General features: G+C 42.3%; 34 protein-coding genes, 1 tRNA gene, 2 pseudogenes and 1 riboswitch. Of the genes and pseudogenes, 19 read left to right on the forward strand and 18 right to left on the reverse strand.

Annotation, left to right across the window (positions count from 1 at the left end; all coding sequences use genetic code 11):
* A partial coding sequence (locus BM283_RS18850) for a hypothetical protein (protein WP_175492103.1) occupies window positions 1-393 on the forward strand: 393 nt, incomplete at its 5' end.
* A 187-nt stretch (window positions 394-580) separates the two neighbouring features.
* Here BM283_RS18850 and BM283_RS10660 read toward each other — a convergent pair.
* Both BM283_RS10660 and BM283_RS10665 read right to left on the reverse strand, forming a co-directional pair.
* On the reverse strand, window positions 581-1,120 hold the full coding sequence (locus BM283_RS10660) for a hypothetical protein (RefSeq protein ID WP_139225252.1): 540 nt from the start codon (window positions 1,118-1,120) through the stop codon (window positions 581-583).
* 204 nt (window positions 1,121-1,324) lie between these two features.
* A tRNA-Ser gene (locus BM283_RS10665) sits at window positions 1,325-1,416 on the reverse strand.
* A 901-nt stretch (window positions 1,417-2,317) separates the two neighbouring features.
* Here BM283_RS10665 and BM283_RS10670 point away from each other — a divergent pair.
* Entirely contained in the window at window positions 2,318-2,602 is a 285-nt protein-coding gene (locus BM283_RS10670; protein WP_046851711.1) for a helix-turn-helix domain-containing protein, read from the forward strand.
* A 65-nt stretch (window positions 2,603-2,667) separates the two neighbouring features.
* Here BM283_RS10670 and BM283_RS10675 read toward each other — a convergent pair whose 3' ends face one another.
* Window positions 2,668-3,471: a radical SAM protein gene (locus BM283_RS10675; protein ID WP_090692887.1), complete on the reverse strand. Its 804-nt coding sequence runs from the start codon at window positions 3,469-3,471 to the stop codon at window positions 2,668-2,670.
* A 67-nt stretch (window positions 3,472-3,538) separates the two neighbouring features.
* Between BM283_RS10675 and queD the strand changes: the two genes are divergently transcribed.
* Entirely contained in the window at window positions 3,539-4,006 is a 468-nt protein-coding gene (gene queD / locus BM283_RS10680; RefSeq protein WP_090692890.1) for a 6-carboxytetrahydropterin synthase QueD, read from the forward strand.
* 12 nt (window positions 4,007-4,018) lie between these two features.
* Window positions 4,019-4,783, forward strand: coding sequence for a TatD family hydrolase (locus BM283_RS10685; RefSeq protein WP_090692893.1), 765 nt, complete (start codon window positions 4,019-4,021; stop codon window positions 4,781-4,783).
* Window positions 4,784-5,168: 385 nt separating this feature from the next.
* Here the strand turns inward: BM283_RS10685 and BM283_RS10690 are convergent, their stop codons facing one another.
* Entirely contained in the window at window positions 5,169-6,218 is a 1,050-nt protein-coding gene (locus BM283_RS10690; protein ID WP_090692895.1) for a CAF17-like 4Fe-4S cluster assembly/insertion protein YgfZ, read from the reverse strand.
* 43 nt (window positions 6,219-6,261) lie between these two features.
* On the opposite strand from BM283_RS10690, the gene BM283_RS20570 reads away from it, so the two are divergent.
* A complete protein-coding gene (locus BM283_RS20570) occupies window positions 6,262-6,696 on the forward strand; it encodes a protein YgfX (protein WP_368086429.1) in 435 nt (144 codons plus the stop codon).
* A gap of 58 nt (window positions 6,697-6,754) precedes the next feature.
* On the opposite strand, the gene BM283_RS19995 is transcribed toward BM283_RS20570, so the two are convergent.
* The 4 genes and pseudogenes from BM283_RS19995 to smc all read right to left on the reverse strand — a co-directional run bounded on the left by BM283_RS19995 (window position 6,755) and on the right by smc (window position 13,032).
* Window positions 6,755-6,934, reverse strand: a complete 180-nt coding sequence (locus BM283_RS19995; RefSeq protein ID WP_235264573.1) for a Trm112 family protein — start codon at window positions 6,932-6,934, stop codon at window positions 6,755-6,757.
* Between the two features lie 24 nt (window positions 6,935-6,958).
* Window positions 6,959-7,948, reverse strand: a pseudogene (lpxK, locus tag BM283_RS10695) (tetraacyldisaccharide 4'-kinase); the annotation flags it as partial.
* A 240-nt stretch (window positions 7,949-8,188) separates the two neighbouring features.
* Window positions 8,189-9,334, reverse strand: a complete 1,146-nt coding sequence (locus tag BM283_RS10700; protein ID WP_090692900.1) for a cell division protein ZipA C-terminal FtsZ-binding domain-containing protein — start codon at window positions 9,332-9,334, stop codon at window positions 8,189-8,191.
* 89 nt (window positions 9,335-9,423) lie between these two features.
* Window positions 9,424-13,032, reverse strand: a complete 3,609-nt coding sequence (gene smc, locus BM283_RS10705; protein ID WP_254776327.1) for a chromosome segregation protein SMC — start codon at window positions 13,030-13,032, stop codon at window positions 9,424-9,426.
* A gap of 31 nt (window positions 13,033-13,063) precedes the next feature.
* Here smc and queF point away from each other — a divergent pair, with 31 nt between their 5' ends.
* The 4 genes from queF (at window position 13,064) to BM283_RS10730 (ending at window position 16,604) form a co-directional block, all read left to right on the forward strand.
* Entirely contained in the window at window positions 13,064-13,486 is a 423-nt protein-coding gene (gene queF, locus BM283_RS10710) for a preQ(1) synthase (RefSeq protein ID WP_090692903.1), read from the forward strand.
* 42 nt (window positions 13,487-13,528) lie between these two features.
* Window positions 13,529-14,923, forward strand: a complete 1,395-nt coding sequence (gene fumC / locus BM283_RS10715) for a class II fumarate hydratase (protein WP_090692906.1) — start codon at window positions 13,529-13,531, stop codon at window positions 14,921-14,923.
* Window positions 14,924-14,936: 13 nt separating this feature from the next.
* A complete protein-coding gene (locus BM283_RS10720) occupies window positions 14,937-15,287 on the forward strand; it encodes a DMT family protein (RefSeq protein WP_090692954.1) in 351 nt (116 codons plus the stop codon).
* Window positions 15,288-16,343: 1,056 nt separating this feature from the next.
* Window positions 16,344-16,604, forward strand: coding sequence for a hypothetical protein (locus tag BM283_RS10730; RefSeq protein ID WP_090692911.1), 261 nt, complete (start codon window positions 16,344-16,346; stop codon window positions 16,602-16,604).
* Between the two features lie 383 nt (window positions 16,605-16,987).
* Here the strand turns inward: BM283_RS10730 and BM283_RS10735 are convergent, their stop codons facing one another.
* Entirely contained in the window at window positions 16,988-17,374 is a 387-nt protein-coding gene (locus BM283_RS10735) for a hypothetical protein (RefSeq protein ID WP_090692914.1), read from the reverse strand.
* A gap of 1,252 nt (window positions 17,375-18,626) precedes the next feature.
* Between BM283_RS10735 and ald the strand changes: the two genes are divergently transcribed.
* The 4 genes from ald to BM283_RS10755 all read left to right on the forward strand — a co-directional run bounded on the left by ald (window position 18,627) and on the right by BM283_RS10755 (window position 23,685).
* Window positions 18,627-19,748, forward strand: coding sequence for an alanine dehydrogenase (gene ald, locus BM283_RS10740; protein ID WP_090692918.1), 1,122 nt, complete (start codon window positions 18,627-18,629; stop codon window positions 19,746-19,748).
* 125 nt (window positions 19,749-19,873) lie between these two features.
* Window positions 19,874-20,890, forward strand: a complete 1,017-nt coding sequence (locus BM283_RS10745) for a Fe(3+) ABC transporter substrate-binding protein (RefSeq protein ID WP_090692920.1) — start codon at window positions 19,874-19,876, stop codon at window positions 20,888-20,890.
* A 167-nt stretch (window positions 20,891-21,057) separates the two neighbouring features.
* Entirely contained in the window at window positions 21,058-22,575 is a 1,518-nt protein-coding gene (locus tag BM283_RS10750; protein WP_090692956.1) for an ABC transporter permease, read from the forward strand.
* Between the two features lie 3 nt (window positions 22,576-22,578).
* Complete coding sequence (locus BM283_RS10755; RefSeq protein ID WP_090692922.1) at window positions 22,579-23,685, forward strand: ABC transporter ATP-binding protein; 1,107 nt, start codon at window positions 22,579-22,581, stop codon at window positions 23,683-23,685.
* 155 nt (window positions 23,686-23,840) lie between these two features.
* Here BM283_RS10755 and mltB read toward each other — a convergent pair whose 3' ends face one another.
* Window positions 23,841-24,857, reverse strand: coding sequence for a lytic murein transglycosylase B (gene mltB / locus BM283_RS10760; RefSeq protein WP_090692924.1), 1,017 nt, complete (start codon window positions 24,855-24,857; stop codon window positions 23,841-23,843).
* Window positions 24,858-25,203: 346 nt separating this feature from the next.
* On the opposite strand from mltB, the gene trxA reads away from it, so the two are divergent.
* The 3 genes from trxA (at window position 25,204) to rpmE (ending at window position 27,314) form a co-directional block, all read left to right on the forward strand.
* Window positions 25,204-25,530, forward strand: coding sequence for a thioredoxin TrxA (trxA, locus tag BM283_RS10765; protein ID WP_090692927.1), 327 nt, complete (start codon window positions 25,204-25,206; stop codon window positions 25,528-25,530).
* A gap of 146 nt (window positions 25,531-25,676) precedes the next feature.
* The gene (gene rho / locus BM283_RS10770; protein ID WP_046850252.1) at window positions 25,677-26,936 is read left to right on the forward strand and encodes a transcription termination factor Rho; all 1,260 of its coding nucleotides are present in this window, start codon (window positions 25,677-25,679) and stop codon (window positions 26,934-26,936) included.
* A gap of 165 nt (window positions 26,937-27,101) precedes the next feature.
* Window positions 27,102-27,314 (forward strand): 50S ribosomal protein L31, encoded by a 213-nt coding sequence (gene rpmE, locus BM283_RS10775; RefSeq protein WP_090692930.1) that lies wholly within the window; start codon window positions 27,102-27,104, stop codon window positions 27,312-27,314.
* Between the two features lie 269 nt (window positions 27,315-27,583).
* Here rpmE and BM283_RS20000 read toward each other — a convergent pair.
* Window positions 27,584-27,727, reverse strand: a pseudogene (locus BM283_RS20000) (IS982 family transposase); the annotation flags it as partial.
* A gap of 1,141 nt (window positions 27,728-28,868) precedes the next feature.
* Between BM283_RS20000 and BM283_RS10780 the strand changes: the two are divergent.
* Window positions 28,869-29,597 carry a c-type cytochrome gene (locus BM283_RS10780; RefSeq protein WP_254776328.1) on the forward strand — a complete coding sequence of 243 codons (729 nt, stop codon included), beginning with the start codon at window positions 28,869-28,871 and terminating at the stop codon, window positions 29,595-29,597.
* Complete coding sequence (locus tag BM283_RS10785; protein WP_090692934.1) at window positions 29,594-30,880, forward strand: c-type cytochrome; 1,287 nt, start codon at window positions 29,594-29,596, stop codon at window positions 30,878-30,880. Before BM283_RS10780 ends, BM283_RS10785 begins: the two co-directional genes overlap by 4 nt.
* Window positions 30,881-30,998: 118 nt before the next feature.
* Here the strand turns inward: BM283_RS10785 and BM283_RS10790 are convergent, their stop codons facing one another.
* The 7 genes from BM283_RS10790 to pyrE all read right to left on the reverse strand — a co-directional run bounded on the left by BM283_RS10790 (window position 30,999) and on the right by pyrE (window position 41,589).
* Window positions 30,999-31,865 carry a YicC/YloC family endoribonuclease gene (locus tag BM283_RS10790; RefSeq protein WP_090692937.1) on the reverse strand — a complete coding sequence of 289 codons (867 nt, stop codon included), beginning with the start codon at window positions 31,863-31,865 and terminating at the stop codon, window positions 30,999-31,001.
* A gap of 137 nt (window positions 31,866-32,002) precedes the next feature.
* Window positions 32,003-33,817, reverse strand: coding sequence for an allophanate hydrolase (gene atzF, locus BM283_RS10795; protein WP_090692938.1), 1,815 nt, complete (start codon window positions 33,815-33,817; stop codon window positions 32,003-32,005).
* 2 nt (window positions 33,818-33,819) lie between these two features.
* Window positions 33,820-37,446 carry an urea carboxylase gene (gene uca / locus BM283_RS10800; protein ID WP_090692941.1) on the reverse strand — a complete coding sequence of 1,209 codons (3,627 nt, stop codon included), beginning with the start codon at window positions 37,444-37,446 and terminating at the stop codon, window positions 33,820-33,822.
* 25 nt (window positions 37,447-37,471) lie between these two features.
* Complete coding sequence (locus BM283_RS10805) at window positions 37,472-38,143, reverse strand: urea amidolyase associated protein UAAP2 (RefSeq protein ID WP_090692943.1); 672 nt, start codon at window positions 38,141-38,143, stop codon at window positions 37,472-37,474.
* The gene (locus BM283_RS10810) at window positions 38,140-38,871 is read right to left on the reverse strand and encodes an urea amidolyase associated protein UAAP1 (RefSeq protein ID WP_090692945.1); all 732 of its coding nucleotides are present in this window, start codon (window positions 38,869-38,871) and stop codon (window positions 38,140-38,142) included. Before BM283_RS10810 ends, BM283_RS10805 begins: the two co-directional genes overlap by 4 nt.
* Window positions 38,868-40,298, reverse strand: coding sequence for an APC family permease (locus tag BM283_RS10815; RefSeq protein WP_090692948.1), 1,431 nt, complete (start codon window positions 40,296-40,298; stop codon window positions 38,868-38,870). Before BM283_RS10815 ends, BM283_RS10810 begins: the two co-directional genes overlap by 4 nt.
* A gap of 352 nt (window positions 40,299-40,650) precedes the next feature.
* Window positions 40,651-40,757: riboswitch (guanidine-I (ykkC/yxkD leader) on the reverse strand.
* 190 nt (window positions 40,758-40,947) lie between these two features.
* Complete coding sequence (gene pyrE / locus BM283_RS10820; protein ID WP_090692950.1) at window positions 40,948-41,589, reverse strand: orotate phosphoribosyltransferase; 642 nt, start codon at window positions 41,587-41,589, stop codon at window positions 40,948-40,950.
* Window positions 41,590-41,952: 363 nt separating this feature from the next.
* Between pyrE and BM283_RS10825 the strand changes: the two genes are divergently transcribed.
* Window positions 41,953-42,395, forward strand: a 443-nt coding sequence (locus BM283_RS10825; RefSeq protein WP_302848287.1) for a transposase, incomplete at its 3' end; no start/stop codon positions are given.

Below are 42,395 nucleotides of genomic sequence, written 5' to 3' on the forward strand. Positions count from 1 at the left end.
GACGAAGATATAGAAAATATAAATCAAAAATACACATATCTTTTCAAAAGATTCTTTGATGCGGTAAAAAATGTATCCAATCCCGTTGCCGTACTAAACGGCAGCGGAAAAGGATTTGGAGCCAGTTACAAAGGTATCGCAACAAATCGCGAGCTTAATGGCTTTGTGCCTCATCATGATCTGGCGAATGAAGTACGAGAAAGATTAGGCAAAAAACTGAAAGTGGTTTTTGTCGAAATAGGGGATAAGTTAATAGAACAGCATGAGTGGGGGCGTATCGTAAGACTTCCTGATCTGGGCATACGTCCGGAGGAAAACGGATCAGGATTTGAGGAGCCAGTGCATGTATTTACATCAGCCTATGAAGAGATTGGCTTGAGCTTAACCGAGTAACGGATTAGATCAGGTGTGGCAGGACTTTGAGAAATTGAAGATATATGCCTGGGATTTAACTGAGAGATGCAGGGCTAGGTTTGAGGTGGTTGATTAATAAGTAGTAGCTTAAACTTGAGCTGACAACGGGCGGTGTCGCGATGAGGAGACGCTATCGAATAGTCGGCTAAATAGAATGTTAGGGGAATTAAATTTTATAAGTTTTAATATCAGCTGGCTGTGGTGGGTTACTTTCATGTGGTCGATATGATTCAATATCGACAGATTGTGGTGGTTCGCTTTTCATCTGTTCGATAAGCTGATTAGCATCAAGCGATACATTCACATTCACACTCATATCGCATGACTTAATCGCCCATGCCAGCAAGAACAAACCAATAAGTTTGTGGCTTGAGGCAAGATGTTTAACTGTTTTGGCTACATTTGGGTCAATGCTCTCAGTAAACTTTATTAGTTCATCAGTTTTTTCTGGGTTTCTATAAGCATCAACCACTGCCCCACCCAATTTCTGAAGCATCTCTTTAGTAAAAGATGGGGCATTAATAACTGAAATTACATCATTTGCTATATCAAAGATTCCGTCGGCAACAAATGCTATACCTCCGCAGTATGGACAGGTCTCTGAATTATTTCTTAATTTAAGACCTTGGATGTTTCCAGAAATCGATATCATTCTCGATGGGAAAATGGCCCCACAAGAAGAGCAATGTGATGGTATCGTAGTCAATATAATTCTCCTGGTTAGTAATTACATAGCTTCAATCATTTCTGCATAAAATATTAGAACAACATGAACAAAATTGTTATTTTTTAGGTTTCCACCTTGGAGAATGTTGACTAAAATGTTGACCAAGCTATGCCAAAACATGACCAAATATGACTAAATACGGTCAACCTAAACAAGATAACTTATTGATTTATAAAGATACAATGGCGGAGAAGGCGGGATTCGAACCCGCGGTACGGTGATAACCGTACACACGCTTTCCAGGCGTGCACCTTAAACCACTCGGTCACTTCTCCCATTTGCTTCAAAAATGATGTTTAACTTAAAATAATAGGGTGCCAAGGATAAACTAGTTCATACTTTGGAGCAACCTTTGTACTGATTGTTTCTAAGAATTATAGATAATTTACCAGAGTAACTGAGAAAGATTCTTTAGCGGATTGTGAAAAGCCTAGTCGAGGTAATCAATGACAGGCAAAAACAGGTGAAAGAAGAGGCAGGGTTTAAACCTGATAAAGATGAATATTTTGAGCGTGTTTCTAACGCCGTGGCCTAATGCTAGATCACTCAATAGCTTGTTAGAACTTTATCCTTCTTCCTATTACACTAAATACTTCCAGACGATACTTTACCTGAAAACATAGATTGTTATATCAGTAATTATGGCTCATATCTTATAGTAATACATAATCATTAATCATGCATGTCTCTTATACAATAAGCTGCAGAGAATTAGTCCCAAATGAGATTAATTAGAATCTACTCAAAAAGTATTTCTCATAATCATTTAAAATATATACCTCATAATATATTATTTTATAATATTGTTATTTATAATAATATGCGGTTTAATCAAAATTGATCGAACTTAAATAAGTTTGAGTTCAAATCAAATGCAAGGGTTTCTGCATAATTTATCTAAAAACATTGCGCTTAAGCATTGGTTCAACACTGCTTTCTTTTAAAAGTAAATTTGTATATTTTTAGTCAGGGCCTCTAAATATACGAATTAATTGCATTCTAGCTTCTTGTTCTTAATAGATTAGTAATACAGAGAGTGCTCGACATATGCATATCTAGACTGGGGAATTTTTGCATCTTTTCATTATTAGGAGGATTTTTTAAGTGATATGGGAACGAAAAATAGATCTTCTAGTCTATTTTTTTGTGAACTTTATGACATTCGAGAAAAATAGAATGAAACTATTTAAAAAAATACCTAACCCAAGGGAAATTCGGCAGAAGCTTGGTCTTAATCAACAAGAATTCTGGAATAAGGTAGGGGTAACCCAAAGTGGCGGTTCACGTTACGAGAGTGGACGAGAGATACCTAAAGCTGTCAGGGAATTGGTGCGATTGGTCCATATTGACCGGATTGATTTGACTAAAATCAAACGAGACGATCTGATTGTGGCTGCAATGCTAAAAGCACAGTACCCTGATCTGTATAAAAGCTTGAAAAAATCAGCAAAATTGAAATAATTCCAGAAATTCTCTTTGAGTAAATCAGTCAATTTGTGTGCTGATGACTGGTTTATGGATTAAGACTATGGATGAATCTTTACCGCAAGCCCAAGTGTTTTAATTTTTGCGGCAAATGATGCTATCCATGCCGCCGACACTTTAGAGAGCCGGGATGCCTCAGGTTGCAGAGAGGGACGCGCTAATCCATACAGCAATATTCCCTGTAATGATATCCCTTCTTGTTTTAACTTATTGATGAATTCCAGATAAGCTTTGATTTCTCTCTCAGCAGGAGGTTTTCCATCTATTTCAAGCACACACGTTTGCAGCCAGGTAGGGCATAAGGAGGCGGCTATTTTTAGGTTGGCATGCATTTTCTTTAGGCTCATGCGGGTATTATTAATACGCATTCTGCCTTCTTGCGTCACGCTATCTAACTTGAACCAGATCTCACCATTTAGCTTCGCCATATGGCTAAGTCCTCGCTGGACATGAGCTCGATCAATCAAACTGCCATTGGTAATCAGAACTAATTTGAGTTCTTCTGGTAAGGGAAAATCGTGTTTAACACGCTCAATCAAGCTGATTACCTGCTCAAACTCTTTTACACTCGTGGGTTCTCCATTCCCTGACAAGGCGATATCATTGATACGCCTGGCTTGTTGTGGCACCTTATCCAGCATAAAGCGCCCATAAAGCAATTCATGAAGAAAAGAGCGCAATTCTTGTTCCAGCTTGACTAAATCAATTACTGGAGCAGAACCGCGTTTGAGATTGGGTACTTGGCAATAGATACATCGCCAATTACAGGCATTATTAGGATTCAGATTGATTCCGATTGATACGCCAGAAGCTCGACGCGAGATAACAGGATAAACATAGGTCATGCTAATGCTATCTCGGCTATGATCTGAAACGCTTAATAGTTTAGGCTGCAATGGTATAATCCATCAAATGTTGATTACGCGAAGATTAGAATTTGATGCTGGCCATCGTATTTCCACTCATAACAGTCAGTGCCGTCATTTGCACGGCCATCGTTATGTGATAGAAATTACTTTATCAGGTAATATTATTTCTGACGAGGGCGTGGCAGAACAAGGCATGGTTATGGATTTCTCTGAAATTAAACGTATAGCGAAAGAGGTCCTGGTTGATAAATGGGATCATGCTTTTCTCGCATATGCCGGCGATACTCTTGTAGTTGAGTTTTTGCAATCACTGAAAGATCATAAAACAGTTATTATAGATGCGCAACCAACGGCAGAAAACCTGGCAATTAAGGCTTTTCATATATTAGATCTGGCATTTCAAGATACTTATGGAAATCGGCTCGCATTGGAACAGGTTCGATTGTATGAAACTCCTAATTGCTGGGCGGATGCAAGAAGAGAAATTATTAATCATACCAATAATTCATAATAATTTGTAAACATGTTTATTGATTCCCACTGCCACCTCGATTTTCCTGATATTGCCAATAATCTTGATCAGATTCTTGGCAATATGCAACAAAATAATGTTACCCACGCATTATGTGTTAGCGTTAATTTAGAAGATTTCCCTCGTGTGCGAGCTTTGGCGGAATCACATGACAATCTTTTTGCCTCCGTGGGGGTACACCCTGATTATGAAAACTTAATCGAACCGGATGCTCCACAATTAGCGAATCTTGCTCATCATCCTAAAGTTGTTGCGATTGGAGAAACGGGACTTGACTATTTTCGCCTTAAAGGAGATCTCGAATGGCAAAGGGAACGCTTCCGTCAACATATTCGAGCTGCCAGACAATGCAATAAACCCCTTATCATTCATACCCGAGAGGCGGCGGCTGATACGCTACGTATCATGGCTGAAGAAGGGGCAGATAGGACAGGGGGAGTGATGCATTGCTTCACCGAAAGCTGGGAAGTTGCCCAGCAGGCAATTGAAATGAATTTTTATATTTCGTTTTCCGGCATTATTACTTTTAAAAATGCTACGCTTGTTAAAGACGTCGCTCGAAAAATTCCTCTTGAGCGCATGCTGATTGAAACTGATTCTCCTTATCTTGCTCCAGTCCCCTACCGTGGAAAGACCAATCAGCCTGCTTTTGTACGCTATATCGCTGAGGAGATTGCTAAGTTGCGGGAGGTGAGCTTGACGGAAATCGCGGCCATCACCACCCATAATTTTTTCAACTTATTTAAGATTGCTTAAGATCGGAAGCTTTCTGAATAAATAGCAGCCAGTTACTGTATTCTTTATGTGATCAAGAGGTCCCTGTCTATCGATGCAATTCTGGCACTTAACCTTATGGCATTCTAAAAATTCATATTTGCGAGCATCCGTTTCGTGGATTGCCTGCTTATCCCGTCTCGTCACAATACTTCGTTGTTCACAAAAAATGCTTCCTTACATATCAGTTATATGCTGCGGCAACATTTTTTGTTCTATACTCAGCGCGGTAACAATTGCGGATTTTAAAGATATTGAAGGCCTTAAATTATAAGAGTTTTTCGCATTTCTATTTTCCGCATCTGTGGCCGCGCGGAGTATATCTAGCTTTGTCTTGTTTAGAACTCTGAATTTTCAAAGGCGCTCTTTATTGAGGTAAAAGATAAGGCAGAGAGAGAATCTGTAATACTGGACCTTCTAAATTCTTCCAAAATATTTTACCTGATTCAACACTATTGGTTTGAATGACAGCAAGGGCATCAAAACCTTCTTCAGGGGAAGGGGCTGCATTAACTATCATACCGCATGATTGTTCTGACAGTTCAGCGCTGAATAACTGATCGCCAGCCATGACTGGTTGGGATGAAGCAATATTGGCCAGATACATGCGGCGCTTTAATTTACCAAGATACTGTGTTCTTGCAATAATTTCCTGTCCTGGATAGCAACCTTTCTGGAAACTAAGCCCTCCCGTAATATCCAGATTCACCATTTGAGGGATAAATTGTTCCTGGGTTATGGGTAAAATAACTGGGATGCCAGCTCTAACTTCCAGCCAATCCCAGCAGATAGCGCCAACTGGTAATGCCTGTAAAGCTAATTGTGGCCATATCATGACTGCGTGATCTAGCGTTGTGATAATTTCATAGCGATTAATATCTCGGCATAAAATACTTCCTTGCGCAGCATGGACTATTCCAAGCGGTAACATGGGGAGGGCTGTGTGGTGGAATACTTCTTTAATTAACGACTTCGCTTTATTTCCTGCGATACCAATACGTATCAAAGAATCGCTGCTGTTGCTTAATCGCACCTTTGCGCGCAGTATATATATTGACAGGCGTTTAGAAACAGTTTCAAGCAAAGTGGATGGTAATTGCATGAAATATCCATTGTGATCTGCTTGTGACCAAATTATAAAATTTGCCAGTATGCGACCTTTAGGGGTGCAATAGCTACCGTGTTGCGCAATCTGATGATTGACTTTCCTCAAATCGCAGGTTAATTGTCCTTGTAAGAAAGTTAATGCTTCTTCTCCTGAGAAATGAATTAGGCCAAAATGAGAGAGATCAACCAGAACAGTATCAGTTTGAGTATTTTTGAGTGCGATAGCATCATCTTCTTTGAAATGTATCACCTGACCTTTTTCAATAGTAGCATGGTGTTCTTGTAAAAAAGTCTGCCAAACAGGATTCATAGGGATTTATCTGATCAGAGAAAACGATTAATTATTTTTATTTATGCCAGCATTAACTATTTATCTTAAATCATCAAGACAATATACCTTATTGTTATGCATGGCACATTTTGCGGTTGCTTGTATTTTATGGAAGATGGATTGGTCGATATTTATTAAATTAATAGGAAGTATGTTACTCGCTATAAGCTTATGCTTGTACTTGCGCTGTCATGCGTTGCTTCTTTCAGTTCGATCAATTGTAACTTTACATTTTTCAGAGGATGGATTGACTTGCATAGCCCAAACTCAATCTAATGAGCATATTACATTTACCATTAAGAGCGATACTTTCGTCACACCCTATTTGACTGTATTGTGTATGAAATCTCCCTATTCGTTTTTTTCTCGTAATATCGTCATTTTTCCAGACAGTATCGATATGGATAAATTCCGACAATTACGGATATGGTTAAAATGGAAATGGAGAAGGAAATAAATTAACTGCTTTAATTAAAGCAGAAAAAAATTATTTTTAATTTTAAAAATTAAGAAAGCTAAATTTCTTCTTCTGCCGGGAGTTTGCGCGCTTCTTCTTCTAACATGACTGGGATCCCGTCTCTGATTGGAAAAGCTAAGCGGTCTGGTTTACAGATTAATTCTTTTTCATTTTTCTTGTAAATTAAAGGGCCTTTACACAATGGACATACCAGGATATCTAAAAGTTTTGGGTCCATAAATTTTTCTCTTAATTTTTTTAAAATAATTTCTCGTAGTCCAATATTTATTGTTATTTCTTCATGCAATACCCAAAATCTTTCATTGGCTTGATCCAAACATTTTACAGCATCCTCTTCTCTCAAAAGAATAATTTCAGCATCAGGAATCTGTAAATTTTTTTTAAAAAATGGGTCATTGTTGATAACTGAATGAGATTTTACATTTAATTTCAGATAGCTTAGTTGCTCCAGGAAATCATGAGAATGATTGATATCCGAAATAACATGAATATATTTTCCCTTAAATGTAGAAATTTCGGAATGAACATCCGGGTTAAGCAAATTAATGAAATATTCATTTGCCGGCCTCATATGAAATGTTTTAATCTCATTTCCGACATTATATATGGATAACCGGCTGCTTTTTTCATTCATTACTACTGCGTCTACTTTATTTAGATAGGATAAGCTATCACGTAAAGGCCCGGCCGGCAAAATTAAACCATTACCGAAACTCAGTTTACTCTGATCAAGTACAACAATCTCGAAGTCCCGCTGCAATCGCAGATCCTGTAAACCATCATCACAGATGAGCACATTGCATTCAGGATGGGCGGCAAGTAGGGCTTGCGCAACCTTTACGCGATCATGACCAATCCATATTGGGCAAATACTCTTACTTAGATAAGCCATCAGCAACGATTTATTTCCTACAATACCAGGTTTACTTGAGAGCGTAACGGCAAGGGGAGAGCCGTAATTTTCGGAATAGCCGCGACTAATGATGCCAGGGTGTAATCCGAATGCTTTTAATAGATGAATTAACCAGATGACGAGAGATGTCTTGCCGGCATCATTAACAGTAATACTGTCAATAACAATTATGGGTACAGATGTCTTAACCGAATGCAATATACCAAGCCGATATAATAATCGCTTAAATGCTAAGAACAGTCTAAAAAATAAACTAAATGGCCAAAGAATGATATGAAGAGGTGTAATTCGATGCCAATATAGTTCAGACCAATTCATTGATGGTATATTTCTTTATATAAGGATTAACTTTCAATTAGAGAATTATTTCTGATTTTCTTATACATACTACACATGCTTTAGCAAGCTAATCATTTCGCTCATTATGGTATCTCACTGGAAGAAAACTACTGATATAAATTAAATATTCTTTATTACCTTTTATCTCGTATTCTTCAGTTGCGGAAATAGTCCGCGCTTTCGAGTAATCAATTAATGAATCCGGGAGGTAGTCGTTGGTCAAATAAATAATTTTAATGCTGTGTCACTACCAGCAGGAATATGATGCGCTGCCATGGTCGCTTGAATATTTATAAGTTGTTCTCTACTCCTCCTGAGACCGTTATCACTTAGTGGTACGCGATTATCATCTACCATGATGCCATTTAAGGTAGAAGAAAAAAGTCCAGCAAGATGAGCCATTTGATCAAATACTTTCTCGCCATTGGCTACCCTTGGTACATCAAACAAAAAAGTAATCCCATGTGTGGTCAGGGTACGCATATTGGCCGGCAAGAAGGGCGTTGCTTCATAGTTACCCAGAGAAAACAATACAGCATTGTTTTCATCTCGATATCTGAATGCACCCTCAGATTCAAGCCTAAAGCCAGCTGACTCAGCCAAGGCGCGTATTTTTGTTCCAACGAAAGCACCGCCATCTTTGCTGATAATATTAATACCCATCACTATATCGACTTCTGCACAAAATTTGTCGAGTGATACTGCTCTTATATAGGCATTCGAAATATCCGGGCAATCAGCGACTGCATTTACTTGTAAGGCAAAATCTTCGACCATATCACGGAATCGAGATAAATTAACTTCACTCACCGGACCTGCTCGATCAACCAGCTGTAAACAGCCATTTAAATAGATATAGCCACCTTTCGTATGAAGTGATTCAATCGTAATTTCTTCCCAGGTTTGACCATCTTGACTCAGTCCATACCAATGGACAGGTTTTCCAAAGTCAAATTTCTGCTGTAATAACTCAGCTAGTTTGTCGTTAGAGATCAGCTTGTTAGCCCGAATACTCGTGATATAGTTGATGGTGCTGTCAAAATTAACCGATTTATGCTCTTCTAGTGGCTCATCAATAGACAGCTCTTCAGGTTCTAAACGTGCTTTGGGTTCTAAACTTACTTTTTCTTTTGTGGAATTAGATGCAGTTTGCAATTCTTGAGTGGAGTCAGTACTGAATTTAGGTTCGATACGTTCATTCTCCCAACCGGTTTTGCCCATTTTCAATAATGCGTCTTCATGCTCATGCTCAAATGAGCGTTTGACGTTACGCCGATAACGCATTTGCTGTAACCAGTTAAACAGAGCTACAGCGCCAATAATAATTATACCGATAATGATTAGGATGATTTGTAAGTCACTCATACTCAAAGTCGCTCATATTCATGTTTAATAAGCCAATATTTTAATTTCAATCATTATAATTATAATCCCTTATCGTCTTTAAATAAGTTTTAGACGACACCTATTTCTTTGTTTGAGTTTATGGCCTGATCGAGATCTACCGTAACTATACGTGAAACCCCTTGTTCTTGCATGGTAACACCAATGAGTTGTTCTGCCATTTGTATCGTAGTTTTGCTGTGACTGATGAATAAGAATTGAGTTTCTCTCGACATCCGTTTTACAAGATCACAAAAACGTATTGAATTATTGTCATCTAAAGGCGCATCCACTTCATCAAGCAAACAAAAGGGTGCAGGATTAAGTTGGAATAATGAAAATACGAGTGCTAAAGCGGTAAGCGCCTTTTCCCCACCCGAGAGTAAATGAATTGAGTTATTTTTTTTACCAGGAGGCTGTGCAGTGAGCTGCATTCCGGCATCGAGGATTTCTTCACCGCTTAAAACCAGCCTTGCTCGACCTCCACCAAATATGGCTGTGAATAATTCGCCTAAATGCGTATTTACTTTATCAAAGGTTTGCATGAGGCGCTCACGTGTTTCGCGGTCAATTTGTCGAATGGCATTTTCTAAAGTGATGACTGCTTCTTTCAAATCAGTGGCTTGTTCATCAAGATATATTTTACGTGCTTGTGATGCTTCTAATTCCTCCAATGCAGCAAGATTAACCGCGCCAAGTGCTGTAATTTCAGTATTAATTCGATTAATTTCTGCTTTTAATCGAGAAGGCTGCACATTGTTCAATAACGGCCGCAATTCATCTTCTTTAGCACCAGCCTCTAAAAGTTTCTCGTTAAATTGATTTTCTGTTAAACGCGCTTCCTGCTCCTTGAATCGTATCTGATTGATAGATTCTCGGAGTTGATACGATTTTTGCTCCGATTTAAGCCGCGCTTGTTCCGTTTCACGTAGCGCCTCGGTTGTATTTTCCAGGTCATGACGAACTGAGGTTAAAATCTGTTCATGATCTATTTTCTTTGCTAACCATTCATTAAGCTGAGTTTGAAGGGGCCCATCATCCAAATCTGCTTGTGCATGATGCAATTTATCCAGGTTTTCTGTTAAGTTAGCAATGTTTTTGCTGATTGCTTGAACATCGTTTTCTAATTGCTCAATTTTATGCTGGCAATTCTTTTCATGAAAAATAGTTTCACGCATTTTATCTGCCAAATTTTGTATTAATAACCGATGTTCATTTAGAGTTTGCTCGGCAACTTCACCCGTTAACTTGATTTGCTGTAGTTGCTCTTCCAGATTAACTATTTGTGTTTTACCCTCAACCAATTCTATTTCTGCTTCTTGCTTTTGCGTGTATTCAATGGATATTTGATGGGAAATTTCGATTAACTCATCTTCAATTTGATGGTATCGTTGGGAAACACGTTCTATAAGCTGTGAAAGCTGTATGATTTGAAGCTGCAACGCGTGTTCCTGCTGCTTTAGTTGCGTTACCTCGCTTCCTAGTTCCGATATGGTGACTTCAAGTTCATCACACCTCCCTTCTGCTTCAGTCAATGTGGAGTGGGCATGCGTTAGCTCTTTCTTAAGTGTATCGATTTCAATCTCAATCTGGGCTATTTCACGTTGCCGTGCTAATACTCCATGTAATTGCGAATCGGCCGCGTAATAGCTTAAGCTGCCACAAGTAAACACATGACCTTCAGGAGTCACCAACATTTCGCCTGGAAGAAGTTGTTTTTGCTGGATGAGACCTGTTTCAATATCGTTAATGGTAAATATGCCGCTTAGCCATGATTCCACCATGGGCTGAATAGTCGCCTGTGCATAATTTAAATAGGTGCTAAGAGGTTTCCATTGTTTTTTTTCATGCCGTAGATGATCGCTTGTAGCGCGATCTTTGATAGGAGTCACTTCAAAGATGGACCATTTTCCTGGAGGCGGATTATTCTTCCAATTTAACGCTATTTCGAGCTGCTCAACGCCTGCAGCATTGATCCGCTCACGCAAAACAGCTTCTAACGCATTTTCCCATCCTTTTTCTATTTGGATGTATTGCCATAAGCGCGGTAATAAATCTAATTGAAGCTGAGATATCCATTTATCTAATGCTTTATTATTTTCAAGTCGACGTTGAATTTGCTGTAAAGCGGCATGGTGGGCTTGAAGTTGAGTCAGTTTCTGTTGGACAGATTGGACATTCTGCAAAGCTTCTTTTCGAGTATATTCTGTTATTTTTAACTGATTTTCTGCTTCAGCCAAAGCATCTTGTTGTTCTTGCAAATGAGCTATGATCTGATTTTTTTCTTCTGTTAAATTAGTAAGCTCTGTTTTATCAATTTGCGGTTGCGAATTCTGCTCCTGGATCAAACGCTCATGGCGTGAGCTTAATTGTTGGATGGCTTTATCGGCATGAGCAAGGTGGCTCTGATGCAGTTTTTCTGTTTGCTGGGCAAGTAACAAATTTTTCTGCACAGTAAATAATTGATCTTGGCTCATGCGAAAAACTGATTCTAGCTCCGGCAATTTCTCATTCTCTGAGTGGTAATTTTGGCTGCTCGTGATACAAGCCAATCTTGCTTGCTCAATTTCGCTATGCCAGTGATTAAGATGCTCACATGCCTCTTGCATTTGATACTGATTGTTTTCTAGTTGTATTTCGACTGTAGAGATTTGTTTGACAAAATATTCTCTGTTCTCCCGTGTATGCTGCAATTTTTGCTCCATGCGCGCAATCTCAGCATTGATGGCGTATAACTCTCCTTGCATTTCATGTTGTTGTTCACTTACCGTGTGTTGCTGCGCTCGTATCTCTTCAAGCTGCTTGTCTAGTTCGTGCAGGCTGGTGACTTCATTTGCCAGCTCATGCTCAAATTGTTGAATTTGTTCCTCTGCATGAATGCGTTTTGCAATCGCTTCCTGTTTTTGAAATAACCATAAAATATGACAAGTAGTGTTTAATTGTTTTTGTAATGCACCAAATTTCTGGGCGATCTCCGCCTGTTTCTCTAAATGCTGTAATTGTTTCCCCAGTTCTTGAAGAATGTCTTCTACACGCATGAGATTGCCGCGTGTATCAATCAACCGCAGTTCTGTTTCATGTCGCCGCTCACGATAGCGTGAAATACCGGCGGCTTCTTCAAGAAATACACGCAACTCCATAGGCTTGGCATCGATAATCCGCGAAATCATGCCTTGTTCAATGATGGCATAACCGCGCCCACTTACTCCTGTGCCGAGAAAAATATCGGTAATATCTCGACGACGCACGTGGGTATTATTGATGTAATAATTCGATTCACTATCGCGTTGGATGACGCGCTTGATAGAAATCTCGCTATAAGCTGTCCATCGGCTGGCTACTTTTCCAAGTTTATTATCAAAAATGAGCTCGACACTGGCTCGCCCAACAGGCTTTCGGCTAATTGATCCACTGAAGATAACGTCCTGTATTGACTCTCCACGCAAAGCCGTCGCCCTGGATTCACCTAATACCCAACGAACCGCATCGATAACATTGGATTTTCCGCAACCATTGGGTCCAACAATACCCACCAGATTACCCGGAATAAAAATGGTGGTGGGTTCTACAAAAGACTTGAAGCCAGCGAGTTTGATTTGGGATAGACGCAATTGAATAATAATAAAATTGGTATAATTCGGTTTAAGAATCACTTCGAAAGCTATTTTAACTGATTTCACCTTAACCAACCGAATTGAAGAGACCTATCGCATGGCGAGTAAGCCCTCAAAAAAGCTAGAAACGTTCGATAATCCATTTATTGCCAGAGATTACCGGATTCATATGGAAATACCAGAATTTACCTGTTTATGCCCTAAAACAGGACAACCCGATTTTGCCAGACTTATTCTGGATTATATTCCTGATAAAAAGTGTGTCGAATTGAAAAGTCTTAAGCTCTATATTTGGTCTTACCGTGATGAGGGAGCATTCCATGAAGCAGTGACTAACCAAATCCTTGATGACTTGGTGGTGGTTCTAAAGCCGAGATATATGCGGCTTATAGCAAAATTTTTTGTGCGAGGTGGAATTTTTACGAATGTCATTGCAGAACACCGCAAGAAGGGTTGGAAGCCGGAACCTGCTGTTTTCCTTGAAGCGTTCGAGGAACAATCAAATACACGGGGTGATTAGCCGTCGAGTATGTTACTTAAATTAATAAAATAGGTAGCTGTAATGGATGATTTCAGAGAAGAACGTGATGCTATGGGTGCCATCCAAGTTCCTGCCCATGTGTTATGGGGTGCGCAGACACAACGGTCTTTACACAATTTCAGGATTTCCAACGAGAAAATGCCGACCACGCTGATCCACGCTCTGGCATTGATCAAACGCGCAGCAGCCCAGGTCAATTGCCAACTGGGTTTGCTTGATGACGCTGTTGCCAATGCCATTATTGCAGCGGCTGATGAAGTGATGGCTGGACAACATGAAACAGAATTTCCACTCGCTGTCTGGCAAACGGGCTCCGGCACGCAAACCAATATGAATATAAATGAAGTATTGGCAAATCGTGCTTCTGAATTATTGGGCGGAGGGCGTGGCAGCCAACGGAAAGTTCATCCCAATGACGATGTGAATAAAGCACAATCTTCCAATGACGTATTCCCCACGGCAATGCATGTGGCTGCAGTTCAGCTCATTCATAATCAATTAATTCCGGCTATTCGGACGTTACACCAAACCTTATTTACTAAATCTCAAGAATTCAACTCTATTGTCAAGATAGGCAGAACTCATTTACAAGATGCCACTCCTTTAACGCTAGGCCAGGAATTTTCTGGGTATGTTTCACAGTTGGATCATGGGCTCAAGCACATTGAGGCATCGCTACCTCATTTATATGAATTGGCTTTGGGTGGAACCGCTGTCGGAACCGGATTGAATACACATCCTGAGTTTGCTGTACGTGTCGCGTCTGAAATTGCCAGGTTAACGAATTTTCCTTTTGTCACCGCTCCGAACAAATTTGAAGCGCTTGCTGCAAATGATGCGCTCGTTCATGCTCATGGTGCATTAAAAACACTGGCTGCATCTTTAATAAAAATTGCTAATGATATTCGCTGGCTGGCTTCGGGTCCCCGCTGCGGAATTGGCGAAATCAAAATCCCGGAAAATGAGCCCGGCAGCTCAATCATGCCTGGTAAAGTTAATCCTACTCAATCAGAAGCTATGACCATGCTTTGCTGCCAGGTAATGGGCAATGACGTCGCTATTAATATGGGGGGGGCAATGGGTAATTTTGAGCTTAATGTGATGAAGCCATTGATCATCCATAATTTTCTGCAAAGTGTGCGCTTGCTCGCCGATGGAATGACGAGTTTCAACGATCACTGTGCAGTAGGCATTACAGCCAATATTGAACGTATTAATATGTTGATGCAACATTCCTTAATGCTCGTGACAGCCTTAAACCCTTACATTGGTTATGATAAAGCTGCAGAAATTGCTAAAAAAGCCTATCGTGAAGAAACCTCGTTAAAAGAGGCGGCACTTTCTTTAGGTTATATTACTGCAGAAGAATTTGATGCATGGGTTAACCCCGAAAAGATGGTAGGAAAAATTAGATAGCATGCTTAGTACGATGAATCCAATATTGATTAGTATCTCTTTGCTTGTCATAAGTAACGTTTTTATGACGTTTGCCTGGTACGCACATCTCAAGGAATTGAATTCTGCACCTTGGTTTGTTGCGGCTATAATAAGCTGGCTAGTAGCTTCTCTCGAATATATGTTTCAAGTTCCTGCAAATCGAATCGGCTATACAGTGTTTAGCGTTGGACAACTTAAGATCATTCAAGAAGTCATCACATTAAGTATTTTTATACCTTTCGCTGTTTTTTATTTAAAAGAACCACTCAAATTGGATTATTTATGGGCGGGTCTTTGCATGATAGGGGCAGCGTATTTTATGTTTAGAGATAAAATCTCATAAACAATAAGTTTTCTCAGGTTCAGGGTGGCCAGTACCCGCTGATTATATTTGCCGATTAGGCCATTATCTTCCCAATGACCTACAAGCGTGCTGCTTCGCAGAGTGCTTGCCTTGCATCGCGGTTTCCGGCAGTACATAGGTTTTCACTACCCACCTCCTGCCAGTTTGGCTGCGCAGAGGTGCTGATGGATGGTTTCATGACATAAAGACAATTCACCTTTCAGTTCAAGTCGGGCTGATCCCTGTTCAGGATGCATATCTGCTAAATCATCCTGCCTACCTTATTCCATTTCTAAATCAAACATGACGCGAAGGTGAGCCGCAGAAAGTATCAATAATATAGCAAGGTGAAGTGGAAAAAGTCAGTTTTGAGAAATGGAATTATTCCGATCTTCCCAGCCAGATCGCCTGGCTTTGGCTTTCTGCCTCACGCGTTTATTTCTCGGTTCCTGCGCCTGCTTCAGATGCTAATTGTGTTGCTCTTTATTGCACCTGAGTTCGCGCAAGATCACAGATTTGTTCAGCATCAGCTTGATTCGCTATCTCGCTTGCTTAAACCCGTTTTTCGTAACCCCTAAATCTGATTATGTTGTTCTCGGGTGAGCTGCTGATAGTGCTTCAACTGTACTCCTTTTATTTGACCATTCAAGAACCTCGGATCCTATCTCAGCTTTCCTCTTGTCGCTTTATAAAAGTTGCACTTCAAACTTAAAACTGCATGAGTTTTTATTGCAGCCTTATCTATTTTCTAGTATCGCATCTTTTTTTTCGCATCTGTTTTCAACTTCAACTTCAATCCAATTACATAACTTTAATGCTTTTATTCTAAAACAATAACCACAGTTACTTGATTGTTATTTGTTTATCCGTCATGATTTATTTCCTTATTAGTTGTATTTTTTATCGCTATTTTGGAGAATATTAATGATATTTTTATTGAATGGCTTTGAAATTATTCGAATTTTTATGTTTTTATTATTGATACGATTGATGGTTTTCGAAAATTTCAAATTGAGATTGAAGAACCTTGAAAGGCCGTAAGAGAAGCGACATTCTATGGATCAATATAAATCTATGGGGCAGTATAAATTTAAGGAAGCGATTGTTATTCCTTTATCCGATGGGTCAGAGCTGGCTTTGATTGTTTATGAACTCGATGGTCAACCTTTTTTAATTCCAGCTTTTGCTGATCCTTTTCAACATTCCTTATTTAAGCAATTATTAAAAGAATATGGCATCAATCCCACAGATGGTGAGATTGCATGGGATAGTGCAGGATTTATTCATGATGTTAGCCAAAAGCAAAAAATCAATTAATTTATGAAGCTCTCTTGATTTTGCCTTGACGTGGGGGGTTTGGTATTTACAGAGATATGGCCTAACCAGTTAATAATGATTCATAAGGTTTAGAATTTGAAGAATATATCGATAGTTTTTTTGTTTTGTTGTTTACACAATGCTTTGGTCTGCTTCCATTTGTGTCCGGTAAGACAATGAGAATATTCTTTAAATCATTATTAACTGATTTGGCTATATATTAAAAAACGCCTGGATGAATCAGGCGTTGATTGTGAAGAACTGTGCTTCTTGTATCGTCATTTGGTTAGCCCGTAAAACCGTTTCGCAGATAAAGGCCTAAACAGCCTACCTAAAAATAGGTCAGATAAATCGCTTTCCTTCTAACCCCTTTACTTTATGATCTAATTGCGCATAATATATAAAGTGTCACTTACTGGTATTTGACATCCAGCATCGGCGTGCTTTGTTGGTGCCAATATTAAAATCATTGTGACAAGTAGAGCCATTGTTATACTTGCTGCCGCGCTGTTGGATTTTTTGAAACAGCTTTCAAAAATTCTCCTTCTTCTTTCATCTTTTTCTGTAACCAGATTACTTGCCGCGATGACTTCTAATCTATCTACTTTTACGTAATCTGCTAGTAATATACAAACATCTACTGGAAGACCTCTTTTTCCAGCTTTAGCCATTCTCAAATTTACATCCAAAATACCTATTCTCTTAGCCAATTCTATTTGAGTTCCTGCTTTCTCTACGCCAATTTCAATGTAATCTTTTAGTTCCCTCATATCTTCCTCCTTTATGTATCAAAATTGATACATTTAATTGTTAATTAATCATACTTTTCATATCTCCATAAGTCAATCAAGGATATTAATTATCAGGGGAAAGTATGAAAATATTAGGTTTTAATATAAAACGTATTCACGCTTTAAAGAAATCAGACGGAAAACCCTATGGAATGTATGAGTTAACGTGAGTTCGGCATAAAAATTATCACACCACAGCTGAAAATGAAATATTAGGGGGGGCTTTTTCTCGTGAAAGGTGTAAGCCGCTAGCCCGGCTATCAAATAAGTACGGGCGTTGTTATTCTCATCATCTTTTGATGGCATTACTGCAGATATTCACATGGTAGCAATTCATGGCCAAGACCGGCTAACAGCCATGGTATTAAAAATGCATCAGTTTTTTGGGTGACAGGTTTGGATAAGCCGGCTGGTAGCGTATCTTATTGTTTCGAGCGGAGAGTGATTTGAGTGATCGTGCGTTTCTGGATGGTTTAGATCTGCCTAGCATGGCCTTGCGTCTCAATTAGACATTGTCAGGAGCGCTGGTAGAAGAAACAAACTGGTGGGCACTGAATGATGGCATAGAGCTGATCGCTTTTAATTATCAGGCGTCAAGTTCGGGAAAACCAAGCCAGGTGATAGGTATTCGGCAAAAAATAAAAGTTTTAATGCCAGGGATTTCTAAGTCACTGAAGCTACTTTGCTGACATTCATGCCAGCCTGTAATTTGATGAGTTTGTTTCATCAGGCAGTACTACGAAGTAATAGCGTGTCAGGCAAATCCGATGTCTAACACACCCTGAAACGCTGCGTTATGTGCTCTTTGCCAAAATTGGCTATATTAACTATAACCTATGAGGGCCGAAAAAGATGATTAACCTGGAGTTGTCATGCAACAGCGTGAATAGAGCAATCGTCTTTGGGATAAGTCCAAAACATTTGATCTTCCTGTTAGATTCAGCCCAATATTTACTCCTTAACTCCTTAATTGCTTCTAATGGAAAATCTGAGTTAAGCAAAAAAAGTGAAATTAGTCTTTGAATAAAAACTGTTGGGTTATATTTATTTCAGCGAAAAAAAGTAAAAAGTTATTACATATGAGGTATTTTGAATTAGATTTGTTCAATAATCCCGATAAATCAGAATTTTTTAAAATGCCACAGTAGTCTATCAGATAGATGATGCTATGAATGAGGATAAAAAAAGAGTAAAAGAGCCATTCTAATTAACAAAAACTAGGAAGCAATTGATGATCATTGGATTACCCAAGGAAATTAAAGATAATGAATATCGAGTCGGGATGTCGCCCGGTACCGTACACACGTTAATAGAACACGGGCATCAGGTTCGGGTACAAGCCGGAGCAGGGGAGGGGAGTTTCTTTACTGATGGAGATTACCAGTCGGCTGGCGCTGATATTGTTCCTTATGCCGAGGATGTTTGGTCTGCCCAGATGGTGGTGAAGGTAAAAGAACCAATTGAGCAGGAATATCGCTATCTGCGTCAAGATTTAATTCTTTTTACTTATCTGCATCTGGCTTCGAATAAAGTCCTGACTGATACAATGCTGGCTGCAGGAACGACCGGTATGGCCTATGAAACTGTGCAAACTGAATCAGGTGAGTTACCTTTGTTGGCACCCATGAGTGAAGTAGCTGGAAGAATGGCAATACAAATAGGTGCGACTTACTTGCTTAAAACATTAGGTGGCCGTGGCATCCTGATGGGGGGGGTTCCTGGCGTAGCTCCTGCCAATGTGGCCATTCTGGGAGCAGGCATTGTAGGTGCTAATGCAGCCAGAGTTGCGGTTGGAATGGGTGCTCAGGTAACTGTACTGGACGTGAATCATACGCGGTTGAAATACCTGGATGATATTTTTCATGGGCAATTACTGACGCGTATGAGTGACAGATTCAATATTAAAGAAATCGTTTATCAAGCTGACCTTGTTATTGGTGCAGTACTCATTCCAGGTGGACGAGCACCTTGGCTGGTGACAAAAGAGATGTTGTTACATATGCGCCGAGGATCCGTTATTGTTGATGTGGCAGTTGATCAGGGGGGATGCGTGGAGACCACTCACCCTACTACTCATAGTGATCCGGTTTATGAATTGGATGGTATCTTGCATTATTGCGTTACTAACATGCCAGGGGCTGTTCCTCGCACAAGTACCTTTGCACTCAATAATCAGACGGCAGCTTATGTAGTGCGCCTGGCAAATGAGGGGTTAGATGCTGTACGTCATAACCGCACGTTGCTCCATGGGCTCAATCTCCATCGCGGTTTCGTGACACACCCCGCTGTAGCGGAGGCATTTGGGCTGAAATATACGCCGCCATTGCAAGCAATTAATACGGCATCTTCTTGATGAGAATGAGCATTACTTTCTGAGAAGGTACAACTGATAACAATTCTTATTCATAGTATAATCGTTGAAAACTTTGTAAGCTATGATTTTCCTTTCTGACATTCTTATGCTTCATATTTAAATAAATGTGCAAACTATTTTCCATTAAACGTTTTTTTGTCATTACATGCTGTTTTGTTTCCCTGCTGGTAATCAATGTAGCCCAGGCAGAGCAGGTCGTAGTGTATTCAGCAAGAATTGAAGAACTTATCAAACCGATGTTCGATGCTTTTACCAGAGAAACAGGCATTCAGGTTAAATTTACGACAGACAAGGAAGGTGCTTTATTGGCCAGACTTAAAGCTGAAGGAAAGAGAACTCCGGCCGATGTTCTCATTACTGCAGATGCAGGGAATTTATGGGAAGCCGCACGAGCGGGACTATTAAAATCTGTTTCTTCTTCTATACTGGAAGCAAATATTCCTGCTCATTTACGAGATCCGCAAGGGCAGTGGTTTGGTCTCTCGGTGCGGGCTCGCACTATCGTCTACAATACGCAAAAAATAAAGCCGTCAGAGCTTTCTACCTATGAGGATCTGGCAGATCCGAAATGGAAGGGAAGATTATGCTTGCGCACCTCAAAAAAAGTTTACAATCAATCGCTTGTTGCAATGATGATTGCCGAGCATGGGGAGGCTGAAACTGAAAGAATTGTGAAAGGTTGGGTCGATAACCTTGCAACTGAGCCTTTGTCTGATGATACGAGAACGCTTGAATTTGTAGCAGCAGGACGATGCGATGTGGCTCTGGTTAATACTTATTATTATGGCAGATTGATAGAAAGCAATCCTGATTTACCTTTAGCTATTTTCTGGCCCAATCAAAAAAATAGTGGTGTGCACGTTAATATTTCAGGAGCCGGCGTTACTCAATTCAGCAAGAATGAGCATGCAGCCATCAAATTGCTGGAATTTTTATCTTCAGAGAAAGCGCAAAATTTGTTTGCTGACGTCAATATGGAATATCCTGTTAATCCTGAGGTTAAGCCCAGTAAAATAGTGGCAGCCTGGGGAGAGTTTAAACAAAACCCAATGAGCTTAGCCAAAGCAGGGGAGTTGCAAACAGCAGCAATAAAATTAATGGATCGTGCGGGTTATCGATAATCTAGTAGGTACATGTGAATAGTGAAAAATATGCTGCAGTAGAAAATAAGAATCCGGAAATTAGCCGCCCCTTGTTAAACCGCAAAGCAAGTTTTTGGCGGCTAATTCCGTTTCTTGTTGCAGCACTGATATTTATACCTGTCGTTGTTGTTTTTTCTTCATTTCTCATGCCAGCGGACGATGTCTGGAAGCATCTTGTTGATACTGCGCTTTCTACCTTATTAATCAACACATTCTGGCTCTCAGTGGGAGTGGTGGTTGGGACGTCATTGTTGGGTGTCAGCCTTGCGTGGCTTACCGCAATTTATGAGTTTCCGGGCAGCAGGTTCTTTTCCTGGGCTTTGTTGCTGCCATTAGCCATTCCAGCCTATGTGACTGCATTTATTGTGCTCGGTCTGTTTGATTATACCGGTCCTATTCAGACAGCTTTACGTACTTGGCTGGGATCAGAGTTACCCTGGTTTCCTGATTTATACGGAAGAGGGGGGGTAACAGTTGTTATGATTCTGGCATTCTATCCCTATGTCTATTTAATGGCACGCAATGCCTTTCTAACGCAAGGAAAGCGTTTGCTGGAGGTGGCTCAGTCGCTGGGCCTTAACCGTAAACAAGGATTTTTCAAAGTGGCGCTGCCAATGGCTCGCCCATGGATTGCAGGCGGTATTATGCTGACGCTCATGGAAACGCTTGCAGATTTCGGGACCGTTTCTGTGTTTAATTACGATACATTTACCACGGCGATTTATAAAGCATGGTTTGGCATGTTTTCCTTACCTGCGGCTTCTCAGCTCGCATCGTTACTGATCACCCTGGTTTTTGCACTCATTATTATTGAACAACAATTTCGAGCACGAATGCGTTTTGCTGAAACAAAGAGAAGTTCACACGCTGATCGTATCCTGCTTTCAGGTTGGAAAGCGAGTACGGCTATCTGCTTTGCTGCAAGTGTTTTATTTTTTGCGTTTGTGCTGCCCATCGTGCAATTGGGTGGCTGGGCTGCGCATTCTTTAATGCAGAGCTTTGATCAACGTTATCTAGAGTTTCTCTTGCATTCACTTCTGTTATCAGCCATGGCCACACTGATTACCTGTTTTGTTGCCATATTATTAGTTTATGCAGTTCGCCTTTATTCCAATACGTTCACTCGAATCGCAGTCCGTATTGCAACGATAGGTTATGCTCTGCCAGGTGCCGTATTAGCAGTAGGTATTTTTATTCCCCTTGCCTGGTTAGATGATCAGTTAAATGAATGGCTATTAGCCCTGTTTCAAATTGAAGCTGGTTTATTGATTCAAGGCACAGTCGGCGTCATGTTGATAGCTTACATGACACGCTTTCTTGCTGTTGCTCACTATCCCATAGACAGTGCTATGCAACGTATCACGCGCAGTATAGATGAAGCAGCGATGGGTTTTGGTTTAACCGGTTGGGCTGTGCTTCGAAGTGTTCATTTACCCATGTTGAAAACCGGAATATTCACCGCTGCTGCGTTGGTGTTCGTAGATGTCATGAAGGAAATGCCCATTACTTTGATGACTCGTCCCTTTGGCTGGGATACATTAGCTGTACGTATTTTTTCATTGACTTCAGAGGGTGAATGGCAGCAGGCTGCATTACCTGCTGTGACATTAGTTTTGGCGGGATTGGTTCCTATTATTTTATTGATGCGACAAACAGACAAGTAGCTTGTGGATACCTTACTGAAATTAGATCAAATTCAACACGCTTATGGTAAGCAGACAACCATTAGTCATTTATCATTTGATTTAAGAAAAGGAGAGATCGGGTGCTTGCTAGGACCTAGCGGTTGTGGGAAAACCACTGTATTACGCTGTATTGCAGGTTTTGAACCATTGATGGGAGGTGAAATATTACTTAACGGCATGGTGGTGAGTCGTGCTAACTTTAGTCTTCCACCCGAGCAAAGACATGTGGGTATGGTATTTCAGGATTATGCCTTGTTTCCTCATCTGACAGTAGCCGCAAATGTAGGGTTTGGATTGCACCGCAGTCATCCGACTGATCGTATGCAACGTGTAGCTGAGATGCTACAAATTGTTGGTCTTGCAGAAGAGGCTAACAAGTATCCTCATGAGCTTTCCGGCGGGCAGCAACAACGTGTCGCCTTAGCCCGAGCGCTGGCGCCTCATCCTGATCTATTATTGCTAGATGAACCTTTTTCTAATCTGGATGTCAGCTTGCGGGAGCGTTTAAGTTTAGAAATACGCGATATTCTAAAGAGTCTGCATATTACTGCTATTCTCGTAACGCATAATCAAGACGAAGCTTTCTCTGTGGCAGATGTAATTGGCGTCATGCACCAAGGCAAAATTATGCAATGGGATACAGCCTATAATTTATATCATCGCCCTGCCAATCGTTTTGTCGCCAATTTTATCGGGCAAGGTATTTTTCTCCCCGGGAAAGTGCTTTCCCCCGGAAAGATTGAAATAGAACTAGGGATTTTAACGGAAGATATTTATTATCAGTACCAATTAGATGGTGCGATTTATCATGCCGGAAGTGAAGTAGAGGTATTAATTCGACCAGACGATATTGTGTACGATCAACAAAGTACTTTACAAGTCATGGTTACCCATAAAGCATTTCGAGGTGCCGAGATTCTTTATACGTTAAAATTAGCCAGTGGCAAGACTCTATTATCGCTCATTTCGAGTCACCATAATCATGCGATTGGTGAGAAAATCGGTATCAGGTTAGAAGCTGATCATCTTGTGGTTTTTAAAAAAGAAAATTATATAGATGTTCAAGAATCGCGCACATTTCATCCCTAATTAGGATAGGTCACGGTTAAAGCTTATAGGTAGCAATAAAATACATTGATTAGCCGAGAATTAAATTAACTTCTGAAAATCATCTCGGCAGCTGAATATACTAGCCTGGCGCACAAGCCATCTTGAAATTACCTATTCATAGCTAAGTGACTAGTTTATCGCAGGCTTGAATTTCGTGCGGCACGGATTGCTTCAGCAAGCTGCAGCACTGACATTGCGTAAAAAGTACTGCGATTATATCGTGTAATGACGTAGAAATTCTGAAAACCAAGCCAATATTGAAGCGTATCATCATCCTTTAATTCAATAAGTGCTGCTAATCTTTCATCGCCTGTTTTCTCCAATGGGATAATATTGGCGGCACGAAGTTTTTTTACTGGATGAATAGGCTCAATGCCTGCAAGCAAAATTTCTTGATAATGATTGCTGCCAATAGGTATGTGTGCGCGTGCGATGGTGGGTCCTCCTGCTTCCCACCCATATTCCTTGAGATAGTTGGCGACACTGCCAATTGCATCAGTAGCATTGCTTGCTAAGTCAGTTTTTCCATCACCGTCAAAATCTATGGCATAACGCCTATAACTTCCCGGCATAAATTGGGGAAAACCAATGGCTCCTGCGTAAGAACCTCTGATACTGAATAAATCGAAGTTTTGCTCCTGTGCCAGTAACAGGTATTGTTCCAACTCACTTTTAAAAAAATCAGCGCGTCTTGGAAAATCGAATGCTAAAGTAGTCAATGCGTCTATAACGCGATGTTTACCTGTCGTTGTACCATAGGCAGTTTCAACGCCAATGATGGCAACAATAATTTCCGCAGGAACGCCAAATACTTGACTTGCTTGCTCCAATTTCTGTGCATGTTCATTCCAGAAATTGACGCCGCTTTTTATGCGCTGGGGATTGATAAAACGGTCGCGATATTTATTCCAAGGTATGGAGGAAGCGGGTACTGAAATCAAATCAATGATAGTTGGCTGGAATTGCACCCTATTAAATATATCTTCAAGTTTGGATTGATTGAATCCATGTTGGGCAACCATTTCATCAATAAACTGTCTTATTTCCTGACGTAAAGGAGATGCAATAAGCGCCATACTCCAGAAAATCAAGAACAAATAAATAAGCATGCTCAATATTTGACGGATATAATTACGCTTGATTAAATGCATGATTATTCGCCTCTTGTTGGAATAGTTAAATATATAATTAGATTCTGTTTCATCTTTTTGTATGTAAAATAAACTTCATTAATAAAACTGGGGCTAACCGCCAGTTTATGATTTAATGTCAGCTTCTTAAGTATTGTTAGTCTTACGTAGGCTTTGTAGAAGTTTAATTGTAATGTATGACAACACTTCCCATTTGCCGGAATTTTCTATAGTATAACAATCACAAGCTTGCGCATTTCTATTTCAGCTTTGATTCGATTGGCTGTCATGCATGACAGATCTATTCATTAGTGTATTGCACTATTGATCAATATTAACTTGAAAATAAAATTTGAATGAGGATTTCATGAGCCAACATGTTCATTATATTACAGATGCCACTTTTGAAGCGGAAGTACTACAATCAACCACGCCAGTGCTGGTTGATTATTGGGCAGAATGGTGTGGACCATGCAAAATGATTGCCCCGATTCTTGATGAAGTTGCGAGTGAGTATAGTGGTAGACTTAAAGTTGCAAAACTTAATATTGATGAAAATCAAGCGACTCCTCCAAAATATGGAATTCGTGGCATCCCTACCCTTATGTTATTCAAAAATGGTAATATTGAAGCGACCAAGGTGGGTGCTCTTTCAAAGTCTCAATTGACAGCATTCATTGATAGTCATCTATAAAATCTTAGACTTACCTAATAAAAGCACTCTATAAGCTTTAGCTGAAAGAGTATTGCTTCAAACTTGACTTTTCCTATTGGCGTTACTCCTCTTCCTGATCATTTTAGCTTCATTTTCTATCCCAATCATTTTTTACGAGTTTCTTCATGCGTTTATCTGATCTTAAAAGTCTTCATGTTTCCGAATTGATAAAAATGGCTGTTGCCAATGAAATTGAGGGAGCCAATCGTTTGCGAAAGCAGGATCTGATTTTTGCGTTACTAAAAAATCAGGCACGTAAAAATGAAAGTATCTTTGGAGAAGGAACACTGGAAATTTTGCAGGACGGTTTTGGGTTTTTACGCTCACCTGACACTTCCTATCTGGCAGGACCGGATGATATTTATATCTCACCTAGTCAAATTAGGCGCTTTAATTTGCATACCGGTGATTCAGTCGATGGGGAGATTCGTCCCCCGAAGGATGGAGAGCGGTATTTTGCCTTAGTCAAAGTTGACAAGGTCAATAATGAGCCGCCAGAAAATTCCAAACGAAAAATTCTGTTTGAAAATTTGACACCATTGTTTCCTACCGAACGCTTGGTATTAGAACGTGATATTAAATCTGAGGAAAACATTACAGGCCGGATTATTGATCTGATTGCTCCCATAGGGAAGGGACAGCGGGGCTTATTAGTTGCAAGTCCAAAATCGGGAAAAACAGTGATGTTGCAGCATATTGCGCATTCAATAGCAGCTAATCATCCTGATGTCATCTTAATGGTGTTATTAATTGATGAGCGGCCTGAAGAGGTGACAGAAATGATTCGCTCAGTCAGAGGCGAAGTGATTTCATCTACTTTTGATGAATCTGCCATGCGGCATGTGCAGGTAGCCGATATGGTCATAGAGAAAGCTAAACGCCTCGTGGAGCATAAAAAAGATGTGGTGATATTACTTGATTCTATCACTCGTTTAGCTCGCGCATATAATACGGTTGCACCTGCTTCCGGCAAAGTATTAACAGGGGGGGTGGATGCCAATGCGTTGCAGCGCCCAAAACGCTTCTTTGGTGCTGCACGGAATATAGAAGAAGGAGGTTCTCTTACCATTATTGCTACCGCTCTTGTAGATACGGGCTCACGTATGGATGATGTCATTTACGAAGAGTTTAAAGGTACTGGCAACATGGAAATTCATCTTGATCGGCGTATGGCAGAGAAACGTATTTATCCTGCCATTAATGTTAACCGTTCGGGTACTCGCCGAGAAGAGCTGTTGCTTCCACAGGATATCTTACAGAAGATATGGATATTGCGAAAACTACTTTATCCAATGGATGAGATGGACGCAATGTCATTTCTACTTGATAAGATTAAAGCTACAAAAGGTAATGCTGATTTTTTTGATTCAATGCGGCGTGTATAAATTATTTTTGTTACTACATCTTTAAGTTTGTTTTACGATGGCATTGATATTGAAAGAAACATGAGCCTTCCAAAGTTGCGTCCAGCCCTTTAATAAAGGATAATACCCCATTTTTTTAATTTATAACCCAAAGATTTGGTCTGAGAATTAAGGACAAAAGACAATATGAGAGCAGAAATTCATCCAAGTTATCAAGAAATAACAGTAACATGCAGTTGTGGTAATGTCTTTAAAACTTGTTCTACTTTAAATAAGCCTTTACATATAGAGGTTTGTTCGGCTTGTCATCCTTTTTATACCGGAAAACAGAAGATTGTGGATACTGCCGGAAGAGTTGAGAAATTTAATCGCAAATATGGAAAACCAGTACAAAAATAAATATTAAACCGTTATATTGTAATTAGGTAATTTATTCTTTTCTTAAATTTTTCCAAAACTTAACGTTTATTTCTGTTAACAGCGCCGATTGAAAAAGCACATACAATACTTGCTAATAGAGCGTTGAATGTGCTTATCAAAACAAACTCATTCGCGCTGAAAATCCTGCAGTTGAATACAACAATAATCGTTCATGTGTTCTAATATACAGGGGAGTACTGTCCAATTAAGCAAAATCAAGACTAGGTTACGTGAGTTCGATATAAGGATTACGCTACCACAACTGAAAGAGCTTGAGGGAGTCTGATATCAAGCGAGAGTTTCTTCTCTCGAAAAGTGTAAGCCACCAGCCCGGCTATCAGATTAACAAAGTAATTAAATGGGATGCGATGACGGGAATGCTCGATTTGCGAGTATTTTACAATGGGTCATTGGCGGATCCCATAAGCTGTCTTTCCCCAAGGCAGTAAACTCTGCCATTAATTTATGCGACCCAATGTGGCGGTTGTGGCACGCACTGATCTTGATCAATCAATGAAGCTGATTCCACTACTACATTGTCCAAAGCGGCTGGTCAGAAAGTAGCACAAGGGCGCCAGGCTGCCTTGCAATAAGCTCAATAAAGCGGTGGTAACTCACTAATCTTTGAAAACAAGACTACTGATGCCTTAATACCTCACCACCCAAATAATAGGGTTTAAACGTCCGATAGCCGGACAGATGAAATCCCATTATGATGGTCATGACTGTTCACTTAAACACAGCTATCCTCGTCGCCGACGCCGCTTCAGCGGTGAATCCGACAAGTGCTGATCCCAGCTCGGCTCGAACTCTTTATAAAAGTCCTCAATTGGGCAAAAAATCGTTATAGTATCCATTCAATCTGGCCCCTCTAGGGATGAAACTCTTTTTCAAAGATAATTTCATCATAAGGAATTCAGATTCCTTTTGCTGCTTTTCTTATCCCGAACTTACGTTATTTATACTGTCTGCGATTCACCTTCGTATCATATTTGATTTGGAAATGAAATAATAGCCAATTGTGTCCTTTAAAGAAACAAGTGATTTCTTATTTGATTACTTAATTTTATTGTCTGTACCGGTATTATGAAACATAAAAAATCAAATGTTAATATGATAAGTAGGTCTAATAATTTAAAAACCTTAATGTTATTATAAGTAATATTAAAATCAATCGTCTCTAAGAGTTAAGTAAAACGCCACTTTGAAGAGTCAAGTGAATTATAGATTTGTTTTTTTGCAGAGAACGTATTCTCCATATCGATATTCTTAATGAAATACAAATACAATATCTTTGATAAAAACTTTTGAATAAAGGAATGGGGGGAAATTAAACTAAGTTAGTAGAAGTGTTTGATGAAAAAACTGGTTTTCTTGATGACTGTTTCAATATTTGGTTTGATGATCCCGGGTAAGATACTTGCTCAATGTATTATTGTATTTGCCGGCTGAATAAACCATACTTTATTTGCTATTACTCTCATCTTGGGTGATTTGTATGGAAAAAACAGGTAAAAAACAAATGGTGGTAACATGATATACCTTGCTCCGCTCGTTTTTTTATTTTTTTTCCAATTCGCTGCCGCGGCAGATATACCGCCAGTCAACGTTCCCGATACCATGGCGGAACGCGTAAAAGCATGTATCACCTGCCATGGTCCGGAGGATAAGAAAGGTAGAGATGTGTATTATCCGCGCATCGCTGGCAAGCCGGAAGGTTATCTTTTTAACCAGCTACGCAATTTCAGAGATGGTAGGCGTCATTATCAACCCATGGCTTGGCTGCTGAAAGGTTTGCCTGATCAATATCTGCAGGACATGGCTGCATATTTTGCTTCGCTGAAACAGATTTTTCCTCCCCCCGAGCCGATGAGTTCTGCTTCCGCCAACATCGAACTGGCCCGTAAACTTATTTCTCAGGGCGATCCTGCCCGAGAAATTCCCGCGTGTGTTGAATGCCATGGAAAGGATTTAATGGGAACAGCGCCTTTTATCCCTGGGTTGCTAGGCCTGCCACGTATCTACATAATCGCCCAATTTGGTAGCTGGCAGAATGGCGGTGTGATGCGGGGTCAAACCTCTGACTGCATGTCAGAAATTGCAAAACAGCTTACTGCCGAGGAGGCGAATGTCATAGCAACTTGGTTGGCTGCACAGCCGGTTTCGGAAGCACTCCTCAAGCAGGAGCATTCTGCAGCCCTCTCTGAAAAAATGGCTAGACGATGCAGTAGTATTGTCATGCCATCCCCCGAACTGCGATGAAGCGCTCTGTCATCACCGCTGCGGTTGTCGGATTAAGCCTCGCTGCATTTCTGGTTTCGATCGGTTTTTCTCCTGTGAGTGAAAAGCCTGCAGTGGCAAAGCCAGAAGATAACATTGTGGAACAACAGGTACAGCAAGCACGAGGCGCGTATCTTGCACATATCGGCAATTGTATGGCGTGTCATACTGGACAAAGCGGGCAGCCCTACGCTGGAGGACATATTCTTGAAACGTTCATCGGAACATTCATAACACCTAATATTACACCTGACCAGGAAACCGGTATTGGTCTCTGGAATGAGGAGGATTTCTGGCGGGCACTGCATGAAGGTAAGGGACGCAATGGCGATCTTTTGTATCCGGCTTTTCCATACACGGAATATACAAAAATCACTCGCGAGGATTCCAATGCGATTTTCGCCTATCTTCAATCTCTCCCGCCCATCCAACGACAAAACCCACCGAGCCAGATCCATTTTCCTTTTAATTTTCGCCCACTCATCTATATCTGGCGAGCCTTTTATTTCGAGCAGGGTATTTATCAGCCTGAAGCTGGAAAGAGTGATGAATGGAATCGGGGAGCATATCTGGTGCAAGGACTCGGGCATTGCAATGCCTGCCACACAACTCGGAATCCGCTGGGAGCAAGCCAAGGCGAAATCCTGGGAGGAGGACAGCTCATGGGTTCTAACTGGTATGCGCCATCCCTGACTTCACTGCAGGAAGCAAGCACTTCCGATTGGCCGATCCACGAAATCGTTCAACTACTCACGGTAGGCTTGTCATCCCGTGCGATCACAACAGGGCCGATGGCAGCTGTCGTCAGTCAAAGTCTTCAGCATTTGTCAAAAGATGATGCGCGTGCTATGGCAGTGTATTTGCAATCTTTACCGAAGACTGCTCCCCATTCAAGGGGAATCGCTCCTGAGCTTACCGAGGAGGTTGACAGGCAGCTCCAGCATGGCCACAAGATCTATAAGACACACTGTCAGGATTGTCATGGGAGCTTTGGTCAAGGCGCACCAGGGGCATATCCTGCGTTGGCTGGCAACCGCAGCGTCACACTAGCGTCCCCGATTAACGTGATTCGTAGCATTCTATACGGCGGTTACGCACCAGTCACGGCAAGTAATCCACGTCCTTACGGTATGCCGCCGTTTGCACACATCTTGAATGATGAAGAGATCGCATTAGTTTTGTCGTATATCCGTAATGCATGGGGGAACCGCGGGAGCATAATCACCTCAGTTCAAGTTGATAGAAGCCGAAAAGGCGCACAATAAAATAACTCCATTTCCCAATCAAACATAACACGAAGGTGAACTGCAGGCAGTATCAATCATACGGCAAGGTGAAGTCAACAAAGCCAGTTCTGATTTAGAAATGAAATAGAATTTTATATCATTCCATGTTCTGAACTTGCTCACGCATTTGTTCGATCAATATTTTTAGTTCCACAGAAATTTTTGAAACTTCTACATCTACAGATTTTGAACCAAGAGTATTAGCCTCCCGATTAAGTTCCTGCATCAAGAAATCAAGCCGTTTGCCAACACACCCTCCCTTTAATAAGGCGTGTTCCACTTCATCTAGATGAGTTTGTAATCGTGATAATTCCTCGTCTATATCAATTTTGCTGGCAAATAATATTAGCTCTTGCCGAAGACGATCATCGTTACCCTCTATTTTTGCTTCTTGCAAACGTGTTATTAATTTTTCCTGAAAATTAGCGAGTAACATTGGAATACGCGGTGAGAGCGCCGTTGTCAATTGGCATAATTGGCGCAAACGCTCCAGCAATGTATTCTTCAGTTTTTCTCCTTCACGAACACGCGTAGCGATAAACTCATTCAAAGTCGCCTGAAGTAATTCCATGCAAGCCTCATGTAGTGCTGGAGTAGACGCCATATCGCTTTTCAATATGTCAGGCCAACTCAAAATATCTGCAACAGTCAGGCTTTTTGCATCCGAAAGAGCCGATTTAACCGTGTTGTTCAGCTCTATTAATTTACTTAACAACTGCTCATTGAGCTGCTGAGGTAAATCTACTTTAGCGTACGGCATGAAGGTTAAACGGCAATCAATTTTGCCTCGCTTTAACTGAGTATTCAGGAGCTCACGCATTGCGGGTTCCAGCAAGCGGAATTCATCTGGCAAACGGAACTGAATATCGAGATAGCGATTATTAACCGAGCGTAGTTCTAGCGTTAGGGAGCCATGTGCAATCTCCTTAGACATAATGGCATAACCTGTCATGCTGGCTATCATGAGTTTTTCCTTACCTTAATAATAATCTTGATATGAGTCAGTATAGAAGGTTGGTTAGTTGAAAGCCATGAATCTTTTAATATGCTTTTTCTCCTTATCAACGAGTCGATTAAAACGGATGAATCAAGAGGAGTAGTTTATGGATGGGCTAATTGTTGGAGATAGTTGCGCCATCCACCAAAATGGCTGATATCAGTAGCTTTTTTGATGGCATAATGTTCACAGAGAAAACCTTGCACTGTTTCACCATTTACCAAGGTGAGGGTGCCGATACCTAACGGTGCTGGAATAAGGGCGACAAAGCTGCCAAATTTGCGTGCCGGCAACTCCCAAATTTCCACTTCAATAGCGAAGCCTCGCTCATTCTCATTTACTCGAATTAAGCCAGGACGTTGAGGTGGTTGGCCTGGCAATGCATAGAGCTTGTAGTCTGAGGAAGTCGTGGTGCTGGTTATTAATCGACCCTGGCGAGTAGTCAATTGTTCATTTAGCGGTAGACCCGATAAATGTGCGCCACAAACGGCGATACGTATCTGACTAGACTGAAATACGTCAGGGAAATGAGTTTCAGGTAACGCAATACCCGTCGCCCCCAAAGGCAGTGAGTAGAGCGCTTGCAAACGGTGCGCAAGATGTAGTAAGGGCATATCCTGGTGAGCAGGCGCCACCAGCGAAATACCAAAAGGAAGCCCATTATGTTGAAAACCAGCAGGGGTAGCGACGGCTGTATAGTCGAGCAGATTCATGAAATTGGTGTAGTAACCTAAATGGGTATTGAGACGTATCGGATCTTGCTGTATGGCTTGGACAGAATAGATCGTGCCGGCAGTGGGGGTAAGCAAACAATCAACCTCTTGCCAGATCTGATCTGTCTGCTGTTTGATCCGACGCAATTGCTCATATCCTTTAAAGGCATCAGCGGCGGAGTATTGTTTCGCAGCTGAGATAATTTCGTGTATCGGCGCAATGATTTGATCGCCTTTGGACTCGAAAAGTGACTGAATCGCCGTATACCGCTCGGCTATCCAAGGGCCTTCATAGAGAAGGCGGGCAGCTTCGAGAAAAGGTTCAAAATCGATTTCAATTGCTTCTCCACCCAGCGTATGTATCGAGGCGACTGCCTCATAGAACAACCGCTCACTTTCAAGGTTACCGAAGAATTGCAATTGCTGCCTACGCGGAACAGCAAAGCGAAAATGGGAAACTGCACCAAAGTCAAAGTTATATTCTTCTCTTTGCCTGGAATAGATATCTTCAGCATCGTAGCCAGCAGAAACCTCCAGAATGCGCGCGGCATCAGCAGCAGTCAATGCAAAAATTGATACGGTATCGAGGGAACGGCAGGCTGGCACCAGGCCATGCGCTGAAAGCCAGCCTTTTGTCGGTTTATAACCAATCAAATTATTAAAAGCGGCAGGAACCCTGCCCGAGCCTGCGGTATCGGTGCCAAGACTGAAACATACCTGCCCCTTGGCGACAGCGACCGCCGAACCTGAGCTCGAACCGCCGGAAATATAATCACGGTTAAACGCATTGCGGCAAGCACCATAGGGAGAGCGGGTACCATTCAGGCCTGTGGCGAATTGGTCCAGATTGGTTTTGCCGATAGGAATGGCGCCAGCATCTATCAATCTGCGCACAACCGTCGCGCTGCGAGAGGGTGTGTAGACAAAAGCTGGGCAGGCAGCCGTGGTCGGTACACCGGCGAGATCAATATTATCCTTGATGGCAAAGGGAATCCCATATAGCGGGAGTTCCGCCATTCCCTTTGCTTCTACTTGGCTTGCATAATATTTCAAGGACTCCAGTGCAAGTGGAGTAATCCAAACATGATCGGGATCATGTTGAATTTCAACATGAATTCTCTCTACCAGTTGAGTGGGGGATAATTCACCCCTTGCGTAGCGTTGCAGTAAAGAGGCAATATCACTGAGCGGATAAAATTTTTCCATTGTCACACTTCTTCCTGAATGATGAGTAGTACTTGACCGGCAGATACATATCCCCCTTGTTTGCAGAATAATTGTTGCACGGTGCCTGTGACAGGCGAATCTACCGAGAATTCCATTTTCATGGATTCGACCATGATCAGCTGTTTTCCTGCTTCTACGGGTTCTCCTTCCCTGACCAGCAGCTTCCAGACTGTGCCGGTTACTTGAGAAGTGACGGCTTGCGCACCTGCTGGTAAGTCGAGTTCGCTCTGTGCATCGGCTTCTTCCAGTACATCTTCACTGATATATTGAGTTAAGTGATTAGCCTGCCAGCGCTGGCGTTCAGCTTCGAACGCAGCTTGCTGTTTGACTTTGAATGCATGGATACTGGCAGCATGTTGCTGCAGAAAAGCGTTGTATTCACTCAGATTCAGAACCGTTTCTTCCGTGCGTAGCTTGAAACGTCCGGTAATGAAATCGTTACGCAGTTTGAGGAGTTCACTTTCACTGACGGGATAAAAACGGATTTGATCAAAGAAACGCAGTAACCAGGGGCGGCCTTCCTTGAAATCAGCGGTTTGGCGATAGCGATTCCACATTTGTACGGTGCGACCGACAAACTGGTAGCCGCCCGGGCCTTCCATACCATAGATGCATAAATAGGCACCACCAATCCCGACAGCATTCTCAGGTGTCCAGGTACGTGCGGGGTTGTATTTGGTGGTGACAAGACGATGACGAGGATCGAGCGGGGTCGCGACCGGTGCGCCCAGATAAACATCCCCCAGCCCCATGACCAAATAGCTCGCTGCAAATACAATATGCTGAACTTCTTCGATGCTCTCCAAGCCATTAATGCGGCGAATAAATTCGATATTACTTGGGCACCACGGTGCGTCGCTGCGCACCGATTGCATGTATTTTTCAATAGCGAGCCGCGTAGCGGCGTCATCCCAGGATAAAGGTAGATAGATGATGCGGGACGGCACTTCCATATCATCGATTGCGGGCAGCTCGTTTTCACCTGCCATCAGGAGAATCATTAACGTATCGCGCGCTAATCGTCGTGAATCAAAATGGATTTGCAGGGAGCGAATGCCGGGCGTCAGATCCAGGATACCAGCAAGCTCACCGCTGTCGATACGTTGCTGTAGCCATGTCATCAAAGCATGAGCCCGGAAGCGTAAATTAAGATCGAGCACAGGCGGACCATATTCGATTAACAAATATTTATCGCCAGACTGACGATAAGTTACTTGCACCTGTTTTTTGCTCTCAGAAATACGATGCAAAATGGGACTTTCCAGCTTCGCAGATTGAGTAGAAATCGAGATCTTTCTATCGGTATGAAGATGCTGGATCAGCAGGTTCTGTTGTTGTTCCAGCGCAAGCGCATCTTCCATCGCTATTGCGCGAAAATGGAGGCTATCGCCTGGTCTAAGCTGGCCAATTTTCCATAACTCTGCATAAGCTATGGTAACCGGACAAACAAAGCCACCCAGACTGGGGCCATCAGGGCCAAGAATAATCGGCATATCGCCGGTAAAATCAACTGCGCCAACTGCGTAGGCGTTATCATGAATATTGGAAGGATGCAGTCCAGCTTCGCCGCCATCCGTACGTGCCCATTGTGGTTTAGGACCGATGAGGCGCACCCCGGTACGACTGGAGTTATGATGGACTTTCCATTCAGCGGCAAAAAAATTTTCAATATCTGCTTCGGTAAAGAAATCGGGCGCCCCATGTGGACCATACAATACCGCGATTTCCCAGTGGTTCGTATAATCAGGAACCCATTCCTGCGGCAGATACTGTGGAAGGAAAGGCTGAGAAGACTGCATCGCGTGAATATGCAGCACATCCCCGGCACGGAGCACGCATCCTGCATGCCCACCGAACTGACCGAGTGTGAAAGTAGCTTTGCTGCCAAGGTAATCAGGTATCTGAAAGCCGCCTTGTACTGCCAGGTAAGCTCGGCTGCCTGCTTGTTTAACTTTGCCAAATTGCAAGAGCGCACCTGCTTTGACGAGATGAGATTGCCACTGGAGTAAGGGCTTACCGTCCAGCAATATATCAATAGGAGCGCCACAGATGGCAATGATGCTAGCGCAATTGAAACGCAATGTCGGCCCCGCCAGAGTGATTTCCAGCCCGGCTTTATCTTCGGTATTATTCACTAGCCGGTTGGCAAGACGGAAGGCCAGACTATCCATTGGCCCTGACGGAGGAACGCCCACGTTCCAGTAACCCATTCGCCCAGGATAATCCTGTATCATGGTTTGCACACCCGCGTTCAGAACATCAATGCTGTGCGCCTGATAATGGAAACCATTAAGAAACTGAGTGCTCACTTGCCCACTACGAAACAGGGTGCTTTGCAGAATCTGTTTGAGATAAGCGAGATTGGTTTCAATCCCATGCAATGCCGTGTGATCCAGCGCTGTAAGGAGATGAGCAATGGCTTTTTCCCGGTCAGGTGCATGCACAATGATTTTAGCCAGCATGGGATCATAAAACGCCGATACGTTTATCCCTCGCTCGACCCAGGTTTCCACCCGAGCGGATGTAGGAAACTCTGCTGTGGTCAAGGTGCTGCTGGAAGGCTGGAAATCTTTTGCAGGATTTTCCGCATAAATGCGTACCTGGATAGAAGCACCCTGTGGTTTGATTATAAAAGAATCGAGCAGAGGGAGATCGTTCGCTGCTTGCCGCACCATCCATTCCACCAGATCGATACCGGTAACTTCCTCGGTAACCCCGTGTTCGACTTGTAGACGGGTATTAACTTCAAGAAAATAAAACTGGTTATTAACAGCATCGAAAATATATTCGACGGTACCGGCAGATTGATAATTAACTGCTTTGCCGAGGCGCACCGCGGTTTCCAGTAACGCCTGACGCAGGGGAGGAGAGAGATGGGGGGCAGGTGTTTCTTCGATGACTTTCTGGTTGCGCCGCTGCATGGAGCAGTCTCGCTCGCCCAACGCCACAACTTGGCCCTTACCGTCACCAAAAATCTGCACTTCAATATGGCGAGCCTGGTCGACATATTTTTCCAGAAATAATCCGGCATCTTTGAAATTATTTTGTGCGAGTGTTTTGACCGATTCATAAGCGTCAACCAGTTCATCCTGATTCCAGCAGAGACGCATGCCTATGCCGCCACCGCCGGCAGTACTTTTCAGCATGACCGGGTAACCAATATGCTTGGCCTGATGGCAGGCTACTTCGAGATTTTCCAACAGATCGGTTCCCGGAAGAAGGGGAACTTGATTTTGCAATGCCAGGGCCCGGGCAGTATGCTTCAAGCCAAAGGCGCGCATTTGTTGCGGAGTAGGGCCGATAAAACATATCCCATGCGCAGCACACTGCTCGGCAAAATCAGCTTTCTCACTGAGGAAGCCATAGCCTGGATGAATCGCTTGCGCACCAGTTTGCCGAGCAACCGTTAGTATTTTATCTGCGCGTAGATAGCTTTCAGCCGCGATGCCACTACCAATACAGTGAGCCTCATCCGCCTCGATGACATGCCGTGATAAGGCGTCGGCTTCGGTATAAACGGCTACGCTTGCTACCCCCATCCGGCGGAGTGTGCGGATAATACGACAAGCAATTGCGCCACGATTGGCAATGAGCACTTTATTAAACATAGTCTTATCCTTTATGGATCAACCATTAACTGGCTGGCGTCTCCCAGACCAGTAATCTGATCGGTGTCGGGTTGTACGCATTGCAAGGATTATTCAGCTGCGGACAATTCGAGATCAATACCAATACATCCATTTCGGCGCGCATTTCGACATATTTGCCAGGCGCAGAAATACCGTCTACAAACTCCAATCTACCATCCTCTGTGACAGGGACATTCATAAAAAAATTGATATTGCTCGGAATATCGCGCTTGCTCATGCCAAGGTGCCCGCAAGCGGTTTCATGTGCGAGTGCATGCAGAAAATTATCGCGGCAGCTATGCATCGGGTATTTTTCCAGCGCGTAACGCACGGTGTTGCTTTCTGCGGAACAGGCACCGCCCAGCGTGTCATGACGTCCACAGGTGTCCGCAGTGATCGTGAGCATGACATTGCCAAAATTGGAGCAGAGCTTGCTGCCAGTGGTCAGATATAGCTTATCCTGCGCGCGTATCGTATCTGCCACGCTATAGCGCTCCCATGCATGATTTGCATTGAAAAATAGCGTATCGACGGCCTGATTGCCTTCCAGGTCAACAATACGAAAAATCTGTCCCTGTTTAACTATCTTGACCCAAGGCTCACCTGCCGCACAAATTTCATCAATGATAGCAGCATCAGGATTAAGTTGACTTTCGATCAATTGAGACGTATTCATAATGCACCTCCACAAGGGGGATAAAACCGATGAGTATTGTGTAATCCGCGCAGGTTCTCGGCAATTTGTTTGCACTCCGAAGCTGCTGCGGAGGAGGTGGTAAATGCAGCCAGATGGATAGCACCGGGTTGATAAGTTGTGGTGGTATCAAGCGGATGAGGAGCGGTAGAAAGGACAACCAATGTATCCATTTCAAAACTCAGATCGACATAACCGCCTGCTTTACTGTGAGTGCGATGGAAGGTGAGTTCACCTGCCTCATTGGCAGTTACTTTGCTGAAAAAATTTATATTGGCTACGATGTCACGCATGCCCAGCCCCCATTTGCCAAGTTCGATCAGCATGCCATCCAAACCATTGCGATACATTTGATTGCGATGTTCTTGGTAACGGGCGATGCCATATTTTTGCTGGATCAGTGTGCGATCACTCAAGCCACATACGGTATCATGCCACCCCACTGTGTCGGCTGTAATGCAGCAGAATATCCGCCCCATATCGGAGTAGCAGGCATGCCCCTTAGTCAAGCGAAAAGTATGTTGTGCCTTCAACGTATCGGCCATATTGTAGCGCTCCAGTTTTTCTTCTTGATTGAAGAATAAAACCGCTGCATTGGCGTTACCGCTGACATCGACTAAACGCAAGGTCATTCCCCGACGCAGTATGCCTGACCAGTGGCATCCACCCGGAATAGGTTCTTCCCATAGGGATATGTTCTCTGGATTCATTTGTTTCTCCTTATCAGAATGGTTAAGGTTGTTGCGCTTAGGATGCTTCCCAGCACCAGCGGTACTGCCCAGATCTGCCACCAGGGAGCATCGGGTGAAGCTAAGTAGGTGCGTGGCCACGCAATATTAATTAACTCGAATAATGACCAGAGAAAAGCGATGATATTGATGATCAGACCCCATCGCCCTAATTTTAATTCCCCCAGTGCCGGATCCCAGCGACCGGTCAGCCGAGTGTATAAACCGACGCCTGTCGTCATGGAAAACATGGCATAGAGACCGCCTGTACCAAATGCGATGATGGTAGCGACAGCCTGATCATGGAGCCCGAACAATAGTCCCGAGCCGGCCAAAAATACTGTGCAGAGAATCGCATTTCTTGGTGTTTTAGCAGTAGTTACGCGGCTGAGTGGTGCAGGCAGGTTGCCTTCACGCGCCATGGAGAAGACGATGCGGGAGGTGTACTTCACGACGGATGCGCCGCAAGCGAGAAAAGCGATCACGACAATTGTCAGAAAAGGTTTCTCAAACCAATCTCCAATATGGGTGGTAATCAGCGGTGTAATAGGGTCAAATGTCGCACTGGTTTTTGCCAGGGTATTATGATCAAACGATAACGTTAATGCAGCAGAATTGAAAACGACCACAATACCTACCGCGCATAACGAGAAAAAAATCGCGCGCGGTACCATGCGCTTGGGCTGGTGCGTTTCCTCTGAAGTGGTTGAGCAGGCATCAAATCCGATGAATGCCCAGCCGGCAATGGCGAGTGCAGCTAAAAAAGCAGAAAGTTTGTCCGGTGCTGTACCGCTACCCAGGTGCTGGAATAATTCGGAAACGGGATGTTCCCGGAAAAACAGGAAAAGTAACAGGGCAATACCAAATGATCCAATGATTTCGGCATATACCCCAAGTGCAATGATCGACTTGAACACATTTACATGAGCAAGATTGAGCAACATGCAAATGAGCAGAAAAACCATACCCCAGCATACCATCATAAAGCCAGTTCCACTTGGAGCATCAAATAGAATAGCGAGCCAGATGCCTCCTGTATAGGCGGTTGTGGTCAGCATGGCGATGGTTGAGCTGACATAAATGATCCCAGCGTACTGACCTGTAATCGTTCCCCCGAGTTGGCGCGCCCATTTGTAAGCGCCGCCTGCAATCGGAAATTGGGAAGAGAGCTCGGCATAGACGGTAGCGACTAATAACTGCATCATTAAACAGATCACGAGCGCTGTGAACCAGCCTCCACCAGTAACATTAGTTTGGACACCGACTATGGCATAAAGCCCAACCACAGGAGAAACCACAGCGAAGCCAAGCGTAAAGCTATTCCAGATGCCCATGCTGCGATTAAGCATTTGGGGGTCAGTTGATTTGATTTCAGATGAAAAGCTTTTGTGACTATGAACGGTTGACATGGTGTGCCTCATAAAAATAATGAGAAATGATTCAATCCGAGTCAAAACTCTTGATTAACTGAGAAGCTGAAAATCGGTAAAGAGCTTAGCCTGAAAGTGATAGTTAGTTTAAACCTGGGAGTGGCTGTAAAAAAATGAACGGTCAAGTATTGCGTATTTTTTTCTGACCAACTCGAATTACTCACATTGGCCTGTATCAATGAATCCGCCGTAGCGAGCGTTAGATTTTTTCCAGTGCTATCGCTAGAAAGGAAGTGATGAAATGAATATAAGATTGATATGTACATAAACGAAGCCTCCTTTAAATCATCAGGTCAAATACCGAGAGCCGTAATGTGTCTAAACATTACATATCTCCCGGGCTTTTATCCCTCCGTGGAGCTTCGTTATTACTGAAGCCAGAAACTCTCGGACCAGACACTTCTAAAGCAAGAAGCCGGAACCCTAGTTTGCTATTACATTAGTTGTATAAAATGATACAACTGAGTGACGCCTCTCAATAGTTAATGAATACTAAGAAACGATTTCAAGAGTAAAGTTAACATATCTTTTTTAGAAAAACAAATTTCTATCTTCGAAATAGATAGTAGATGGCGAACTCCTCGTTTAACATCTCGCTTATAGATTTATTAAACCAAAAAGGTGTGGGTCAAGCAACACCATACTGCGCGCGATAGCGCTTAATAGCTAATAAATCAGGAGCCCTATCGCACCTGACCACTAAATAATCCATAATATTATCCAAATTGATAATGCTGATCACCGGGATGTCGTGCATCTGTTCTACTTCCTGGATAGCAGATTTCTCATGGCGGCCTCGCTCCATGCGATCTAGCGCAACGACGACACCACAAGGTGTGGCTGAAGCAGTACGAATAAGATCGACAGATTCCTGGACGGATGTACCTGCAGTGATCACATCATCGACAATCAGCACCCGGCCTGCGAGTGGCGCGCCGACCATATTGCCTCCTTCGCCATGATCTTTGATTTCTTTCCGATTAAAGCAGAAACCATAATTATGACCCATCTCAGCTAACGCAATGGCAATCGCGCTGACAAGCGGGATCCCTTTGTATGCGGGGCCGAATAACATATCAAACGGGAGTTGGGCAGCTAAAATGGCTTGGGCGTAGAATTGTCCGAGTTTATGGAGTGAATTGCCATCATTAAATAATCCCGCATTAAAAAAATAAGGTGACAAACGTCCTACTTTGGTTTTGAACTCACCAAAGCGCAACACATTACGTTCGATGGCAAATTCAATAAAGGCTTGTTTAAAATCTGGCATAGCTCTAATAATTCATGAAAACACGAATTATAATACTAAAGATAATTGATGTATTCTGCATAGCTACAGTTTCGGCTTAAGTTTACATTTTAAGCGGTTTTTGGCCGTTTATTATTTGCCGTTTTATATACAGTTTGCTCTTCATCTATGAAAAAATTGGGTATCGCAAACACAATTTTTACCATGTTGCTAACCGATATAAAAATCCGCAAGACAAAGCAATAATAAACCGAGGATAAACCAATAGCCTTGGTTTATACATTAACGTGAGTTCGACATAAGAAAAGCTGTAAAAGAAGTCTGAATTCCTTATGATGAAGTGGTTTTGGAAAAGGATTTCATCATGAGATGAGTCAGGTTCCCATGGATACTATAACGATTTTTTGTGAGAGTGACGAATTTTGTAAAGAGTTTGAACCACGATGGGAGCAGCACTTATTAGGATCATCGCTGAAACAGCGTCGGCGGCAAGGAGCGCTGTGTCTAAGCGAAATCATGACCATTATGGTGGGGTTTCATCTATCCGGTTATCGGACATTTAAGCACTATTACCTGAATGACGTGTTGAGGTATCAGCGGGGTTATTTTCCAGGGTTGGTGAGCTATAACCGCTTTGTTGAGCTATTGCAAGGTAGCCTGGTACCTTTGTGCTGTTTTCTGACCAGCCGCTTTGGGCAATGCAGTGGGATCAGCTTCATTGATTCAACCAAAATCAGTGTGTGCCACAATCGCCGCATTGGGTCGCATCAAGTAATGACAGACGTTTGCTGCTCGGGGAAAGACCAGCGTGGATTGGTTTTATGGGT

This window comes from Nitrosomonas sp. Nm34 (assembly GCF_900113925.1).
GTDB lineage: Bacteria > Pseudomonadota > Gammaproteobacteria > Burkholderiales > Nitrosomonadaceae > Nitrosomonas.

Bases quoted from the DNA above. Each gene is read 5' to 3' on its own strand.
- BM283_RS10670 (WP_046851711.1), top strand. From the start codon at position 2,318: ATGAAACTATTTAAAAAAATACCTAACCCAAGGGAAATTCGGCAGAAG.
- BM283_RS10675 (WP_090692887.1), bottom strand. From the start codon at position 3,471: ATGACCTATGTTTATCCTGTTATCTCGCGTCGAGCTTCTGGCGTATCA.
- queD (WP_090692890.1), top strand. From the start codon at position 3,539: ATGTTGATTACGCGAAGATTAGAATTTGATGCTGGCCATCGTATTTCC.
- BM283_RS10685 (WP_090692893.1), top strand. From the start codon at position 4,019: ATGTTTATTGATTCCCACTGCCACCTCGATTTTCCTGATATTGCCAAT.
- BM283_RS10690 (WP_090692895.1), bottom strand. From the start codon at position 6,218: ATGAATCCTGTTTGGCAGACTTTTTTACAAGAACACCATGCTACTATT.
- BM283_RS20570 (WP_368086429.1), top strand. From the start codon at position 6,262: ATGCCAGCATTAACTATTTATCTTAAATCATCAAGACAATATACCTTA.
- BM283_RS19995 (WP_235264573.1), bottom strand. From the start codon at position 6,934: ATGGACCCAAAACTTTTAGATATCCTGGTATGTCCATTGTGTAAAGGC.
- BM283_RS10700 (WP_090692900.1), bottom strand. From the start codon at position 9,334: ATGAGTGACTTACAAATCATCCTAATCATTATCGGTATAATTATTATT.
- queF (WP_090692903.1), top strand. From the start codon at position 13,064: ATGGCGAGTAAGCCCTCAAAAAAGCTAGAAACGTTCGATAATCCATTT.
- fumC (WP_090692906.1), top strand. From the start codon at position 13,529: ATGGATGATTTCAGAGAAGAACGTGATGCTATGGGTGCCATCCAAGTT.
- BM283_RS10720 (WP_090692954.1), top strand. From the start codon at position 14,937: ATGAATCCAATATTGATTAGTATCTCTTTGCTTGTCATAAGTAACGTT.
- BM283_RS10730 (WP_090692911.1), top strand. From the start codon at position 16,344: ATGGATCAATATAAATCTATGGGGCAGTATAAATTTAAGGAAGCGATT.
- BM283_RS10735 (WP_090692914.1), bottom strand. From the start codon at position 17,374: ATGAGGGAACTAAAAGATTACATTGAAATTGGCGTAGAGAAAGCAGGA.
- ald (WP_090692918.1), top strand. From the start codon at position 18,627: ATGATCATTGGATTACCCAAGGAAATTAAAGATAATGAATATCGAGTC.
- BM283_RS10745 (WP_090692920.1), top strand. From the start codon at position 19,874: ATGTGCAAACTATTTTCCATTAAACGTTTTTTTGTCATTACATGCTGT.
- BM283_RS10750 (WP_090692956.1), top strand. From the start codon at position 21,058: ATGCCAGCGGACGATGTCTGGAAGCATCTTGTTGATACTGCGCTTTCT.
- mltB (WP_090692924.1), bottom strand. From the start codon at position 24,857: ATGCATTTAATCAAGCGTAATTATATCCGTCAAATATTGAGCATGCTT.
- trxA (WP_090692927.1), top strand. From the start codon at position 25,204: ATGAGCCAACATGTTCATTATATTACAGATGCCACTTTTGAAGCGGAA.
- rho (WP_046850252.1), top strand. From the start codon at position 25,677: ATGCGTTTATCTGATCTTAAAAGTCTTCATGTTTCCGAATTGATAAAA.
- rpmE (WP_090692930.1), top strand. From the start codon at position 27,102: ATGAGAGCAGAAATTCATCCAAGTTATCAAGAAATAACAGTAACATGC.
- BM283_RS10780 (WP_254776328.1), top strand. From the start codon at position 28,869: ATGATATACCTTGCTCCGCTCGTTTTTTTATTTTTTTTCCAATTCGCT.
- BM283_RS10785 (WP_090692934.1), top strand. From the start codon at position 29,594: ATGAAGCGCTCTGTCATCACCGCTGCGGTTGTCGGATTAAGCCTCGCT.
- BM283_RS10790 (WP_090692937.1), bottom strand. From the start codon at position 31,865: ATGATAGCCAGCATGACAGGTTATGCCATTATGTCTAAGGAGATTGCA.
- atzF (WP_090692938.1), bottom strand. From the start codon at position 33,817: ATGGAAAAATTTTATCCGCTCAGTGATATTGCCTCTTTACTGCAACGC.
- uca (WP_090692941.1), bottom strand. From the start codon at position 37,446: ATGTTTAATAAAGTGCTCATTGCCAATCGTGGCGCAATTGCTTGTCGT.
- BM283_RS10805 (WP_090692943.1), bottom strand. From the start codon at position 38,143: ATGAATACGTCTCAATTGATCGAAAGTCAACTTAATCCTGATGCTGCT.
- BM283_RS10810 (WP_090692945.1), bottom strand. From the start codon at position 38,871: ATGAATCCAGAGAACATATCCCTATGGGAAGAACCTATTCCGGGTGGA.
- BM283_RS10815 (WP_090692948.1), bottom strand. From the start codon at position 40,298: ATGTCAACCGTTCATAGTCACAAAAGCTTTTCATCTGAAATCAAATCA.
- pyrE (WP_090692950.1), bottom strand. From the start codon at position 41,589: ATGCCAGATTTTAAACAAGCCTTTATTGAATTTGCCATCGAACGTAAT.